Origin of the sequence: Szabonella alba, assembly GCF_016765775.1 — a bacterium.
In the GTDB taxonomy this organism is placed as follows: Bacteria; Pseudomonadota; Alphaproteobacteria; order Rhodobacterales; family Rhodobacteraceae; genus Szabonella; species Szabonella alba.
Genome location: NZ_JAESVN010000002.1, coordinates 398,262 through 453,913, shown reverse-complemented (window position 1 = coordinate 453,913; position 55,652 = coordinate 398,262). Strand labels below are relative to the sequence as shown.

General features: G+C 65.0%; 57 protein-coding genes (2 of these 57 cut by a window edge). 37 read left to right on the top strand and 20 right to left on the bottom strand.

Annotation, left to right across the window (positions count from 1 at the left end):
- Together JL811_RS06615 and JL811_RS06610 are read left to right on the top strand one after the other, a co-directional pair.
- Positions 1–872, top strand: the 3' portion of a protein-coding gene (locus JL811_RS06615) for a D-amino acid aminotransferase (protein WP_202687697.1). Its footprint begins 28 nt before the window's first position; only the last 872 of its 900 coding nucleotides appear in the window; its start codon lies off the left edge, out of view; its stop codon occupies positions 870–872.
- Positions 873–914: 42 nt separating this feature from the next.
- Positions 915–1,631 carry a sulfotransferase-like domain-containing protein gene (locus tag JL811_RS06610; RefSeq protein WP_237684833.1) on the top strand — a complete coding sequence of 239 codons (717 nt, stop codon included), beginning with the start codon at positions 915–917 and terminating at the stop codon, positions 1,629–1,631.
- Positions 1,632–1,635: 4 nt separating this feature from the next.
- Here JL811_RS06610 and JL811_RS06605 read toward each other — a convergent pair whose 3' ends face one another.
- The 3 genes from JL811_RS06605 to JL811_RS06595 all read right to left on the bottom strand — a co-directional run bounded on the left by JL811_RS06605 (position 1,636) and on the right by JL811_RS06595 (position 3,462).
- Entirely contained in the window at positions 1,636–1,914 is a 279-nt protein-coding gene (locus JL811_RS06605; RefSeq protein WP_202687696.1) for an SCP2 sterol-binding domain-containing protein, read from the bottom strand.
- Between the two features lie 90 nt (positions 1,915–2,004).
- Entirely contained in the window at positions 2,005–2,166 is a 162-nt protein-coding gene (locus JL811_RS06600) for a hypothetical protein (protein ID WP_202687695.1), read from the bottom strand.
- A gap of 66 nt (positions 2,167–2,232) precedes the next feature.
- Positions 2,233–3,462 carry an argininosuccinate synthase gene (locus JL811_RS06595; RefSeq protein ID WP_202687694.1) on the bottom strand — a complete coding sequence of 410 codons (1,230 nt, stop codon included), beginning with the start codon at positions 3,460–3,462 and terminating at the stop codon, positions 2,233–2,235.
- A gap of 111 nt (positions 3,463–3,573) precedes the next feature.
- Here JL811_RS06595 and ilvA point away from each other — a divergent pair, with 111 nt between their 5' ends.
- Positions 3,574–4,821 (top strand): threonine ammonia-lyase IlvA, encoded by a 1,248-nt coding sequence (ilvA, locus tag JL811_RS06590; protein ID WP_202687693.1) that lies wholly within the window; start codon positions 3,574–3,576, stop codon positions 4,819–4,821.
- Positions 4,822–4,954: 133 nt separating this feature from the next.
- Here the strand turns inward: ilvA and JL811_RS06585 are convergent, their stop codons facing one another.
- Positions 4,955–5,278: an Hpt domain-containing protein gene (locus JL811_RS06585; protein WP_202687692.1), complete on the bottom strand. Its 324-nt coding sequence runs from the start codon at positions 5,276–5,278 to the stop codon at positions 4,955–4,957.
- A gap of 210 nt (positions 5,279–5,488) precedes the next feature.
- Here JL811_RS06585 and JL811_RS06580 point away from each other — a divergent pair, with 210 nt between their 5' ends.
- Positions 5,489–6,751, top strand: coding sequence for a PP2C family protein-serine/threonine phosphatase (locus tag JL811_RS06580; protein ID WP_420496771.1), 1,263 nt, complete (start codon positions 5,489–5,491; stop codon positions 6,749–6,751).
- A gap of 316 nt (positions 6,752–7,067) precedes the next feature.
- Here the strand turns inward: JL811_RS06580 and JL811_RS06575 are convergent, their stop codons facing one another.
- A complete protein-coding gene (locus JL811_RS06575; RefSeq protein WP_202687691.1) occupies positions 7,068–7,517 on the bottom strand; it encodes an NUDIX hydrolase in 450 nt (149 codons plus the stop codon).
- A 75-nt stretch (positions 7,518–7,592) separates the two neighbouring features.
- On the opposite strand from JL811_RS06575, the gene hslO reads away from it, so the two are divergent.
- The 9 genes from hslO (at position 7,593) to JL811_RS06530 (ending at position 17,243) form a co-directional block, all read left to right on the top strand.
- On the top strand, positions 7,593–8,591 hold the full coding sequence (gene hslO / locus JL811_RS06570) for an Hsp33 family molecular chaperone HslO (protein WP_202687690.1): 999 nt from the start codon (positions 7,593–7,595) through the stop codon (positions 8,589–8,591).
- A complete protein-coding gene (locus JL811_RS06565; RefSeq protein ID WP_202687689.1) occupies positions 8,581–9,159 on the top strand; it encodes a CoA pyrophosphatase in 579 nt (192 codons plus the stop codon). The genes hslO and JL811_RS06565 overlap by 11 nt, the downstream gene beginning before the upstream one ends.
- On the top strand, positions 9,156–10,298 hold the full coding sequence (locus JL811_RS06560) for a CCA tRNA nucleotidyltransferase (protein WP_202687688.1): 1,143 nt from the start codon (positions 9,156–9,158) through the stop codon (positions 10,296–10,298). The genes JL811_RS06565 and JL811_RS06560 overlap by 4 nt, the downstream gene beginning before the upstream one ends.
- Before the next feature lie 75 nt (positions 10,299–10,373).
- Positions 10,374–12,230 carry an ATP-binding cassette domain-containing protein gene (locus tag JL811_RS06555; RefSeq protein ID WP_202687687.1) on the top strand — a complete coding sequence of 619 codons (1,857 nt, stop codon included), beginning with the start codon at positions 10,374–10,376 and terminating at the stop codon, positions 12,228–12,230.
- Positions 12,227–12,775, top strand: coding sequence for a hypothetical protein (locus JL811_RS06550; RefSeq protein ID WP_202687686.1), 549 nt, complete (start codon positions 12,227–12,229; stop codon positions 12,773–12,775). The genes JL811_RS06555 and JL811_RS06550 overlap by 4 nt, the downstream gene beginning before the upstream one ends.
- Before the next feature lie 4 nt (positions 12,776–12,779).
- The gene (locus tag JL811_RS06545; RefSeq protein ID WP_202687685.1) at positions 12,780–14,624 is read left to right on the top strand and encodes an ABC transporter ATP-binding protein; all 1,845 of its coding nucleotides are present in this window, start codon (positions 12,780–12,782) and stop codon (positions 14,622–14,624) included.
- Positions 14,621–15,841, top strand: coding sequence for a class I SAM-dependent RNA methyltransferase (locus JL811_RS06540; protein ID WP_202687684.1), 1,221 nt, complete (start codon positions 14,621–14,623; stop codon positions 15,839–15,841). The genes JL811_RS06545 and JL811_RS06540 overlap by 4 nt, the downstream gene beginning before the upstream one ends.
- 43 nt (positions 15,842–15,884) lie before the next feature.
- A complete protein-coding gene (locus tag JL811_RS06535; RefSeq protein WP_202687683.1) occupies positions 15,885–16,667 on the top strand; it encodes an ion transporter in 783 nt (260 codons plus the stop codon).
- Positions 16,668–16,742: 75 nt separating this feature from the next.
- On the top strand, positions 16,743–17,243 hold the full coding sequence (locus JL811_RS06530; protein ID WP_202687682.1) for a L,D-transpeptidase family protein: 501 nt from the start codon (positions 16,743–16,745) through the stop codon (positions 17,241–17,243).
- Positions 17,244–17,306: 63 nt separating this feature from the next.
- On the opposite strand, the gene dalA is transcribed toward JL811_RS06530, so the two are convergent.
- The gene (dalA, locus tag JL811_RS06525; RefSeq protein WP_202687681.1) at positions 17,307–17,819 is read right to left on the bottom strand and encodes a divisome-associated lipoprotein DalA; all 513 of its coding nucleotides are present in this window, start codon (positions 17,817–17,819) and stop codon (positions 17,307–17,309) included.
- A 170-nt stretch (positions 17,820–17,989) separates the two neighbouring features.
- Between dalA and JL811_RS06520 the strand changes: the two genes are divergently transcribed.
- The gene (locus JL811_RS06520) at positions 17,990–18,583 is read left to right on the top strand and encodes a L,D-transpeptidase (protein ID WP_202687680.1); all 594 of its coding nucleotides are present in this window, start codon (positions 17,990–17,992) and stop codon (positions 18,581–18,583) included.
- Between the two features lie 266 nt (positions 18,584–18,849).
- The gene (locus tag JL811_RS06515; protein WP_202687679.1) at positions 18,850–19,029 is read left to right on the top strand and encodes a hypothetical protein; all 180 of its coding nucleotides are present in this window, start codon (positions 18,850–18,852) and stop codon (positions 19,027–19,029) included.
- A gap of 142 nt (positions 19,030–19,171) precedes the next feature.
- On the opposite strand, the gene hemH is transcribed toward JL811_RS06515, so the two are convergent.
- Together hemH and JL811_RS06505 are read right to left on the bottom strand one after the other, a co-directional pair.
- Positions 19,172–20,278 carry a ferrochelatase gene (gene hemH, locus JL811_RS06510; RefSeq protein ID WP_202687678.1) on the bottom strand — a complete coding sequence of 369 codons (1,107 nt, stop codon included), beginning with the start codon at positions 20,276–20,278 and terminating at the stop codon, positions 19,172–19,174.
- Between the two features lie 59 nt (positions 20,279–20,337).
- A complete protein-coding gene (locus tag JL811_RS06505; RefSeq protein ID WP_237684832.1) occupies positions 20,338–21,237 on the bottom strand; it encodes a methyltransferase domain-containing protein in 900 nt (299 codons plus the stop codon).
- Between the two features lie 23 nt (positions 21,238–21,260).
- Between JL811_RS06505 and JL811_RS06500 the strand changes: the two genes are divergently transcribed.
- The 7 genes from JL811_RS06500 (at position 21,261) to JL811_RS06470 (ending at position 25,827) form a co-directional block, all read left to right on the top strand.
- A complete protein-coding gene (locus JL811_RS06500; protein ID WP_202687677.1) occupies positions 21,261–21,983 on the top strand; it encodes a double zinc ribbon domain-containing protein in 723 nt (240 codons plus the stop codon).
- Positions 21,984–22,020: 37 nt separating this feature from the next.
- A complete protein-coding gene (gene grxC / locus JL811_RS06495; RefSeq protein ID WP_202687676.1) occupies positions 22,021–22,278 on the top strand; it encodes a glutaredoxin 3 in 258 nt (85 codons plus the stop codon).
- 5 nt (positions 22,279–22,283) lie between these two features.
- Positions 22,284–23,117: a carbon-nitrogen hydrolase family protein gene (locus tag JL811_RS06490; RefSeq protein WP_202687675.1), complete on the top strand. Its 834-nt coding sequence runs from the start codon at positions 22,284–22,286 to the stop codon at positions 23,115–23,117.
- On the top strand, positions 23,117–23,560 hold the full coding sequence (locus JL811_RS06485) for a MarR family winged helix-turn-helix transcriptional regulator (protein ID WP_202687674.1): 444 nt from the start codon (positions 23,117–23,119) through the stop codon (positions 23,558–23,560). Before JL811_RS06490 ends, JL811_RS06485 begins: the two co-directional genes overlap by 1 nt.
- Positions 23,561–24,406 (top strand): NAD-dependent epimerase/dehydratase family protein, encoded by an 846-nt coding sequence (locus tag JL811_RS06480; RefSeq protein ID WP_202687673.1) that lies wholly within the window; start codon positions 23,561–23,563, stop codon positions 24,404–24,406.
- Entirely contained in the window at positions 24,403–25,026 is a 624-nt protein-coding gene (locus tag JL811_RS06475) for a sugar transferase (RefSeq protein ID WP_202687672.1), read from the top strand. Before JL811_RS06480 ends, JL811_RS06475 begins: the two co-directional genes overlap by 4 nt.
- Positions 25,027–25,185: 159 nt before the next feature.
- Positions 25,186–25,827, top strand: a complete 642-nt coding sequence (locus JL811_RS06470; RefSeq protein WP_202687671.1) for a TetR family transcriptional regulator C-terminal domain-containing protein — start codon at positions 25,186–25,188, stop codon at positions 25,825–25,827.
- Positions 25,828–25,838: 11 nt separating this feature from the next.
- Here JL811_RS06470 and JL811_RS06465 read toward each other — a convergent pair whose 3' ends face one another.
- Entirely contained in the window at positions 25,839–26,303 is a 465-nt protein-coding gene (locus tag JL811_RS06465; RefSeq protein ID WP_202687670.1) for an Lrp/AsnC family transcriptional regulator, read from the bottom strand.
- A 128-nt stretch (positions 26,304–26,431) separates the two neighbouring features.
- On the opposite strand from JL811_RS06465, the gene JL811_RS06460 reads away from it, so the two are divergent.
- Positions 26,432–28,825, top strand: a complete 2,394-nt coding sequence (locus JL811_RS06460; protein ID WP_202687669.1) for a transketolase-like TK C-terminal-containing protein — start codon at positions 26,432–26,434, stop codon at positions 28,823–28,825.
- Positions 28,826–29,003: 178 nt separating this feature from the next.
- Here the strand turns inward: JL811_RS06460 and JL811_RS06455 are convergent, their stop codons facing one another.
- Positions 29,004–29,315 (bottom strand): hypothetical protein, encoded by a 312-nt coding sequence (locus tag JL811_RS06455; RefSeq protein WP_202687668.1) that lies wholly within the window; start codon positions 29,313–29,315, stop codon positions 29,004–29,006.
- A gap of 309 nt (positions 29,316–29,624) precedes the next feature.
- Here JL811_RS06455 and JL811_RS06450 point away from each other — a divergent pair, with 309 nt between their 5' ends.
- The 7 genes from JL811_RS06450 (at position 29,625) to JL811_RS06420 (ending at position 37,301) form a co-directional block, all read left to right on the top strand.
- On the top strand, positions 29,625–30,044 hold the full coding sequence (locus JL811_RS06450) for a MarR family winged helix-turn-helix transcriptional regulator (RefSeq protein WP_202687667.1): 420 nt from the start codon (positions 29,625–29,627) through the stop codon (positions 30,042–30,044).
- Positions 30,045–30,120: 76 nt separating this feature from the next.
- Entirely contained in the window at positions 30,121–30,624 is a 504-nt protein-coding gene (locus tag JL811_RS06445; RefSeq protein ID WP_202687666.1) for a (2Fe-2S)-binding protein, read from the top strand.
- Positions 30,621–31,607, top strand: coding sequence for an FAD binding domain-containing protein (locus JL811_RS06440; RefSeq protein WP_202687665.1), 987 nt, complete (start codon positions 30,621–30,623; stop codon positions 31,605–31,607). Before JL811_RS06445 ends, JL811_RS06440 begins: the two co-directional genes overlap by 4 nt.
- Positions 31,604–33,931: a xanthine dehydrogenase family protein molybdopterin-binding subunit gene (locus JL811_RS06435; protein WP_202687664.1), complete on the top strand. Its 2,328-nt coding sequence runs from the start codon at positions 31,604–31,606 to the stop codon at positions 33,929–33,931. Before JL811_RS06440 ends, JL811_RS06435 begins: the two co-directional genes overlap by 4 nt.
- A 418-nt stretch (positions 33,932–34,349) precedes the next feature.
- Positions 34,350–35,315 (top strand): tripartite tricarboxylate transporter substrate binding protein, encoded by a 966-nt coding sequence (locus JL811_RS06430; RefSeq protein ID WP_237684831.1) that lies wholly within the window; start codon positions 34,350–34,352, stop codon positions 35,313–35,315.
- A gap of 10 nt (positions 35,316–35,325) precedes the next feature.
- Positions 35,326–35,790, top strand: coding sequence for a tripartite tricarboxylate transporter TctB family protein (locus tag JL811_RS06425; RefSeq protein WP_202687663.1), 465 nt, complete (start codon positions 35,326–35,328; stop codon positions 35,788–35,790).
- Positions 35,791–35,792: 2 nt separating this feature from the next.
- Positions 35,793–37,301: a tripartite tricarboxylate transporter permease gene (locus JL811_RS06420; RefSeq protein WP_202687662.1), complete on the top strand. Its 1,509-nt coding sequence runs from the start codon at positions 35,793–35,795 to the stop codon at positions 37,299–37,301.
- Between the two features lie 61 nt (positions 37,302–37,362).
- Here the strand turns inward: JL811_RS06420 and JL811_RS06415 are convergent, their stop codons facing one another.
- From JL811_RS06415 to JL811_RS06390, 6 genes are all read right to left on the bottom strand, one after another.
- Positions 37,363–39,534 (bottom strand): autotransporter outer membrane beta-barrel domain-containing protein, encoded by a 2,172-nt coding sequence (locus tag JL811_RS06415; RefSeq protein WP_202687661.1) that lies wholly within the window; start codon positions 39,532–39,534, stop codon positions 37,363–37,365.
- A gap of 454 nt (positions 39,535–39,988) precedes the next feature.
- Positions 39,989–41,278, bottom strand: a complete 1,290-nt coding sequence (locus JL811_RS06410; RefSeq protein ID WP_202687660.1) for a TRAP transporter large permease — start codon at positions 41,276–41,278, stop codon at positions 39,989–39,991.
- Positions 41,266–41,778, bottom strand: coding sequence for a TRAP transporter small permease (locus tag JL811_RS06405; protein ID WP_202687659.1), 513 nt, complete (start codon positions 41,776–41,778; stop codon positions 41,266–41,268). The genes JL811_RS06410 and JL811_RS06405 overlap by 13 nt, the downstream gene beginning before the upstream one ends.
- A 65-nt stretch (positions 41,779–41,843) precedes the next feature.
- Complete coding sequence (locus JL811_RS06400) at positions 41,844–42,845, bottom strand: TRAP transporter substrate-binding protein (protein WP_202687658.1); 1,002 nt, start codon at positions 42,843–42,845, stop codon at positions 41,844–41,846.
- A gap of 56 nt (positions 42,846–42,901) precedes the next feature.
- Positions 42,902–44,122 carry a CaiB/BaiF CoA transferase family protein gene (locus JL811_RS06395; protein ID WP_202687657.1) on the bottom strand — a complete coding sequence of 407 codons (1,221 nt, stop codon included), beginning with the start codon at positions 44,120–44,122 and terminating at the stop codon, positions 42,902–42,904.
- Positions 44,119–45,084 carry a hydroxymethylglutaryl-CoA lyase gene (locus JL811_RS06390; RefSeq protein ID WP_202687656.1) on the bottom strand — a complete coding sequence of 322 codons (966 nt, stop codon included), beginning with the start codon at positions 45,082–45,084 and terminating at the stop codon, positions 44,119–44,121. The genes JL811_RS06395 and JL811_RS06390 overlap by 4 nt, the downstream gene beginning before the upstream one ends.
- A 94-nt stretch (positions 45,085–45,178) precedes the next feature.
- On the opposite strand from JL811_RS06390, the gene JL811_RS06385 reads away from it, so the two are divergent.
- Complete coding sequence (locus JL811_RS06385) at positions 45,179–45,931, top strand: FCD domain-containing protein (protein WP_202687655.1); 753 nt, start codon at positions 45,179–45,181, stop codon at positions 45,929–45,931.
- Between the two features lie 45 nt (positions 45,932–45,976).
- On the opposite strand, the gene JL811_RS06380 is transcribed toward JL811_RS06385, so the two are convergent.
- Both JL811_RS06380 and JL811_RS06375 read right to left on the bottom strand, forming a co-directional pair.
- On the bottom strand, positions 45,977–47,647 hold the full coding sequence (locus JL811_RS06380; protein WP_202687654.1) for an alpha/beta hydrolase: 1,671 nt from the start codon (positions 47,645–47,647) through the stop codon (positions 45,977–45,979).
- Between the two features lie 92 nt (positions 47,648–47,739).
- Entirely contained in the window at positions 47,740–48,060 is a 321-nt protein-coding gene (locus JL811_RS06375) for a DUF2218 domain-containing protein (RefSeq protein ID WP_202687653.1), read from the bottom strand.
- A 123-nt stretch (positions 48,061–48,183) separates the two neighbouring features.
- Here JL811_RS06375 and JL811_RS06370 point away from each other — a divergent pair, with 123 nt between their 5' ends.
- The 4 genes from JL811_RS06370 to JL811_RS06355 are packed head-to-tail and all read left to right on the top strand — an operon-like array spanning position 48,184 to position 51,705.
- A complete protein-coding gene (locus JL811_RS06370) occupies positions 48,184–49,083 on the top strand; it encodes a siderophore ABC transporter substrate-binding protein (RefSeq protein WP_202687652.1) in 900 nt (299 codons plus the stop codon).
- Positions 49,084–49,119: 36 nt separating this feature from the next.
- On the top strand, positions 49,120–50,019 hold the full coding sequence (locus tag JL811_RS06365; RefSeq protein WP_420496770.1) for an ABC transporter permease: 900 nt from the start codon (positions 49,120–49,122) through the stop codon (positions 50,017–50,019).
- On the top strand, positions 50,012–50,953 hold the full coding sequence (locus JL811_RS06360) for an iron chelate uptake ABC transporter family permease subunit (protein ID WP_202687650.1): 942 nt from the start codon (positions 50,012–50,014) through the stop codon (positions 50,951–50,953). The genes JL811_RS06365 and JL811_RS06360 overlap by 8 nt, the downstream gene beginning before the upstream one ends.
- Positions 50,950–51,705: an iron ABC transporter ATP-binding protein gene (locus tag JL811_RS06355; protein WP_202687649.1), complete on the top strand. Its 756-nt coding sequence runs from the start codon at positions 50,950–50,952 to the stop codon at positions 51,703–51,705. The genes JL811_RS06360 and JL811_RS06355 overlap by 4 nt, the downstream gene beginning before the upstream one ends.
- Before the next feature lie 57 nt (positions 51,706–51,762).
- On the opposite strand, the gene JL811_RS06350 is transcribed toward JL811_RS06355, so the two are convergent.
- Positions 51,763–52,290: a hypothetical protein gene (locus JL811_RS06350; RefSeq protein ID WP_202687648.1), complete on the bottom strand. Its 528-nt coding sequence runs from the start codon at positions 52,288–52,290 to the stop codon at positions 51,763–51,765.
- 326 nt (positions 52,291–52,616) lie between these two features.
- Between JL811_RS06350 and JL811_RS06345 the strand changes: the two genes are divergently transcribed.
- Positions 52,617–54,614 (top strand): TonB-dependent receptor plug domain-containing protein, encoded by a 1,998-nt coding sequence (locus JL811_RS06345; RefSeq protein WP_202687647.1) that lies wholly within the window; start codon positions 52,617–52,619, stop codon positions 54,612–54,614.
- 187 nt (positions 54,615–54,801) lie between these two features.
- Positions 54,802–55,353 (top strand): histidine phosphatase family protein, encoded by a 552-nt coding sequence (locus JL811_RS06340; protein WP_202687646.1) that lies wholly within the window; start codon positions 54,802–54,804, stop codon positions 55,351–55,353.
- Between the two features lie 20 nt (positions 55,354–55,373).
- Here JL811_RS06340 and JL811_RS06335 read toward each other — a convergent pair whose 3' ends face one another.
- Positions 55,374–55,652, bottom strand: the 3' portion of a protein-coding gene (locus tag JL811_RS06335; RefSeq protein ID WP_237684830.1) for an ABC transporter ATP-binding protein. Its footprint extends 804 nt past the window's final position; the window shows 279 of its 1,083 coding nt (coding positions 805–1,083); its start codon lies off the right edge, out of view — the gene reads right to left on this strand; the stop codon is at positions 55,374–55,376.

The window sequence follows — 55,652 nt, the reverse complement described above, 5'->3', positions numbered from 1 at the left end:
CCGAAGAGGATGCGCGCAACGAAACGCTGCGCATCTGGCTGAACGGCCGCATTGTTCCCAAGGCCGAGGCGCTGGTCTCGGTCTATGATTCGGGTTTCATGCTGGGCGATGGCGTGTGGGAGGGTTTGCGGCTGTACAACGGGCGCTGGGCCTTTGCCGATGAACATCTCGACCGCCTGTACGAGGCCGCAAAGGCCATCGACCTGACCATCGGCCTGACCCACGATCAGCTTATGACCGCGCTGACCGATACGCAGGCGGCCAATGGCATGACCACGGACGCCCATGCCCGGCTTATGGTGACGCGCGGCATCAAGACCCGCCCCTTCCAGCATCCGAAACTGTCGCAGCAGGGGCCGACCATTGCGATCATCATGGAACATTCCCGCCCCCGCCTGCCCCGCCCGATCCGGCTGGCCACGGTGCCGCATCTGCGCGGCCTGCCGATGACGCAGGACCCGCGGCTGAACAGTCATTCGAAACTGAACTGCATCCTTGCCTGCATCGCCGCCGAAAAGGCCGGCGCGGATGAGGCGCTGATGCTGGATATCCATGGTTTCGTGAACACCACCAATGCCTGCAATTTCTTCATCATCCGCAAGGGCGAAGTCTGGACCTCGACCGGTGACTATTGCATGAACGGCATCACCCGCCAGAAGGTACTGGACCTGTGCCGCGCCAACGGGATCACGGCGCGGGAGCGTAATTTCTCCCTCGTCGATTGCTACAGCGCGGATGAGGCCTTCCTGACCGGCACTTTCGGCGCGCAGACGCCGGTGGGCCAGATCGACGGGCGCGTGATCGGGACGGGCGAGATGGGGCCCGTCACCGCCCGGCTGCGCGATCTTTACAAGGCGCTGGTCCTTGCCTGATCGTCCGCCCGTCGCGACTGTCCCGCCAAGCAAGGAACGCCCATGAAAATCGCCATGTGGTCCGGCCCGCGCAACCTTTCGACCGCCCTGATGTATGCGTTTGCGGCGCGGGGCGATTGTGCGGTCTGGGATGAACCCTTCTATGCCGCCTATCTGGCCGCTTCGGGCATCGACCATCCGATGCGCGACCAGATCATCACGGCGGGCCCGACCGATCCGGCGCAGGTCGCCGCCGCCTGCACCGGCCCGCATCCCGAGGGCAAGCCGCTGTTCTACCAGAAGCACATGACGCTGCACATGATCCCGGCCTTTGACCGGGGCTTCATAGCAGGGCTGACCAATGTCTTTCTGATCCGTCACCCCGCCCGGGTCGTGGCCAGCTATGCCCAGAAACGCGAAAGCCCGACCCTTGCCGATATCGGTTTTCTGCAGCAGGCGGCCCTTTGGGATGAGCTTGCCGACCGGACCGGCCGCGCGCCGCTGGTGATCGACAGCGCCGATATCCGCGCCGATCCTGCCGGAATGCTGGGGCGGCTTTGCAGCGCCCTGGGAATTGCCTTTCTGCCGCAGATGCTGCATTGGCCTGCCGGTCCGAAACCCTTTGACGGGGTCTGGGCGCCGCATTGGTATGGGGCCGTCCATCGGTCCACCGGAATCGACGGGGCCGAGGGGCCACTACCCGACCTGCCGCCCGCCTATGCGGATCTGGCTGAACAGGCGCTGCCCGCCTATGAAACGCTGCGCGCCCGCGCGTTGTAGCGTCTCAGCCCAGCAGTTTCGCCAGCCCCAGCGCCACCGTCGGATTGCCCGACAGCCGCATCTTGCCGGTCGCAACCGCCATCATCGGATTCAGCTTGCCCTTCAGCAGGCTGATCAGGTTTTCCTGGCTCAGCCGCAGGGTGCAATCGGTGTCACGATCCGTGGTGGACGCCGTGCCATCGGCCAGCACGATCACGCCTTCATCGCCGCAATCGAATTTCAGACTGCCCGAGAATGTCCGGGTTTCCAGAACCTTGCGGATATCGGCGGCGATGCGTTCCATGGCGTGACCTTTTCCTCATGTCCCTCACGCGCAAGGAATTGGGGCAATCGCGACCCTGCTGCAACAAGGCCGTTGCGTCACTGCGTCGGATCAGGGTGCGTAACCCGCCTGCAACACCAGAAAAACCACCAGCCCCCCCAGAAGGCCCAGCAGCAACATCAACTTCAGCGGGGCGATCAGCAACATCCGCACCGGCAGGAACAGGATCCTGAGCGGCAGCAGGATGAAGATCCGCAACAACAGGCGCAGCATCGGTCTTTCCGCCAAAGGAAAGGCCGCGCCGGTAAGGGCGCGGCCATGGGTCAGATCAGGGCTGTATTACTTGCCCGCCACCCGCGCATTGCGCGTCGCGATCAGTTTCAGCCGCAGCGCGTTCAGACGGATGAAGCCCGCCGCGTCCTTCTGGTCATAGGCACCGGCATCGTCCTCAAAGGTCACATGTGCCTCGGAATAAAGGCTGTGATCGGACCAGCGCGCCACGGTGCGGACCGACCCTTTGTAAAGCTTCAGCTTCACCATGCCGGTCACATGTTCTTGCGTCTTGTCGATCAGCGCCTGCAGGGCCTCACGTTCAGGGCTGAACCAGAAGCCGTTATAGATCAGTTCCGCATAGCGCGGCATGATGCTGTCCTTCAGATGGCCCGCACCGCTGTCCAGCGTGATCTGTTCAATGCCGCGATGCGCCTCCAGCAGGATCGTGCCGCCGGGGGTTTCATAGACGCCGCGCGATTTCATCCCGACAAAGCGGTTTTCGACGAAATCCAGCAGGCCGATCCCGTGGCGCGCGCCGTAATCGTTCAACCGGGCAAGGATCGTGGCGGGGCTCAGCGCCTCACCATTGATCGACACGGCATCGCCCCGCTCGAACCCGACCTCGATGAATTCGGGCGTGTCGGGCGCGTCTTCGACTGCAACGATGCGCTGCGCGACATAATCGGGGGCCTCATCGCCCGGATTTTCCAGAACCTTGCCCTCGGATGAGGTGTGCAGAAGGTTGGCATCAACCGAGAACGGCGCCTCGCCGCGCTTGTCCTTGGAAATCGGAATCTGGTTCGCCTCGGCGAATTCCAGCAGCCGGGTGCGGCTGGTCAGATCCCATTCCCGCCAGGGCGCAATCACCTTGATCGACGGGTCCAGCGCATAGGCGCTGAGTTCGAAGCGGACCTGATCATTGCCCTTGCCGGTCGCACCATGCGCCACCGCATCGGCCCCGGTTTCATGCGCGATGCGCACCAGATGCTGTGAAATCAGCGGCCGCGCGATCGAGGTGCCCAGCAGATACAGCCCCTCATAGACCGCATTGGCGCGAAACATCGGGAAGACGAAATCGCGCACGAATTCCTCACGCACATCGACGATATGGATGTTTTCGGGTTTGATGCCCAGCATCAGCGCCTTTTCACGCGCGGGCTCCAGTTCCTCGCCTTGGCCCAGATCGGCGGTGAAGGTCACGACCTCACAGCCATATTCGGTTTGCAGCCATTTCAGGATGATCGAGGTGTCGAGACCGCCCGAATAGGCAAGCACGACTTTCTTGGGTGCGGACATTCCGAGGCCTCCGTTGCGGCGAATTTCGGCGGGTTTATTGGCTTTCGGCCTGTCGAACAAGGGTGGCATTGTGACCGTGGCAATATCTGCGGCCTTGCGCTATGAGGCGCCATGCCTTTTGAACCCGAAGCCGCCCGCCTTGCCACACTTGCCCTGCGCGATCTTTTCGATCCGACGCCGTTGCAGCGCAATGACCATCTGTCCACCCGTTTCGGTGCCGAGATCTGGCTGAAGCGTGAGGATCTGTCGCCGGTTCGGTCCTACAAGATCCGGGGCGCGGTCAATGCGATGCGCAAGGTGCGGGCCACGACGCCGGCGCAGGATCGTTTCGTCTGCGCCAGCGCGGGGAATCATGCGCAGGGCGTGGCCTATGCCTGCCGCCATTTCGGGGTGCAGGGCACGATCTTCATGCCGGTCACGACCCCGCAGCAGAAGATCGACAAGACGCGCATCTTCGGCAATGGCGCGGTCGAGATCGTGCTGGTCGGCGATTATTTCGACCAGACGCTGGCGGCGGCCAAAGCGTTCTGTGCCGAAAAGGGTGCGCATTTCCTGTCGCCCTTTGACGATGCCGATGTGATCGAGGGGCAGGCCAGCGTTGCGGTGGAACTGCTGGAACAACTGGGCCGCGCCCCTGATTTGGTGGTGCTGCCGGTGGGGGGCGGTGGGCTTGCCTCGGGTGTCACGGCCTATCTGCGCCATGAAGCGCCCGAAACCGAGTTCCGCTTTGTCGAACCGCAGGGCGGTGCCAGCCTGACGGCGGCGCTGGCGGCGGGGGAACCCGTCACCCTGCCCCGGGTCAATTCCTTTGTCGACGGGGCAGCGGTGGCGCGGATCGGCACGCAGACCTTTGCCATGCTGAACCACATCGCGCCCAATCAGGTGCTGCTGGCCCCCGAGGACCGGATCTGCGGCACGATGCTGGAGATGCTGAATGTCGAGGGAATCGTTCTGGAACCTGCCGGTGCCCTGTCGGTCGATGTGCTGCCTGATCTGGCCGGGCAGATCCGGGGCAAGACGGTTGTCTGCGTCACCTCAGGCGGGAATTTCGATTTCGAACGTCTGCCCGAAGTGAAGGAACGCGCGCAACGCCATGCCGGGCTGAAGAAATATTTCATCCTGCGGATGCCACAGCGCCCGGGTGCCTTGCGCGAATTCCTGATGATGCTGGGTCCCGATGACGATATCGCGCGTTTCGAATATCTGAAAAAATCGGCGCGCAATTTCGGTTCGGTCCTGATCGGCATTGAGACAAAGGATGCCGGGAATTTCGCCCGGATCTTCAGCAGTATGGATGAGGCGGGTTTTGTCTGGCGCGACATCACGGCGGATGAAACGCTGGCCGAATTCCTGATCTGAACCGCAACGGCAACGCGCCAGGCATCCGCACGGCGAACACGAACAGGCTGGTATGGCCGCATGTGCGCCGGACGGAACGGGGCGGAATCAGCCACGGTCCACCGACGCGCTGGACAGCAGCAACGCCCGCCGGTCAGGCTGCCGAAAGCGATCCGACCCCCTTGATGAAGGCCTTGCGCGAGGCGTTGTAGCAGGCCACCAGCCGCGCCAGCGCCTCGGCGGTCATGCGGGGGGTCTTTTCCCCCTGCTGGCACAGATCGGCCAGATCGCGGAACCCCAGATTGAGCGCGCTGCCCTTCAGGAAATGCAGCGCCGCCTGTCGGGTTTCGGTGTCGTCCTGCACGTTCAGGCCTGCCACGGCCTCATCCGCCTCATCCAGAAAGAGAGTTGCGACCTCGGCAAAATCCTCCTCTCCGATCTCGTCGCGCAGTTCCGCGACCCGGTCCCAGTCAATCATGACCCCGCTGCCCCCTTGCCATCAAACCCGCCGACATGCCGCCCCCAACGGCAGACCGGAGAACCATCCTTGCGCATCGCGCTTAACGATTGGTGACCGCTGCCGGGCGGGATAGCGGGAATTTTAGCATTCACCCCGCATTAAGGGATCCGGCGCACAAGAAAGACCGAAGGATGATGAGGGCCCCCGGTGCAGATTGTCGCAGACCGAATCAGTGAAACCATGCCCGGTGCCGAACCGGTGGCGCGGCGCGTTCTTGTCGTCGATGACAGCCGCGCCCAGCGCCATGTGTTGTCGCTGACCCTGCGCCGCGCCGGCTATCGCGTGACCGAGGCTGCCTCGGGCGAAGAGGCGATAGCCCTGTGCCGGGAAACCGATTTCGATTTCGTGCTCAGTGACTGGATGATGCCGGGTATGACAGGGCTGGATTTCTGCCGCCTGTTCCGCGACCTGCCGCGCGAAAGCTATGGTTACTTCGTTCTGCTGACCTCGAAATCCGAAAAGGCCGAGATTGCCGACGGGCTGGATGGCGGGGCGGATGATTTCCTGTCCAAACCGGTCAGTCCCGATGAATTGCGCGCCCGATTGCGCGCGGGCGAACGCATCCTTGGCATGCAGGCAGAACTGCGCTGCAAGAACCGGCTGATCTCGGCCACGCTGGACGAATTGCGCGGCCTTTACGATTCGCTTGACCGCGACCTGATCGAGGCACGGCGCCTGCAACAAACCCTTGTGCGCGAACGGCAGCGGGATTTTCCACAGGGTCAGGTCTCACTGCTCCTACGCCCCTCGGGCCATGTCGGCGGCGATCTGGTTGGATTTTTCGAAATCGACGCCCGCAGGCTGGGTCTCTATTCGGTCGATGTCTCGGGCCATGGCGTCGCCTCCGCCATGATGACCGCGCGGCTGTCGGGGCTGCTGTCGGGCCAGTCGCCCGACCACAATATCGCGCTGCGGCAGGCCGGGCCGGGCCAGCGCGATGTCTGGCCCCCCGATGAGGTCGCGCGCAGACTCAACCGTCTGATGTTCGAGGAAATCCGTGTTGAACAGTATTTCACCCTCGCCTATGCCGAGATCGACCTTGAGGCGGGGCATATCGCGCTGGTGCAGGCCGGGCATCCGCATCCGGCCATCCTGCGCGCAGGCGGCGGGGTCGATTATATCGGCACGGGCGGCCTGCCCATCGGCCTGATCGAAGACGCCGATTTCGAGGTGACCCGCGCAAGGCTTGCCCCGGGCGACCGGCTGTTTCTGGTCTCGGACGGTGTCACCGAATGCCCCGACCCGGCGGGGCAGGAACTGGGGGAGGACGGGCTGCGCCGGATCCTGACCGCCAATCGCGGGCTGGAAGGCGAAACCTTCCTTGAGGCGCTGGTCTGGGATCTTGCACGCCACAGCGACGGGGGCGAATTTCCCGATGATGTCTCGGGGGCACTGTTCAGCTTCGCGCCCTTTCCGGAACGCCGGATCTGACCGGCTGCGGAACAGTCTTTTCAGGGCCGGCATGCAGGAAAACATTCCCGATGGCACTGCAGTTGCGATCGCTTCGGGCGGAGCAGGAAATGCACTGCTTTTCCCCATCCGCAGCGCAAGGGTTGCCGCAGGACCGCCAGCCCTGCGCGATAACAAAGCACAGCACCCGCCATGGGGCGGGCGGGCGCTGTCCGGCGGCCTTAGGGCCACCGGATGGCAAGGGGGGCCCGCTCCGCATGACCGGGGCGATGGCCCCGGCCATGAAACCAACCCTCTCGCGCCATAGGATGAAACGGCATACGATGAAACGGCCCTGTCAGAACCCTGTTCTGCGCAGGAAATCCGCGAAAAAGGCACGATCACCCGGATTACCCAGCTGACGCGCCGCCTCGGCCATCGGCAGCCAGACCGCCCGATGCGCCGGTTCGGTCGGCGGGCCCCGGCGCAGGATCGGCCGTGCCAGATAGATTGTGCAGATCTTTTCGGCCCAAAGATTGTATTCGGGCATATAGGTGAAACGCCGGAACGCCCCCAGACGGCATTCAACCGCGATGCTCCACCCGGTTTCCTCGAACACTTCCCGATGCAGTGCTGCAACCGGATGCTCCCCCCGGTCGATGCCGCCGCCGGGCAGTTGCAACTCGGGCAGCGGTTCGGTCTGCAGCGTGGCCAGCAGCCCACCATCGACCGGCAGAATCGCATAGACCCCGGCCCGTCTTGTGTAGTTTTGTCCCCTTGCGGGGCTTTCCCCGTAACGCCGGATCATGACTTGCCCTTGGTCCTGTGGTTGCCCTGCCTATATATGGGCGCTATGCCAGAAATGGCTCGCAAGGAAAATCCCATGACCATCGGAACCAAAATCGCCTGGGACGATACCGTTCTGCCCTTTCAGCTTGACCGCTCGGACATCCGGGGCCGCGTCGTGCGCCTTGACGGGGTGCTGGAGGATGTGCTGCGTCAGCACGCCTATCCGCCGCAGATCGAGGCGCTGGTCGCCGAGGCCGCGCTTCTGACTGCGCTGATCGGCCATACGATCAAGCTGCGCTGGAAGCTCTCGCTTCAGATCCGCGGCGAGGGGGCGGTGCGCATGATCGCAACCGATTATTACGGCCCGACCGATGAGGGCGAACCCGCCCGCATCCGTGCCTATGCCATGTTCGACCCCGAGGCGCTGGACGCCGGGGCTGAGCCTTTCACGCAAATCGGAAACGGCTATTTTGCCATCCTGATTGATCAGGGAGAGGGGACGGTGCCCTATCAGGGCATCACCCCCCTCACAGGCAATTCGCTGTCCGCCTGTGCCGAAACCTATTTCGCGCAGTCCGAACAATTGCCGACGCGGTTCGAACTCAGCTTTGGCCGCTCGACCCTGCCGGGGGAGGGCGAACAGTGGCGCGCCGGTGGCGTGATGCTGCAGCATATGCCCAAGGCATCGCCCTCGGTCGCGGGGGAGGGCGGATCGGGGGAGGGCGGGCTTCTGACCCATGCCGATATCCTTGACGGCGATGAGGGCGAGAACTGGACCCGCGCCAATCTGCTGCTGGACACGGTCGAGGATCTGGAGCTGATCGGCCCGCAGGTCGGCCCCACCGATCTGCTGGTGCGGCTGTTCCATGAGGAAGGCCCGCGCATCTATGATCCGCAGCCACTGCGCTTTGGCTGTTCCTGCTCCGAGGACCGGGTGCGCCAGTCGCTGTCGATCTACACCGCCGAGGATCTGGCCGACATGATTACCGATGAGGGCGTGCTGACTGCCGATTGCCAGTTCTGCGGTGCGCATTACGAACTCGACCCTGCAACACTGGGGCAGCAACCGGATGCGGGGGGCGATGGGGCCTGAGGCACTGCGCAGGGCTTTTGACGCGCGGACGGGCGCATCTTCGGATTTCGACCTGAATCCGGGGGTGCACCTGCCCCCCGGGCGTCGCCTGCGTCAGGCCGCTGTGCTGGTGGCGGTGGCGGATGGCCGGGTGATCCTGACCAAGCGGTCCTCACGGCTGAAGCAGCATCCCGGACAGATCGCCTTTCCCGGCGGCAAGATCGACGCGGGCGACGCAGATGCCGTGGCGGCGGCCCTGCGTGAGGCGCATGAGGAAATCGGCCTGCCCCCCGATCTGGTGGAAATACTGGGCAGCCTGCCACCACATGAAACGGTGACCGGGTTTTCCGTCACACCGGTCCTTGCGCATCTGCGCGGCGGGTTTGTCCCGGTCCCCGAACCCGGCGAGGTTGAGGAAGTGTTTTCCGTGCCCCTGTCCTTCGTGCTGGACCCCGCGAATTTCCGGGTGGAGCGGCGGCGCTGGCTGGGGGAATGGCGGCGCTATTATGCGGTGCCTTATGGCCCCTATTACATCTGGGGGGCGACCGCGCGCATCCTGCGCGGCCTTGCCGACAGGCTGACGCCATGAAGATCACGGCGGACTGGCTGACCGATCCCCGGTCGCAGGCGCTGTGCCTTGCGCTGGAGGGGGCGGGCCATGTCGCGCTGTTCGTGGGCGGCTGCGTGCGCAACAGCCTTTTGGGCGCGCGGGTCACCGATCTGGACCTGACCACCGATGCCCGCCCCGAACAGGTGATCGCGATTGCCGATGCGGCGGGGTTTCGCTGCGTTCCCACCGGCATCGACCATGGCACCGTCACGGTGATCGTGAAGGGGCTGGTGCATGAGGTCACGACCTTCCGACGCGATGTCGAAACCGATGGACGCCATGCGCGTGTCGCCTTCACCGCCTCGGTGGCCGAGGATGCCGCACGCCGCGATTTCACCATGAACGCGCTTTACGCGGATCGTGAGGGCTGCGTCATCGACCCGCTGGGCGGTCTGGCCGATCTGACGCAGCGGCGGTTGCGCTTCGTCGGCGACCCCGCCGCCCGCATCGCCGAGGACTACCTGCGCATCCTGCGGTTCTTCCGCTTTCACGCATGGTATGGCGACCCAGATGCGGGGCTGGACCCTGAAGGGCTGGCCGCCTGCGCGGCGGGGCTGGATGGCATCGCGCGCCTGTCGCGCGAACGGATCGGCGCCGAGATGCGCAAACTTTTGTCAGCGCCAGACCCGGCCCCGGCGGTGGCCTCGATGGCGGCAAGTGGCGTGCTGGCGGCGGTGCTGCCGGGGGCGGATCCGACCGCGCTGCCCATTCTGGTTCATGGCGAGACGAAGTATCCGCGCGACTGGATCGTGCGGTTGGCCAGCCTTGGCCCGACAGAGGCGCAGGACGCGCTGCGCCTGTCGCGGGCCGAGGCCCGACATCTGGACATTCTGCGAACCGAGGTTGGGGGGACCCGCCGGGCCGGAGAACTGGCCTATCGGCTGGGCCCGACCATCGCCCTCGACGTGATCGTGCTGCGCGAGGCGATGCTGCAAATCAAAGAACCTCTGGGCTGGCAGGATGACCTGTTCTATGGGGCGACGGCCCGGTTTCCGCTGCGCGCCGCCGATCTGATGCCTCGCTTTACCGGCCCGGCCCTTGGCGCGGCGCTGAAGGAGCGGGAGGATCGCTGGATCGCCTCGGGTTTCCGGCTGGATCGTGCCGCCCTGATGCAGTGACCCCATTCCCGACGGTTCCCCTTTGCCGCGCGCGGGTCTATATGCTTGGGTCTGACAGGATAAAGGTTCCGCCCCGTGTTCCGGTTTTTCGAGGGTCTCGTCGACCCCTACACCCCCTATGCCCAGACCGACACACCGCCCCGGCGGCTGTGGCCGTTCCTGTCGGTCTATATCCGCCCCTTCCGCAAGGTCTTTGCCGTCACGGCGGTGTTTTCCATCGTGACCGCCGCCTTTGATGTGGCGCTGATCTGGTATGTCGGGCGGCTGGTCGATCTTCTGGCCTCGGGAACGCCCGCAGCGGTCTGGGCCAGCCATGGTACCGAGGTTCTGCTGGTCGCCTTTGCGATCCTTGTGCTGCGCCCGCTGTTTTCGGGCACCAATACCGCGCTTTTGCACAATGCGATCCTGCCGAATTTCGGAACGCTGATCCGGATGCGCGCCCATGCCCATGTGCTGCGTCAGCCGGTCGGATGGTTTGAGGGCGATTTTGCCGGGCGGCTGGCCAACCGCATCATGCAGACGCCCCCTTCGGCGGGTGAGGCGGTGTTCCAGACCTTTGACGCGGTGGCCTTCGCCTCGGTCACCATCATCGGGTCGCTGCTGATTCTGGCCGAGGCCGATGCCCGGCTGACCGTGCCGCTGCTGATCTGGTTCGGGCTTTATGCCCTGCTGGTCAACTGGACGCTGCGGCGGGCCGGGCCTGCCGCCAAGGCCAGCGCGGATGCGCGGTCAGCGGTGACGGGCCGCGTCGTGGATGCCTATACCAATATCCATTCGGTCAAGATGTTCGCGCATCACGACCGGGAACTGGGCTATGCCAAAGAGGCGATCGAGACCGCGCGCCAGACCTTTGCCCGCGAAATGCGCGTCATCACCACGATGGATGTGGCGCTGACCGTGCTGAACGGATTTCTGATCGTGGCGGTGACGGGGCTGGCGCTGATCTTCTGGTATCAGGGGCAGGCCACGGTGGGCGCAGTGGCGGCAACCGTGGCGCTGGTCCTGCGGCTGAACAACATGACCTACTGGATCATGTGGGCGACGACCAACCTTGTGCAGTCACTGGGTGTGGTGGCCGAAGGGATGGAAACCATCGCCCAGCCGGTGACACTTGTGGACCGCCCCGGCGCGCCCCCGCTGCGCCTGACCGAGGGCCGCATCCGCGTCGAGGGACTTAGCCATCATTACGGCCGCACCTCGGGTGGCATCAGGGATGTATCGCTTGATGTCGCGCCGGGGGAAAAGATCGGCCTTGTCGGCCGGTCCGGGGCCGGAAAATCCACGCTGATCAAGCTGATGCTGCGGTTTTATGATCCCGAGGCCGGACGCATCCTGATTGACGGGCAGGACATCACCGCCGTCACCCAGAACAGCCTGCGCGCCGCTGTCGGCATGGTGCAGCAGGACAGCAGCCTGTTGCACCGTTCGGTGCGCGACAACATCCTTTACGGCCGCCCCGAGGCGAGCGAGGCCGAGATGATCGCCGCCGCGAAACGGGCAGAGGCGCATGAGTTCATCCTTGATCTGGAAGATCCCGAGGGGCGGCGCGGCTATGATGCCCATGTCGGCGAACGCGGCGTCAAACTGTCGGGCGGGCAGCGGCAGCGGATCGGGCTGGCGCGGGTGATCCTGAAGGATGCGCCGATCCTTGTGCTGGATGAGGCGACAAGCGCACTGGACAGCGAGGTCGAGGCCGCGATTCTGTCCACGCTTTACGGCGTGATGGAAGGAAAGACCGTCATCGCCATCGCGCATCGTCTGTCCACCATCGCAGCGATGGACCGGATCGTGGTGCTGGATCAGGGCCGCATCGTGGAAAGCGGCAGCCATGAGGCCTTGCTGGCAACCAGCGGGATCTATGCGGGCCTCTGGGCGCGACAATCGGGCGGTTTTCTGGGTGAGGACGGCATCGCGGAGGCCGAGGCGGGATGAGCCGTTGGGCATGGACAACGACGGGGCTGAGACTGCGCAGCAATCTGCTGATCGCGCTGGCGCTGGTGATGGTGCTGGCCGCCCTTGCCGCCGGACTGGCGCGGCTGGCTCTGCCGGGATTTGCAGCCGTGACACTGGCCTTCGGCTTTGCCCGGCTGATGGAACGCCCCTGGCTGATCTCGCGCCTTGCGGCACCCGGCGGGGTGCTGGCCCTGTCGCAGACTATGGCGGTGCAGGTGGCGCTGGTGCTGGCGCTATACTGGCTGGGCACCGGCCTGTCGGTCCTGACGGACTGGCAGCCGCTGCTGCCGCTTTGGCTGCCTGCGGCCGTGGTTGTCGGCGCGGCCCTGCTGTCACGGCTGATCTGGCGCCCCCTGCCCCCGGAATGGGATGGCTTTCTGGACGAAGCGACCGAAACGCTGAACAGGATGGCCGCCGAGACTGAGGCGATGAACCGGCCCGAAGACAGGCCTGTAGACCGGCCTGAAAACGGGGATGACACAGCGAAAACGCCCCCCCGCACCCCGGGCGGGCGACAAGGATGACCGAATGACCCTGACACGCCGCATTGGCGATCTGATCGACGCCTTCCTCCCCGCCGACGGCCCTCCGCCGCAAATGCTTGGTGCCTTTTTCCGCTGGTCGCTGCGGGGAAGCTGGCCGATGCTTTGGGTCGCGGCGGGCTTTTCCAGCATCGCGGGCGCGATGGAGGTGGTTTCGGCCCTGTTTCTGGGCTGGGTGATCGACGCGGCACTGGCCAGCGGGCCGCAGGTCTTCTTTGCCGATCACCTGTGGCTGCTGATCGCCTTTATCGGCTTCTATCTGGTGCTGCGCCCCTTGGCCTTTGCGGCGGCGGCGGCCTCGAATTCCATCGTGGTGGGTCCGAATGTCCTGCCGCTGGTGCTGTCGCGCCTGCATCGCTGGACTCTGGGACAGGCGGTGACCTTCTTTGACAATGATTTCGCCGGACGCATCGCGCAGAAACAGATGCAGGCCGCGCGCGCGGTGACCGATGTGGCGACCGAAATGATCAATACCGGGGCCTTCGCGCTGGCCTCGGTCATCGGGTCGGTGATCTTCCTTCTGGCAGTGGATGCGCGGATCGCGTTGGCGCTGGCGGTCTGGCTGGTGGCCTATATCGCGCTGATCCGCTATTTCATGCCGCGCGTCCGGATCAATTCCGCCGCGCGCGCCTCGGCCCGGGCGATGGTTTCGGGGCAGGTGGTGGATACGATCACCAATATCAAGACGGTGAAACTGTTCGCCCATGCGGCGTTCGAGGACCGCGTGGCCCTGCGATCCATGGAAGTGTTCCGCGACCGGTCGCTGGAATTCGGGCAAATCTCGACCTATTTCCGCTTTGCGCTGATGGCGCTGGCGGGGATGCTGCCGGTGCTGCTGATCGGGGGCACGCTGCTGCTTTGGGGTCAGGGCGCGGCCACGGCGGGGGCAATTGCGGCGGCGGGCGCGATTTCCATGCGCATCGCGCAGATGTCGGGGTGGGTCAGCTTCACGCTGATGTCGATCTATACCTCGGTCGGTGAGGTGGAGGACGGCATGAAAACCCTTGCCATTCCCCATACGCTGGCCGATGCGGCCGATGCGCGCGATCTGCCGCGCGTGCGCGGTGCGGTGACGTTTGACGATGTCACCTTTGCCTATGGTCGCCGCAAGGGTGGGGTGGAAAACATCCGCCTGACGATCCGCGCGGGGGAAAAGCTGGGCATCGTCGGGGCCTCGGGGGCCGGGAAATCCACGCTGGTTTCCCTGCTGCTGCGGCTTTACGACACTGAAAAGGGCCGCGTTCTGATCGACGGTCAGGATATCCGCGAGGTCACACAGGAAAGCCTGCGCCGCCAGATCGGCATGGTCACGCAGGAAACCGCGATGTTCAACCGTTCCGCCCGCGACAACATCCTTTATGGCCGCCCCGACGCGACCGAGGCCGAACTGATGGCCGCCACCGATGCCGCCGAGGCCGATGCCTTCATCCGCCAGATGGAGGATCATCACGGACGCAAGGGCTATGACGCCTATCTGGGCGAACGCGGCGTCAAACTGTCGGGCGGGCAGCGGCAGCGCATCGCGCTGGCGCGCACCTTCCTGAAGGATGCACCGATCCTTGTGCTGGATGAGGCGACATCGGCGCTGGACAGTGAGGTGGAGGCCGCGATCCAGTCCAGCCTTGGCCGGGTGATGGAAGGCAAGACCGTTCTGGCCATCGCGCACCGGCTGTCGACCATCGCGGAAATGGACCGGATCGTGGTGCTGGATGCGGGCCGGATCGTCGAGGAAGGCAGTCATGACGAATTGCTGGCGCAGAACGGGCTTTACGCGCGCTACTGGAACCGGCAGAGCGGCGGCTTCATCGGACTTGAGGAGGCTGCCGAGTGAGGCTGACCGTCGAACGACTGGGCCATAAGGGCGACGCCATCGCGCAGGGGCCCGAGGGGCCGCTATTTGCCGGGTCCTTCCTTCCGGGGGAAGAGATCGAGGGCCGGGCCGAGGGCAACCGGCTGGAAGAGGCGCGGATCGTCACCCCCTCGCCCGAACGGGTGAAACCGCCCTGCCCCCATGCCCGCAGTTGCGGCGGTTGTCTGCTGCAACATGCCCGTGACGGGTTCGTGGCGGACTGGAAAACCGATGTCGTCCGCTCCGCGCTGACCGGACAGGGGATTGAGGCGGAGATCAGGCCGATCCTGACCTCCCCCCCCCGGACCCGCCGCCGCGCCACCCTTGCGGGGCGGCGCACCAAGGGGGGCGCGCTGCTGGGTTTTCACGGCTGCGCCTCGGGCACGCTGGTCGCGGTGCCCGACTGCCATTTGCTGCATCCCGATCTGATGGCGGCCTTTCCGGCGCTTGAGGCGCTGGTGCTGGCGGGTGGATCGCGCAAGACCGAACTGGCGCTGACGGTGACGCGCAGCCTAGCCGGGCCGGATGTTTCGGTAACGGGCGGCAAGCCGCTGGACGGCGAATTGCGGATGGATCTTGCCCGGCTGGCCGAGGCCCATGGCCTTGCCCGCCTGACATGGGACAATGAGGCCGTGGCCCTGCGCACCGCCCCGATGCAGCAAATGGGCCGGGCGCGGGTCGCGCCGCCGCCCGGGGCCTTTCTGCAGGCCACGGAACACGGCGAATCGGTGCTGCTGGACCATATCCGCGAGGCCGTGGGCGATGCCGCGCGGATCGTGGATCTGTTCGCGGGCTCGGGCACTTTCACCTTGCCACTGGCTGAACGGGCCGAGGTTGCGGCCTATGAGGGCGAGGCGGCGATGATCGCCGCGCTGGACCGGGGCTGGCGTCAGGCCGAGGGGCTGAAACGTGTGACGGCCGAGACGCGTGACCTGTTCCGCCGCCCGCTGGAGCCGGAGGAGTTCAAGGGTGTCGGGGCTGTCGTCATCGACCCGCCGCGCGCCGGGGCCGAGGCACAGACCCGTACGCTTGCCGCATCGCGCGTGCCGGTCATCGCGGCGGTGTCCTGCAATCCGGTGACATTCGCCCGCGATGCCCGCATCCTGCTGTCGGGCGGCTACCGGCTGGATTGGGTGCGGCCTGTTGACCAGTTCCGCTGGTCGGCGCATGTGGAGCTTGCGGCGCGCTTCAGCCTGTAGAATATGGGCTGACATATCATTTCAGAACAGGGACAGGCCAATCATGACTTTGCGGGCACGGGTGGAGGAATGGCTGGTGAAGCCCTCCACGCAACAGGCGATCACTGCCGTGATCCTGTTCAACGCCGTGCTGCTGGGGATGGAGACATCGCCGACGATCATGGGGGCAATCGGCGGGCTGGTCACAACGCTGGACGCGCTTTGCCTGGCCGTGTTTGTCGTGGAGATCCTGCTGAAGCTTTATGCCCGCGGCCTGCGCTTCTTCCGCTCGGGCTGGAGCGTGTTCGATTTCGTCATCATCGGCATTTCGATCACCCCGGGCGCGCAGGGCTTTTCCGTGCTGCGCGCGCTGCGGATCCTGCGGGTACTGCGGATCATCTCAGTCGCGCCCTCACTGCGCCGTGTGGTCGAGGGCTTCGTGCGCGCCGTGCCCGGCATGGGATCGGTCTTTCTGCTGATGGCCGTGATCTTCTATATCGGCTCGGTCATGGCGACAAAGCTGTTTGGCGGGTCCTTCCCCGATTGGTTCGGTACCATTGGTCATTCGGCCTATTCCCTGTTCCAGATCATGACGCTGGAAAGCTGGTCCATGGGCATCGTGCGCCCGGTGATGCAGCAATATCCCTATGCCTGGGCGTTCTTCGTGCCTTTCATCATGGTCACGACCTTTGCGGTGGTGAACCTTCTGGTCGGTCTGATCGTGAATTCGATGCAGGAGGCCCATAATGAAGAGGCATCCGAAAAGACCGACGAATATCGCGAAGAAGTTATCGGTCGGCTGGAGGTGATCGAGCGTCTGCTGAAAGAAAGATCTTCCAAAGACTGACCGATTCGTATTTTACGAGGGACAGAGGCCAAATCCGCCATCAGAGCGGGGCCGGGCAGTCGAGGGGCAGAGGGCATGGGTATTTTCAGGATCGTTGCGGCGCTGTGTGTGATGTTGGTGGTGGCCTCCTGCGGGCCGCCCTCCAAATTCCGCACCTATCGTGGCCCCGAGGTCACGCAGGTGCTTGTGTCGAAATCCGAACGCAAGATGTGGATGCTGCACCATAATAAGGTGCTGAAGTCCTATGACATCGCGCTTGGCTTCGCGCCCGAAGGGCACAAGCAGTTCGAAGGCGATGGCAAGACGCCCGAGGGACTTTACTATATCGACCGGCGCAACCCCAACAGCCGCTTCCACCTGTCAGTCGGGATCTCCTATCCCAATCCGGCAGACAAGGCATTTGCGAAATCCATGGGCAAGGAACCCGGCGGCGATATCTTCATCCATGGCAAGACCGGCTTCAACGGCGACAACAAGGGTGACTGGACATGGGGCTGTATCGCGGTGACCGACCGCGAGATGGAAGATATCTATGCGATGCTTCGGGACGGCACGCCGATCTTCATCAAGCCCTGACGCGGCCTATCTGACGTGGCGTCGGGGGCAGGGCCACGGCCCAACCCCGCCTTCAACCGGGTTTCAGCCGCCGACGACCAGCGTCCACCAGATCTTGCCGCTTTCTTCCTGGAACCAGGCGAAGCCCATTTCCCGAGCCTGCGGATCCAGAAGGACCGCGCGCGTATCGGGTTTCGCCATCCAGGCCGACAGCGTTTCAAGCTCGGTTTCAAATGTTTCAGAAATCAGTTCCCCGGACAGCCGCCCGGCATAGCCGACCCGCTGCACCCGATCCAGCGGCGAGGATCCGTCGGATCCGAAATGCCAGGGCCGGTTCTGCACCGACATGTCCCGCGCATGGGTGGCGGCGGCAGCATTGAGCTGCGCATTGAGCTGCAGCGGCGACCCGCCCTGCGCCTGACGCAGCGCATTGACCGAATCAAGCATCCGGAACGGGATCTGATCGGACTGTGCCGCACTGATCCGGTAGACCTGCGGCAAGGGGCGACCATCGCTTCCGACCCGGATCTGGGGGGCGGGCGCACAGGCGGCGACTGCGACGGCGGCGCAGAGCGCGACAACTGACAAGGCTTTCATTTCATACCCATCCGAATACGGCCAGGCCCCGTCATATCGCGGCTCCCGGTATTGTTCAAATCCTGCTCTGCGCCTTATTGCCGAAACCCCGCACAGTGTGACAGGTCCGTGAATTGAAACCGGGGGGCAAAAGCGGTAAAGCTTGCGTGAGAAACTTGGGATTCCCCGTCATGTCCGACCATCGCACCAGCTTTCTGAACCGCCGCGCCCTTCTTGCAACCGCCGCTGCCGGGCTGGGGGCCTCGGCCCTTCCGGCCCTTGCGCTGGACAACTCGACCGAGTTTGAAAGCCGCGCGCCGGTGCGCAACAACATTTCCAGCTTCCGGATGCTGGACTGGCGCCCCTATTTCAGCGACACGCGCAATGGGGCGATTCTGGTCGATCTGACATCCCGCGCGCTGCATTTCTGGTCCGAGGATCAACGCACTTACCGGCTTTACCCGACCTCGGTGCCACTGACCGAGGATCTGACCCGCCGGGGACGCACAACGATCACGAACAAGGTGGTCGGCCCCTCATGGCGCCCGACCCCGGCGATGAAGGAACGCAATCCCGAATGGCCCGATTTCGTTGGCCCCGGCCCCGACAATCCGCTGGGCACCCATGCGATGCACCTGTCCTGGACCTATTACCGCATCCACGGCACACATGACACGCGCAAGATCGGGCGGCGGTCGTCCAATGGCTGCATCGGCCTTTACAATGAACATATCTCACAGCTTTTCGAACTGTCGAAGGTCGGGACACAGGTTCTGCTGATCTGACACAGACAGCACCCTGGGTGATTCCGGCACGGGGCGCCAATGGCGCCCCTTTGTATGTGCCGGATCGTCTGTTCAGGGCCTTGAAGCGGGCTATCGCGTCGGAAGTGTTGCCAAATTGACGACACAGCCCATCGCTGGATGGGCCATGCACAAGCCCGATTGCAATCTTCACCGCAAGCTGGTTAGAAAAAATCACGAGGTATAGTCTTGGGTGCGCGGCGTCGTCCTCTGAAAAATTCGGCCCCGCGCGATAACTGGAGGTTACTATGAAGAAACTTGCGCTCGCTGCCGCTCTGACGGTTGCCGCTTCCGCTGCCTTTGCTGGTGGCATGGTCGAACCGATCATGGAACCCGCTGTCGTCGAAGCTTCGACTTCGTCCTCGGCTGGTGGCATTGTCGTCCCGCTGCTGCTGCTGCTGGTCATCGCGGCTGCCGCTTCGAGCTGATTTTCCGGTTCCGGAAAAACAAAAGGACGGCAGGGCAACCTGCCGTCCTTTTTCTTTAGGGCAACTGTATACCTGACGGGGCCTGACAGGGGCCACCTGTCGTGGCCCGCGCCGATGGATCCCTTCCCGGATCAGCGCCGGATCAGCCCAGCCAACCCGCCAGATTTTCACCGATCACCGCCGTCAATGCGGTGATATGGGCCTCGTCATCATTGAGGCAGGGAATATAGGTGAAACTTTCCCCGCCCGCATGTTCGAATGCCTCGCGGATCTCACCGTTGATCTCTTCCAGCGTCTCGATGCAATCGGCTGAAAAGGCCGGCGCCATTACGGCAATATGCTTGCGGCCCTGACGGGCCAGTTCGGCCACATGCTGCACGGTATAGGGGCGCAGCCATTCCTCGCGGCCAAAGACCGACTGAAACGTCGTGTCGATACTGCCCGCCGCCCAGCCCAGCCTTTCGCGCAACAGACGCGAGGTCTTGGCGCATTGGCAATGATAAGGGTCCCCCTCCATCAGATAGCGTTTCGGCATCCCGTGATAGGACGCGACCAGCACATCGGGCCGCCGATCCAGCCCCGCATAGGCGCGTTCGACCGATTGCGCCAATGCGTCGATATAAAGCGGATGATCGAAATATTCCGGTACGGTGCGCACGGCAGGCTGGCGCTTTTCCGCACCCAGCGCGCGGAAGAAGGCATCATTGGCCGTGGCCGAGGTTGCACCCGCGTAATGCGGGTAAAGCGGAAAGAACAGGATCTTCTCACATCCCGCCGCAACCATCGCGCGCACCTTGGACGCGGTGGACGGATTGCCGTAGCGCATGCAGAAATCGACCATCACCCGGTCGCCATGCTGTGCCGCCATGCGTTCGGCAATGCGCGCGGTCTGGTCCTTTGTGATCGTCATCAGCGGGCTTTCGCCCTTGTCGTGATTCCAGATCAGCTTGTAATTCGCGCCCGAGGTGAAGGGGCGTTTGGTCAGGATCACCAGTTGCAGCAAGGGCTGCCACTTCCACGCCGGATAGTCGATCACCCGGCGGTCGGACAGGAATTCGTTCAGATAGCGCCGCATCGACCAGTAATCGTAATTGTCGGGCGTGCCCAGATTGGCCAGCAGCACACCGATCTTTGCCCGCCGGACCGGCGGATGGTCGGCGGGGGCATGGGCCAGCCGCCCCTGCCCGGGATTGTCACCGGCAGAAACCGAACCGTCCCGGCCCTTGTGCTGCGAATCGCTTTCCGGCATCTGCTGGGTCCTTTTGATATGGCCTGACACCGGCTGACATAACGGCAAGCGGCGCGGGGTCAACCTTGGCGCGTTGTCGCATCACCGGGCGGCGGGTCTGCCGCGCCCGTACCTGTGGGGTCGGCGGGGCGCAGAACCTCGGTCAGGCTGCGCATCGCCGATCCGGGGCGCAAGGGCTGTGGCTGGTCGGGATGCGGCGCCCAGCCCGTCAGAAAGATCATCTCGAACGCGGCGCGCAACCGGCCCCCCGGCGCGGGAAAGGCGCGGGCATAGCGGTCCTGGGCATCGGCCAGCAGCGCCCGGGTCAGCGGGCGGCGGGCACGGGCGGCCAGCGCGTTGCCTTCGCCCATGGCGCGCAGATCCTGCATCAGATGCAGGATATCGCGGTAATGCACCTCACGCTGGTCGCTGTCGGCCACCGGCAGGGCCAGCCCCGCCCGTTGCAGCAACGCGCCCAGATCACGGATTTCGGCCATGGGCAGCACGCGCGGCGACAGCCCACCCGTCACCGCAATCTCGGCCTCGGCCAGCACGGCGCGCAACTCGGCCAGCGTTCCGCCCCCGAACAGCGCCGCCAGCAACAACCCGTCGGCGCGCAACGCGCGGCGGCACTGAATAAGCTGTCCCACAGGATCATCCGCCCAATGCAGACACAGGGCGTGGATCACCAGATCCTGACTGCCCTCGGTCAGGTCAAGCGGATCGCTGTCGGACAGGATCCGCGCCCCGGGCAGACGCGCGCGCCAGAGATCGGGAAAACCCGTCACCACGGCGATATCTGTAAAGGTTCTGTTAACCTCGCCCAGTCTTTCCTGAATCTCGTCGGCCACCGCCTCCTGCAGGAACAGCGCCGGGTCGGGCAGGGTCATGGCGCGGCGGCGGTGATGCGCCAGCGCCTTGCGGTCGGTCAGGCGGGGGCCGGTGGGGGCACCGGGATCGGAATTGCGCGCGTCGGTCATGGCGCGGACCATAGGAGGGATGCATGGGATTGCAAGCCGTGTTGCGGATGATCTACCCGCCGCAATGCATTGGCTGCGGCGAGATGGTGACATCCGATTTCGGCCTTTGTGGTGCTTGCTGGCGGCAGGTGCATTTCCTGTCCGGTCTGGTCTGCGACACCTGCGGCACGGCCCTGCCGGGGCAGGATCCGGGCCATGCGGTGCATTGCGACGATTGCCTTGCCATTGCGCGGCCATGGTCGCAGGGGCGGGCGGCGCTGGCCTACCGCGGTATGGGGCGTGCGCTGGTGCTGCGGCTGAAACATGGCGACCGGCAGGATATCGTCCGACCGGCGGCGGACTGGATGCATCGCGCGGCCCGGCCCCTGCTGAAACCCGGAATGATCGCAGCCCCGGTGCCGCTGCACTGGACGCGGCTGTTGCGGCGGCGGTTCAACCAGTCTGCGCTGTTGTCGGCCGCACTGGCGCGTCTGGCGGGGATCGGGCATTGCCCCGATCTGTTGCAGCGGATCCAGCGGACCGGATCACAGGACGGGCGCGACCGCGATGCCCGTTTCGCCAATCTGTCCGGCGCGATCCGCGCCCATCCCCGCCGTGCGGCCCGGATGCAGGGGCGGCCGGTGCTGCTGGTCGATGATGTGATGACCTCGGGCGCCACGCTGACCGCCTCGGCGCAGGCCTGCCTTGATGCCGGGGCCAGTGATGTTGCCGTGGTGGTGCTGGCGCGCGTTGCGAAGGACACCTAAATCCCTATAGTCGGCAAAACCCCCGGGGACAGGCATCATGAAAACCGTTGAAATCTACACTTCCCCCTTCTGTGGCTATTGCCATGCCGCCAAGCGGTTGCTGACCAGCAAAAGCGTGGCCTTTACCGAGATCGACGTCATGGCCGATCCCGCGCAGCGCGCGGAAATGACGCGCCGATCCAATGGCGGGCGCACCGTGCCGCAGATCTTCATCGACGGGCAGCCGATTGGCGGTTCCGATGATCTGCATGCGCTGGACCGGGCCGGCCGGCTTGACGCGCTGCTGAAGGATTAGACGCAATGCGTGCAGCCCTTGCGCAACTGAATGTCACCGATGACCCAACGCTGAACCTGCCCGGAACGCTGGCGCTTGTGCGGCAGGCGGTGGCGGGTGGTGCGGATTTCGTGCTGACCCCGGAATGCAGCAATGCGCTGTCCTCGGACCGGGCCTTTCAGCGCGCGCATTTACACCATGAAGAGGATGATCCCACCCTTGCCGCCCTGCAGGAGGAGGCCGCGAGGGCCGGGATCTGGCTGCTGATCGGATCGCTGGGGCTGCTGACCCGCGATGCCGATGGCCGATTCGCCAATCGCAGCTTCCTGATCGGGCCCGATGGCGGCATCGCCGCGCGCTATGACAAGATCCACATGTTCGATGTGAATGTCTCGGAAACCGAGGTGTATCGCGAATCCGCAGGCTACCGGCCCGGTGACCGGGCCGTGGTCGCCGACACGCCGCTGGGCCGGATCGGCATGACCGTCTGCTATGATCTGCGCTTTCCCGCGCTGCACCGGCATCTGGCGCAGGCGGGGGCGCAGATCCTGACGGTTCCGGCCGCCTTCAACCACATCACCGGGGCGGCGCATTGGCATATCCTGCTGCGTGCCCGTGCGATTGAAACGGGTTGTTTCGTGCTGGCCCCGGCCCAGACCGGGTTTCACCCCGAAACCTCGGGCGGCAAGGGGCGGCACACCTATGGCCACAGCCTTGTCATCGCCCCCTGGGGGGAGGTTCTGGCCGATGCCGGAACCGAACCCGGCCTGACCTTCGCCGAGATCGACCTTGCCGAAGTCGACCGGGCGCGCGCCCGCATTCCGTCCCTGACCCATGACCGTCCGTTCGGGGCGGGGTGATGGCCGAATCGCATGAGGATATCGCCGTTGCCCTGTTCGGGGAGCTGTTCATGGCCGATCAACTGGCGCGCAACCGCGTGTCCAAGGCGCTGCCGCGCGGGATGGAACTGTCGCATTTCGGCGTGCTGAACCATCTGGCCCGCGGGAATGAGGAAAAATCCCCCGCCCAGCTTGCCCGGGCCTTTCATGTCACGCGCGGTGCGATGACCAACACACTGGCCAAGCTGGAATGGGCCGGGCATGTCCATATCCGCCCCGACTGGGACGATGCGCGGCGCAAGTTTGTCTCGATCAGCCCTTCGGGCCGGGCCGCGCGGGATGCCGCCGTGCACTCCATCGCGCCGCTGATTTCCGAATTTGTCGCCGATCTGGGGGCGGACCGGGTGCGCGCCGTGCTGCCGGTGCTGCGGGAATTGCGCACGCGACTGGAAGGCAACGAATAGATGATCGTCCTGCCGTTTCTGGTGACCGGGTCCACGGGGCGGATCGGCGGGGCGCTTCGTGCGGTCTGGCCGGAAACAGCCGCCGCCACGAGTTTGCAACCCCATTGGCAGGCGCGCACATCCCGGCCCGGGTTTTCCACCTGGGATATCGCGTTGGACCCCTGCCCTGCCGGGCTGGCCTCGGGCGTGGTTCTGGGGCTTGCGGGCGGTCGACGGGCAGGGACAGACTCCGGTAACGATGAGACGGCACTTGCGCTGGCCACGCTGCGCGCTGCCCGCGATCAGGGCGCGCGGCATGTGTTCCTGATGTCCTCGGCGGCGGTTTACGGCGCCTCGGATGCCCCGTTGACCGAGGATGCGACCCCTGCCCCACCATCTGCCTATGGCGAACAGAAATACGCGATGGAGGCGGCGGCGCAGGATTTTGCGATGACCGAAGGGATGCGCCTGACCCTGCTGCGGCTGGGCAATGTCGCGGGGTTTGATGCGCTGCTGGGGGGCGCGCGTCCGGGCGTTCCGGTCACGCTGGACCCCGTGCCGGGGGCGGCGGGCGGGCCGCTGCGGTCCTATATCGGGCCTGTCAGCCTTGGGCGGGTGCTGGCGGGTCTGGCGCAACTGGCCGCCGAAGGTGCCGCGTTGCCCGATATTCTGAACATCGCTGCCACCCCGCCGCTGCGCATGGCCGCACTGCTGGATGCCGCCGGGATCGACTGGCGCCATAGCCCCGAAAACCCCGCCGTGCTGCCGCAGGTCGTGCTGGACTGCACAAGGCTTGCCACCCTGCTGCCGCTGCCCGCCGCCAGTGCCGCCGCGATGGTCGCCGAATGGAAGGATCTGCCCGCATGACCCCCGGCAAACGCGCGCTTGATCTGGTGCTGGCGCTGATGCTGGCACTGCTGCTGGCGCTGCCGTTCGCGGTGCTGCTGCTGGTGCTGCTGCTGGTCGAGGGGCGGCCGCTTTTCTATGTCGCGGAACGGATGAAGGCCCCCGGTCAGCCCTTCGGCCTGTGGAAACTGCGCACGATGCCGGTTGCGACCGGGCGCAGCGGCGTGTCTGGCGGCGACAAGACGGCGCGGATCACGCCGATGGGCCGTTTCCTGCGCCGCGCGCGGCTGGATGAGATCCCGCAACTGTGGAATGTCCTTCGCGGGGATATGAGTTTTGTCGGGCCTCGCCCGCCCTTGCGCGAGTATGTCGAGCGTTTTCCCACCCTTTACGCGCAGGTGCTGCAAAGCCGCCCCGGCATCACCGGTCTGGCCAGCCTGCATATCCACGGCCATGAGGAACGCCTGCTTGCCGCCTGCCGCACGGCCGAAGAAACCGATGCCGTCTACACCCGCCGCTGCATCCCGCGAAAGGCGCGGCTGGACCTGATCTATCAGAAGAACCGCTCGGTCTGTCTTGATCTGGCGCTGATCTGGCAGACCGGGGCAGGGGTGATGATCCGTCGCGGTCTGGGCCGTTAGGCAGGGGTGATACCCTCCGCCGTTGCAGGGGATCCCCTGTCAGGCGGGCGGGCGCCCGCCCTTCCCGACCCACACCGCTTGTAACCCCATCGGCATATTGTCTAATCTTGTATCCGGCAGTCCCCGGACGGGGCCGCGATGGCAAGGATGCGGCAGATAGTGAAACCGATCTCGGAAATCAGACGGCCTGAGATTGTGCAGGCCGCGATCCGCACGATCGGACGGCTGGGTCTGCCGATGGCCTCATACGATCAGATCGCGCGCGAAACCGATATGTCGCGGCAGTTGATCCGGCATTACTTTCCCGATTCCGAGGTGCTGATGGTCGCGGTCTGCGATGCGCTGGCCGCGTCCTATCGCGAATGTCTGATGCAGGGCATCCTGAAGGCCAATACCGCCCGGCGACTGCCGATGTTTCTGGATTTCTATTTCAATTTCCTTGCCGGTGAGGGGCTGGCCAAGCCCGCCGATGATGCCGTCTATGACGCGATGTTCGCGCTGGCGGCAGGGTCGGACAAGCTGCGCAAAAATCTGTTCGACCAGTATAACCTGCTGCATCACACCATCGCGCATGAGGTGCAGATCAGCCATCCCACCCTGCCACAATCGGCCTGCCGCGAGATCGGCTATCTGTTTGTCGCGCTGATGTATGGCCATTGGAAAATGGTGGCGACACTGGGCTTTTCGGAGGATTACAACCGCGTCTCGCGGGAGGCGGTGGACCGGCTGATTGACTCTTATGTCGCGCGCTATGACGATCCCGACCTGCGGGACGCGCCGGACACCCCGCGCAGGGGCTGAGACCGCGCCGGTCAGTCCAGCCGCGCCGGAATAAACTTGACCCGCCGGATCGGGATTGACGATTCCAGCGACGCCACCCCCGGCAGTTTCGTCAGCCGCCCGGTCAGGAAGCGTTCGAATTCATGCAGATCGCTGACCGCGACGCGCAGCAGATAATCGAAACTGCCGGTCATCAGCCAGCAATCGACAATCTCGGGAAAGCGGCGGATCTCGCGTTCAAAGGCCACCAGCCGGTCGTCGATCTGCCGGTCCAGCCGCACCGAGATGAAGACGTTGAAGCCGAATCCCAGCTTGGCCTCGTCGATCCGCGCCGAATAGCCGGTGATATATCCCTCGGATTCCAGCCTGCGGATGCGCCGCGCACAGGGTGACGGGGACAGGCCGACGCGGTCGCTCAGTTCCTGATGGGTCAGGCGCGCCTCCTGCTGCAATTCGCGCAGGATGCGGCGGTCGATTTCATCCAGTGTTTCTGTCATTCATGGCTGCTTTCGTCTGTCTTTTACAACTCTACGCCGGATTCCAGCGCAGTTTACCGGAATGCGCAAGCAAATTGACGAAATCCGCCCGGGCTGCGGTTGTAGACTTCCGCGCGAGAGGGAGACCCATGACCGACACAGCGACCGAAACCGCAAAACAGCTTCGCCTCATCGAACAGCGCCTGCTCTGGCTGTCGCATTGGATGATCCACAATGCCAACCACATCCGCCCCAAGGTGGATGCAATCAAGATCGGCGGGCATCAGGCGTCTTCCGCCTCGATGGTCTCGATCATGACGGCGCTTTACTTTTCGGCGCTGCGCCCGGCCGACCGGGTGGCGGTCAAGCCGCATGCCTCACCGGTCTTTCATGCGATGCAATATCTGATGGGCAACCAGACGCGGGAGAGGATGGAAAATTTCCGCGGCTTCGGCGGGGTGCAAAGCTATCCCAGCCGCACCAAGGATGCGGGCGATGTGGATTTCTCGACGGGCTCGGTCGGGCTGGGCGTCGGGATCACGGCGCTGGCCTCGATGGTACAGGATTTCATCACTGCCAAGGACTGGGGCAAGGATATCGCGACGGGCCGCATGGTGGCGCTGGTCGGCGATGCCGAGATGGATGAGGGCAATGTCTATGAGGTGCTGCAGGAAGGCTGGAAGAACAACCTGCGCAACACATGGTGGATCATCGACTATAACCGCCAGTCGCTGGACGGGATCGTGCGCGAAGGGCTGTTCGAGCGGATCGAAAAGATCTTCGGCACCTTCGGATGGGAGGTGCTGCGCATCAAATACGGCGCCCTGCAACGCGCGGCGTTCGAGGAACCGGGCGGCGCGCGGCTGCGCGACTGGATCGACGCCTGCCCCAATGCCGAATACGCGGCCCTGACCTATCAGGGCGGCGCGGTCTGGCGCGCGCGGCTGATGGAGGATCTGGGCGATCAGGGTGCGGTTACGGCGCTGATCGACCGGCGCAGCGATGCCGAACTTGCGGCGCTGATGGAAAATCTGGGCGGCAACTGCGTGGAAACGATGGCGCAAAGTTTTGCCTCGGTCGATCATGACCGTCCCACCTGTTTTCTGGCCTATACGATCAAGGGCTGGGGCACCCCGATTGCCGGGCACAAGGACAATCACGGCGGGCTGATGACCAAGGCCCAGATGGCCGAATGGCAGGCCCATATGGGCGTGCCCGAAGGGCAGGAATGGGACACTTTTGCCGGCGTCGAGGATGCGCAGGCGCTGCGCGATTTCCTGTCGCAGGTGCCGTTTTTCAAGAATCGCACAGGCCGACATGGCGATGCCCGCCTGCCCGTGCCGCAGATCGGGCCTGAAGCGGGACAAGCCGGGGCCGCGCGCGAGATTTCCACGCAGGCGGCCTTTGGCAAGATCATGGATGATCTGGCAAGGGGCGACAGCGATCTTGCCGCGCGGATCATGACCACCTCACCGGATGTGACGGGCACGACGGGACTTGGGGCCTTTGTGAACCGCCGCAAGCTCTTTGCCCGGGACGCGTTGCCCGATGCCTTTATCGAACACCGTATCCCGTCAACCGCGAAATGGAACTTCGCGCCCGAGGGCCAGCATCTGGAACTGGGCATCGCCGAGATGAACCTGTTTCTGCTGCTGGGGGCGGCAGGGCTGGCGCATGATCTTTGGGGGCGACGGATCATTCCCATCGGCACGGTCTATGATCCGTTTGTGCATCGCGGCCTCGATGCGCTGAACTATGCCTGCTATCAGGATGCGCGCTTCATGATCGTGGGCACGCCGTCAGGCATCACGCTGGCCCCCGAGGGTGGGGCGCATCAATCCATCGGCACACCGCTGACCGGCATGGCGCAGGACGGGCTTGCGGCCTTTGAACCCGCCTTTGCCGATGAACTGGCGGTCATCATGGCATGGGCCTTTGACTATATGCAGCGCGAGGGCGGGGCGGACCCGGACGAACGCACATGGCTGCGCGATGAAACCGGCGGTTCGGTCTATCTGCGGCTGACCACCAAACCGCTGGAACAGCCGGGCCGCCGGGCCGATGATGGCTTTCGGCAGGGCGCGATCGACGGGGCCTATTGGCTGCGCCCGCCGGGGCCGAACTGCGCGGTGGTGATCGCCTATCAGGGCGCCGTGGCGGATGAGGCGATTGCGGCGGCGGGTATCGTGGCCGAACATCGCCGCGATGTGGCGGTGCTGGCCGTGACTTCGGCTGACCGGCTGAACGCCGGATGGACGGCGGCACAGCGCGAACGCGCGCGCGGCAATCCGCAGGCGACAAGCCATGTAGAACACCTGCTGGCCGCGCTGCCCCGCCATTGCGCCTTGGTGACCGTGATCGACGGCCATCCGGCAACCCTGTCATGGCTGGGCGCGGTTCACGGCCACCGCACGATACCGCATGGGGTGGAACATTTCGGCCAGACCGGAACCATCGGCGATCTTTATCGCCATTTCGGACTGGACCGGCACGCACTTGCCCAGTCGGTCAGCCGCCTGACCGACGGGCCTGCCATCGGCTGAGGGGACTGGCGGCGGGACCTGCGCGTGTCCGTGGCCAGCGTGAATGGGTGGTAAGGGAATGGCCGGGCCTTTCAGGCCACGGCCGGGGTTCGGGGGGTTCGCTTGCGGGGTTCAAGATGTCCCCTTGCGCCCCCCGCTTGGCCGGGGCGCTGATGGGAGGACGACCGCCCGTCGACGCCTACCGGCGGATCACGATTTCCTTGGTCTTCGGCAGCAGGAACCGCTCGGTATCCAGCGGCGCGACGGGCAGGCCGTTGCCCAGAACATAGCGCAGGTCGGGTCCGGCATGGGATCCGGTTTCAGGATTCTTCACCGGGGCTGCCGCAGGCCGGGGCGCGTTTTCTGTCACGGTCCCTGCCGCCCGGCCCACCCTTTGCGCGTTGCGCTGTGCCTGCCGGTTCTGCGCGTCGCGGATCTGCGCAATGATCGTCACCTTCTCGCCATTAGAACCGACGCAAGGAATGACATCCGTGGTTTTCCAACCGTTCATTGATCCCTCCTTTCGAGTTATCGCGGAAAAGCCGATCACTCTTGCCCCAATCGCGCAAACATCTTCCGGTTGTAGCAAAAAAACAGGCGGGAATCTGCCCAGCGGCGCGGATCCTGCGGCACGGGGCTGCCGGAATGACGGTCGTTCTGCCGCAGCCGTGCCCCGCCCGCAAACCCGGCCTTCTGTGGATGCTGCCCCGAGCACCGCAGCGATCGGATGTAGAATCACCCTTGCGGGACGGCAATCCCCAGGCCGGACGCCCAGCAAAGGGCTCTGGCACCGCCGGGCGGCTGGCACTAGACTGACGGGATGAGTGAACCGACAGATGAACAGGTTGCAGACCTTGCAGGCGCGCTGGACCGGCTGGGGCGGCGCTTCAAGCTGTCGGATACGGCGCAGGGCGGCCGCCCGCTGGCAGAGATCGACAAGCTGATCCTGCAGCATGTCGCGGCGCATCCCGGCTGTGGTCCGTCCGATGTCGCGCGGACATTCGGCGTCGCGCTGACGACGATTTCATCCGCGACGGACCGGCTTGCGAAACGCGGTCTGCTGGAACGTCTCCGCCCCTCGGAAGACCGCCGCGCGGTGGCACTGGACCTGACCGAGGCGGGAAAAACCCATGCCCGCGCCCTGCAGGACATGTATCAGTCCATGTTCCGCGACATGCTGCGCAGGCTGACCCCCGCAGAACGCGCGGTCTTCATTGAGATGGTCAGCAAGATTGCATAAAACGAAGATTGAATAATACGAACCTCGTAGTATATTGATGCCAATCGCAACCCCAGCAACCGCAAGGGATGAAGGCATGGCCATTACAATCAACGGCACGGAAGTCCCGCTTCCGGAGGATCCGCGCATGTCTCTGGCCGAGTTTCTGCGCGACGGGCTGCATCTGACCGGCACCAAGATCGGCTGCAATCAGGGCGGCTGCGGCGCCTGCACGGTGCTGATCGACGGGCAGCGGGTGCTGTCCTGCCTGACGCTGGCCGTGCAGGCCGAAGGGCGCGAGGTGACCACGATCGAGGGGCTGTCATCGGGGGATGATCTGCATCCGCTGCAGGAAGCCTTCATTGCGCATGACGGGTTTCAATGCGGCTATTGCACCCCCGGCCAGATCTGCGCCGCCACGGCGATGCTGCGCGAACTGGCCGAGGGCATGCCCAGTTCTGTCACCGGCGACCTTTCCCGCCCCGCCCCCCTGACCGCCGAGGAGATCCGCGAAAGGATGAGTGGCAATCTCTGCCGCTGCGGCGCGCATAACGGCATCATCGCCGCAATCCTACAGGTCGCGCAGGAGGGGGCGGCATGAACCCCTTCACCTATCGCCGCGCCACCACCGCGCCCGAGGCCGCCGCTGCCGCAGCCTTGCCCGGGCATCGCCTGCTGGGCGGCGGCACCAATCTGGTCGATCTGATGCGCAAAGGGGTCGAACATCCCGAAACGCTGATTGATGTGACCGGGTTTTCGCAACAGATCGAGCTGACACCCGGCGGCGGGCTGCTGATCGGCGGCGCGGTGCGCAACAGCGCGCTGGCCGCGCATCCGCAGGTGCGGCGGGACTATCCGCTGCTGTCGCGGGCCGTTCTGACCGGGGCCTCGGCCCAGATCCGCAATATGGCGACGGTGGCAGGCAATGTGATGCAGCGCACGCGCTGCACCTATTTCGCCGATCCCGCCGCCAGCCGCTGCAACAAGCGCGTGCCCGGTTCGGGCTGTGACGCGCAGGGCGGTTTTACCCGCTATCACGCCATTCTGGGCGGCTCATCCGCCTGTATCGCAACGCATCCGTCGGATATGTGCGTGGCGCTGGCGGCGCTGGACGCGACGCTGCATCTGCTGGGCCCTGACGGGCCGCGCGCGTTGCCGCTGTCGGAATTTCACCGCCTGCCCGGCGACACGCCGCATCTGGAAACCGAATTGCGGCCTGGTGAAATTATCACAGGCGTGGAACTTCCGCCGCCCCTGCCCGCCATGCGATCCGCCTATCGCAAGGTGCGCGACCGGGCCAGCTATGCCTTCGCGCTGGTCTCGGTCGGGGCCTGTATCACGGTGGAAAACGGCCATTTCGCCGAAATCCGGCTGGCCTTTGGCGGCATCGCGCACCGGCCATGGCGTGCCACACGGGCCGAGGCGGCATTGCGCAGTGGTCCCGCCACACCCGAAGCGGTCGAAGCCGCGCTGAAGCTGGAATTCGCCGAAGCCAGACCGCTGGACGGCAACGCCTTCAAACTGCCGCTTGCCAGACGCAGCGCCGCCGCCCTGCTGGCCCAACTGATCGGAGAAACCGCATGAGCCGGGTCCAGAACACGCTGATCGAATCCGTCCGCAAGGTTGTCGGCTGGGTGCCCGAACGCTGGCTGCCGGGGGGCACGCCGGACCCGCTGATCGGGCGGCACGGCGCGGTGGGAACACAGCTTGCGCAACTAGACGGCCCGCAAAAGGTGCGGGGTGCTGCCCGCTTCGCCGCCGAGGTGCCGCTGGAGGGGCTGTGCTATGCCGCGCTGGTCAACAGCCCGGTCACGCGCGGTCGTATCACCCGGCTGGACACGGCAGCGGCCGAGGCCGCGCCCGGTGTGCTGCTGGTGCTGACCTATCGCAACATGCCCCGGCTTGGCCTTGTACCACTGATGGGGGTCACCAATCTGGGCGCGGTCGGCAATAGCGCGCTGCCGATCCTTCAGGATGACCAGATCCGCTATAACGGGCAGGTGATGGCGCTGGTGCTGGCCGAAACCCAGCAGCAGGCCGATCATGCCGCCCGCCTTATCGACCTCAGCGTCGATACGGCCCCGGCCCTCAGCGACTTTCAGGCCGCCAAGCCCGAGGCCCGCACGCCTGCGTCAATCCTTGTGGAACGCAACGAACAATCCGCAGGCGATGCCGAGGCTGCCCTGCGGCAGGCCGCCTTCAGCACCGATGCCACCTATACCACGCCCGGCCATAACCATGCCGCCATCGAACTGCATGGCGTGACCGCGCATTGGACCGGCAACCGGCTGGTCCTGCATGATGCGACACAGGCCGTCGCCCCGACCGCCGCCGCACTGGCCAAACTTTTCGGTCTGCGGCGTGAGGATGTTCGCGTCCTGTCCCCCTTCGTTGGCGGGGGCTTCGGGGCCAAGGGGTTCTGGGACCATCAGGTTCTGGCCGTTGCCGCCGCGCGGATGGTGGACCGCCCCGTGCGCCTGATGCTGAGCCGTGAGGCGGTTTTCCGAATGGTCGGCGGGCGCAGCCCGACCGAACAGCGCGTCGCCATCGGGGCCGATGCCGAAGGGCGGTTTACCGCGCTGATCCATACCGGATATTCGGTGATGCCGCCCTATTCGGCCAGCCCCGAACAATACACATTGGGCACCCGCTCGCTGTATCGCGCGCAAAGCTATCGCTTCGGGCAGAAACATCTCGATCTTGATATCGTGCCCAACACCTTCATGCGTGCACCGGGGGAATCGGTGGGCAGTTTCGCCGTTGAAAGCGCGGTAGATGAACTGGCCCATGCGATGGACATCGACCCGGTCGAATTGCGGCTGCGCAATGAACCCGAAACGCATCCGCTGACCGGCACCCCCTTTTCACAACGCGCATTGGCGACGGCCTGGCGGCAGGGTGCCGACCGCTTTGGCTGGGACGCGCGCAGTACGATGCCGCGTGCGCGGCGTGACGGGGAATGGCTGCTGGGCATGGGCTGTGCGGCGGGCAATTTCCCCTATGTGCGGATGCCATCCGGCGCGCTGCGCATCCGGCTGACGCGCGACGGACAGGCCACCCTGTCCACCTCGGCGCAGGATATGGGCATGGGCACCGCCACCGTGCAGACCCAGCATGCCGCCGACCGGCTGGGCCTTCCCCTCGACGCGATCACCTTCGAGATGGGCGATTCCGACCTGCCCGCCGCGCCGGTCGCCGGCGGCTCGTCACAGACCGTTTCGATTGCAGCGGCAATCGCGGCGGCGGCCAGCAAGCTGACCGTGGAGCTGCTGCGCCTTGCGGGCAATGCCAGCCCGCTGGCAGGCCTGCGCGCCGGTGAGGTGCGGCTGGCCGAGGGCGGTCTGGTCTGCATCGAGGACCCGACGCGCCGCGAAACCTATGGGGATATCCTGACCCGGGCCGGACGGGATGAGATCAGCGTGACCGAAACCGGCGCGCCGCCGCTTGAGATCTTCAAATATGCCATGCTCAGCCATTCGGCCAATTTCTGCGAGGTGAGGGTCAGCGATGTCACCGGCGAACTCCGCGTCACGCGGCTGCTGGGGGTGTTCGATGTCGGCACGATCCTGAACCCGCGCATGGCGGTCAGCCAGCTGCGCGGTGGCATGATCATGGGATTGGGCATGGCGCTGAGCGAGGAAGTGCTGTTCGATGAGCGCAGCGGGCGGATCATGAATCCGGGCCTTGCCGACTACCACATCCCCGCGCATCTGGACGTGCCCGAAATTGACGTGACATGGACCGGCATTCCCGATCCGCGGTCACCGCTGGGGGCGCGTGGCATCGGCGAAATCGGCATTACCGGAGTTGCCGCCGCCATTGCCAATGCGGTGTTCAACGCCACCGGCAAGCGCCTGCGCGATCTGCCCCTGACACTGGACCGCCTGATCGGGGCGGAAGGGGCCTGAGGTCCTTCCGCCCCGATGCGCCCCTTGCCGGTCCCGCCCCCTTGACCGACCTGCGGCACCTGTTCGCCATTCTTTCTGTGCTGCCCCGCTGAACCATCGCGGGACGCCGCCTTGCTTCGGTCCGGACCGGGCGCACACGCCCGGTCCGGCGCCGAGGTGGGTAGAATTCGATATTAAATATTGTATACTTTATCGAGATTGGGCAATCTTGCCCGTGTCGGTCTTGGGGATGGGGAGGACCGGAGAAGATGTCTTTCCAAGCAGGATTGAGACGCGACCGGGCTGCGCCTGCCGCCGCTCTTGCCCCTGTCTTTCCACGACCCCCGGCCCGCGATCCGCAGTGCCGGACCCATTGCAAGGCGGTCAAAGGGCGGCACAGACCCGCCCGCGCCGCATCACATCGGAGGAGGAGACCAGAATGACCAACGGAACCATGATCAAGGCTATGGGCCTTGCCGCCGGGTTGGCCCTTGCCAGCGCCGGGGCGGCGATGGCGGAGTTTCCCGACCGGCCGATCACCCTGATCGTGCCCTATCCCGCAGGCGGCGGCACCGATATTGTCGCGCGCACGCTTGGCGCGGAACTGGAGCGGGAACTGGGTGTGTCGATCAATGTCGTGAACCGCGCGGGCGGCGGTGGCATCGTTGGCACGACCGCCATCGCGCAGGCCCGGCCCGATGGCTATACGCTGGGGGTCATCGCCAGCGATATCAGCCTTTACAAGCCGCAGGATCTTGCGGATCTGAGCTATGAAAACCTGACGCCCATCGGCCAGACCAACGAATTGCCGGGCGGTGTCACGGTCAAGACCGACGCGCCCTATGCCGATCTGGCCGAATTGCTGGCGGCAATCGAGGCCAGCCCGGGACAGCTGAGCGCAACCGGCGCGCCGCCCAATGCCAACTGGCATGTGGGTTATGTCGGCTTCATGCTGGCTGCCGGGGCCGATCCGGGCGGCGTGAACTGGGTGCCCACGCAGGGCGGCACCGCCGGGCATCTGGATGTCGCGGCCGGAAACTCGACCTTCTCGACCGCGTCGCTGGTCGAGGCGCGCGCCCTGATCGAAAGCGGGGAACTGCGTCCGCTGGCCCTGTCGGCGGATGATCGTTCGGCAGCCTTCCCCGATGTTCCGACGATGAAGGAACTTGGCATCGACTGGTCCTATGGCCTGTGGCACGGCGTTGTCGGCCCGCAGGACCTGCCCGAGGATGTGCAGGCGCGGCTGCTGGAGGCGGTCGAGAATGCCGCCAACAGCGACAATTTCCGCAACACGCTGATTGAACGCGGCTTTACCCATCTGTGGCGCGGTGGCGACGATTTCCGCGACTTCATGATTTCGGACATGGCCGCCATGACCGAAATTTTCGAGCAACTCGGACAGTAACGGGTCGGGCATGCAGATCGGAGATGCGGTGACCGGCCTGTTTCTGGCCTTGCTTGGCCTGCTGGTCGCCGCTTTCATCACCACTTTTCCCACGCAGGCCGGGTTCTTCGGACCCGGCCTGTTTCCGGGTCTGATTGCCGCAGGGCTGGTCCTGTGCGGCAGCCTGCTGTTGCTGCGTGGCCTGCGCGCGGGCGCGGGATGGCGGATCGCCGTCGATCCCCGGTTTGAACCGGGCAAACTGCTGCAGGCGACCAGGCTGCTGCTGGCCGCCGTTCTGTCCTTCGCGCTGCTGATGGAATGGGTGGGCTTTGCCCCGCTCAGCTTTGCAACCTTGCTGATCCTTGCGCTCTGGTTACGCCGGAGCCTGCTGTTTTCCCTTGGCATGGCGCTGATCGTGACGCTGCTGCTGGATCTTCTGTTCCGGCAAGCGCTGCGCGTGCCGCTGCCGCCGGGATTGCTGGAAGGGGTGTTCTGACCGTGTGGGAAAATCTTGGTGCCGCCTTCTGGCTGGTCGCGGATCCGACGACCCTGCTGACGATTTTCGTGGCCTCGCTGTTCGGTTTCGTGGTGGGTGCGCTGCCGGGGCTGACGGCGACCATGGCGGTGGCGCTGCTGGTGCCGATCACCTTTCTTCTCAGCCCGATCGCGGCCATCGCCTCCATCGTTTCGGCGGCGGCGATGTGCATCGCGGCGGGCGATATTCCCGGCGCGCTGCTGCGGATGCCGGGCACGCCTGCCTCGGCCGCCTATGTCGATGATGCCCATGCGCTGAGCAACCGGGGCGATGCCGGTTTCGTGCTGGGCAGCAGTGCCTTTTTTTCCATGACAGGCGGCATTATCGGCACGCTGGTGCTGATCCTTGCCTCACCGGTGCTGGCGCGGTTCGCGCTGAATTTCAGCGCGTTCGAATTCTTCTGGCTGGGCTGCCTGGGTCTCAGTTGCGCGGTTTTCGTCGCCTCCGAGGATGTGTTGAAAGGCATGGCCTCCTTGATGATCGGTCTGCTGATTTCCACGGTTGGCATGGATTACGGCACCGGCTATCCGCGTTTTACCTTCGGCACCTATGTTCTGATGGACGGGGTGTCCTTCATTCCCGCGCTGATCGGCATGTTCGCCCTGCCCGAGATCCTGCGATCGCTGGTGGCCCCCGGAGAAACGCATCGGGTCGCGCAGGCCAGCATGCGCGAGGCATGGACCAAGGTCTTTGCCGCCGCGCGCCAATACTGGCACGTCGCCCTGCGCGGCAGCGGCATTGGCACGGTTCTGGGTGCCCTGCCGGGGGCCGGGGCCGATATTGCGTCATGGATTTCCTTTGCTGTGGCCAAGCGGTTTTCGCGCGAGCCTGAAAAATGGGGCAAAGGCCATATCGAAGGGGTGATTGCCGGAAATTCGGCCAATAACGCGGCCCTGGCCGCCGCATGGATCCCGGCGATGGTCTTTGCCATTCCCGGCGACACGATCACCGCCATCGCGGTCGGAGTGCTGTATCTGAAAGGGATGAACCCCGGGCCGACCGTGTTCATCAACAATCCCGACCTGATCTATGCGGTTTTCATCGTGTTTCTGATCGCCAATCTGCTGCTGCTGCCCTTCGGCATCCTGTCGATGAAGGTCGCGCGCTGGATCCTGCGGGTTCCGCGCCAGCTGCTGATGCCCGCGCTGCTGCTGCTGGCGGTGACCGGGGCCTATTCGATCGACAATTCGGCCAGCGGTATCCTTGTCATGCTGGCGCTGGGGATCATGGCCTATGGCATGGAATCGGCCGGTCTGCCGCTGGCCCCGGCGGTGCTGGGCATCGTGCTGGGGGCGATTGTCGAGCAGAACATGATCATGGCGCTGATCAGTTCGCAGGGCAATCTGCTGGCTTTCTTCTCGCGCCCGATCTCGGCGGTGCTGGGGGTTGTCACGATCATCGTCTGGACGGTGCCGCTGCTGCGCATGGCGCTGCGGCAATGGCGGCGGCGCAGGGCGGCATCCGCAGAATGACCCCGAATGCGGCCTGAAAGAACCCTCCGGCCCCGATCAGGGGCCGGAGGGCAGGACAGGGTCAGAACCGGACGCTGATCCCCGCGCCAAGCCGCGCCTGCGCGCCGCCCCGATGCCCGATCCGGCCATCCAGCGACAGCCAGCTGACCGCCTGCGGGGAAAGCTGCATCTGTGCCGAAAGGCCGATCCGGCCAAAGGATTTGTCGAAATCCGCCCCGGCCACCGCGCGCGTCGTGCCTGCGCTGTCGACGATCATCGCCATAGACGGGCGCCCCTCGGCCAGTTCGCGCACATAGCGCAGATCCGCAGACAACGTGACCGGCCTGCCCGCAAGCGTGACCTTGCGGGTCATCTGTCCGCCCAGTTGCAGTTCGATGCTTTCGAAATCCAGCTTGCCATAGCTGACCGCCCGGCGGGCGGTGCCCTCACTGTGACCGCCAATGCGCGTCCGGCTGTAGTCGATCCCGAAGACCGGGCCATAGCTGAAATCGGAGTTGGGGCGGAAGACATGGCCGCCCTGCAGGCTGGCATTCAGCGTATAGGCATGGGTATCGACATCGAAGGATTCCTGCAGGAATTCATATCCCAGACCTGAGACCATCGCGAAGTTCCGCACCCCCGACAGGCGCGATTTCGAGAAACCGACCCCGGCCACGACCCACGTGCCACCGCGCTGCCATGCGGCATCCAGCCCGGCCGAAACCGTCTCGGCGGAGATGTCGCCGCCATGCCGCAGGTCACTGTTGCTGCGCTGCAGGCTGATCGTGCCCCCGAAGCTGAGATCGGCACTGTGCTGCCAGACGCCCCCGACATGCGCGGTCAATGACGCGACATCGCCCGCGCCATGGGCCGAACCGCCCTCGGCCCGCGCGGCCCCCTGCACCGTCACGGTCGGGGTAAAGCGCCCGGTTTCCGCCGGTGCGGCAAGACGCCCCCGTGCTGCGCGCAACCGATGGGCGTTCAGGGTGTCCTGCTGCGCGATGACGATATCGGCCATCTGCGCCACGATCCCGCCCGCACTTTGCGCCGAGGCCAAGAGGTCATCGCCGCTGGATTCGGCGGCGATCAGGTTCAGCAGGAAACTGGCCACCCGTTGCAGGGCAAAGGCATCTTCGGCAGAAATGCCCATATCTTGTGCGGCAATCTCTCCTTCGGCAAACAGCAGCGGATCAAGCCCTGTCGTTTCCCCGAACAGCGTCAGCGCGCTGAGATAGGAGCCGTATTTGCTGGCATGGGTGCCATCCTCGAACCACAGGTCAACGCTGCCTGTCGCCTCGGCCTCATTGGCCCAGAAATCCCGTGCAGCCACGCCCGACTGCACGGCGGACAGAAAGGCCTGACCAACCGGAGCGATCCCCTCATAGCTGGTCGAACCCTGTTGCAGCGCGTAATCGAAGGCGTCCTGATAGCCCGCGACCAGTTCGGCGGTGATTTCCTCCAGCGTGTCGTAATGGGTTTCGGTCGATTGGGTATCCAGCCATGACACCGAACCGTCGCTGTCGTCGCGGACCGTGTCAAAGGCGCCATGGATCAGATTGGGTCGCGCCCATGTCTGATAAAGATACACCTGCGTGTCGCTGCTGGCATTGGGGTTCACATATTCGCCCCGGCTGCGGCTGCAGGTCACGCGCGATGATCCTGCCGCCTCACAGGCGGCCTGACGTTCGTCGATGGTATCCCCGTCAAAGGAATCGCGGTCGCGCAATTCGCCGGTGCCTTCGGGCGATTTCACAAGGTTCTTGATCGCATCGGCATAATAGCGGAAGCCCTCGGGATCGGATCCCAGATCATGCCCGTGTTCATTGACCTTGCGCACCAGCGGATTGGCGCTTTGTTCCTGAAGCACCACCTTGTCCCAGGTCATCAGTTCCATATTGCCGCGCAGGTCCCAGTTGGCCGGATTGCTGTTCAGCAGATGCCCGCGCAGCGAGGCCGCGTTGCGGGTGGAGAGATAAACATTGTAGTCCAGCCCCGCCTGATCGGTCAGTTGCTTGAAGATGCCCGGCACGCCGCCCCATGGATGCGGTTCAAAGGCGTGGCTGCCAGTCAGGTCGGTGAATGTGCCCCCCCGCTCGGGTGAGGTCAGGTCGGTCACATTGCCGGAATTGTAACTCATCGCCGGGTCGGTGCGCCCGAAAGTGTAGCTGTTGCCGATGAACAGCATGTTGACGGGTTCGGCGGCCAGTGACAGCGGCGCCAGCCCTGCCAGAACGGCTGCGGATATACGGATCATGTCTGTCTCCTCCAAAACTCGATAGATGCCCCACCCGCATGGATGGCGGCGAATGCGCGCTGCCCGGCCTTTCGTGACCTATCTTGCAGGGCAGATTGTGTCGGTTTCTCCTCCTTGAAACGCCGTCCTGTCGTCTGCTCCGGCCCACTTATGGGGGCGAAAATCACGTTCAGGTTGTCGTCTGGATTTGTGACACATGATTTTGTGCAATTGACGCAAGGGCATTTCCGGCCCTCCGCACAATTGCAGAAGGGTGATGACCGGGCATTGGGTGGGATCGGTAGCATCGCTTTTCGATCATGTTCCGATTTCCGCCCAAGCGGGCCCTGCCCGGCTGCTTCAGGACAACCCGAGGGCAAGGCTCGCCTCCTGCGCAGGGCCGGATCAAAACCACAAAGGCCCTGCCGGGTCGGGCAGGGCCTTTTTCAGTCGCACTTTGCCGTCAGCCGCCCGGTCAGCCGAACCGTTCAGGCAGGAAGGTCACCAGACCGGGAAAGAAAACCAGCAGCAGGACCACCACCAGGACCGGGATCAGGAAGGGCAGCACCGCCATCGCCACCCGTTCAAAGGGCATTCCGGTAATTTCGACCAGCACGAACAGCACATTGCCGAAGGGCGGCGTGATGACCCCGCAGGACAGGGTCAGCACCATGATGACACCGAAATAGACCGGGTCGATGCCCAGGGACTGGATCGTCAGCATGAAGATCGGGGTGAAGATCAGGATCGCCTCGACCACGCTCATGAAACAGCCGACCAGCAGGAAGAACACCACCATGGCCAGCATCAGCATCGTCGGGTTCAGATCCAGCCCCGTCATCAGCATGGCCAGTTCCTGCGGCAGGCGCAGCCGCACCAGCAGCCAGCCATAGAAGGTGGCGATGCCGATGATAAAGAGGATGATCGCAGAGAACCGCACGGTGCTGGCCAGCACGTCCATCAGTCCTGCCCATGTCAGTTCGCGGTAAACCACTGCGCCCAGAAACAGCGCGTAAAGACAGGCAATCGCCCCGGCCTCGGTCGGGGTGAAGATCCCGCTCCAGATGCCGCCGACGATGATCAGCGGCGTCAGCAGCGGCGGCAGCGCCCGCCCGAAAAGCTGCACCAGTTCAGGCAGTTTCGGGCGCGGGGTGGTGGGCATGTCATAGCGGTAGGACAGCGCGAAACACATGACCATGAAGGCCAGCCCGATCATGACACCCGGCAAAAGCCCCGCAATGAACATCTTTGCAATCGAAGTGTTGGACTGCCAGCCATAGACCACCAGCGCAATTGAGGGCGGGATCATCGGCGATATGATCGACGAGGCCCCGGTGATTCCCACCGAAAACGCCCCCGGATAGCCGCGTTCCTTCATCGCCTTGAGTTCAAGCTGCCCCAGCCCCGCCACATCGGCAACAGCGGTCGAGGACATGCCGGAAAACATCATCGAGGCCAGCACATTGACATGGCCCAGCCCGCCCCGGATCGACCCGACAAGGCCATTGGCGAAATTGAAGATCCGCCCGGCCACCGTGCCGACATTCATCAGGGCGGCGGCAAAGATGAAGAAAGGGATTGCAAGGATCGGGAAATTGTTCAGCCCGCGCAGCATCTGGATCGCGAACAGTTCCGCGGGGATCGCGGTGATCCCGTCGCGGATCACCAGAACCGCAAGACAGGTCAGCCCGATGCCCACGGCAATCGGCACACCGATGGCAAACAGAAACACCATCAGCCCAAAGAAGATGATCAGGTATTCCATTCGGCCTCCGTGGCGTAATCCGGCAGCACGGAGCGGTCACCGGTGAACAGTCGGAACAGGAAGATCAGGCTGAACGCGATCATCGAGCCCAGACCCACGACCAGCGCCAGATAAAGCCAGCGAAAGCTGATCCCCAGCGCCGTGGTCGAATTGTTGGCGCTGACCTCCATCATGGACAGCGCGCCCCAGAAGGCGACGGCAAACAGCAGGACCGAAAGCGCCTCGATCACCGCGCAGAACACGGCCAGCCAGCGGCGATTCAGCCGCCGCAAGACAAGGTCGATCATCAGATGGCGGCGCTGGTGCCAGGCGGCGGCCGATCCGGTCAGCACCATCCAGGCCATCAGCCCTGCGCCGACCTCTTCGGACCATGCGACAGGCAGGCGGAACACCTGCCGCCCGATCACCGACCAGGCGATCACACCGACCATGCCCATCATCATCGCCATGGCGGAAAGTTCCAGAATCCGGGCCCAGCCGGATTCGATTCTGGTCAGCATCGGCGCGCTCCATCCTGAAAGGGGCCCGCCGCGCACAAGGCACGCGGCGGGCCGGGCATATGCCGTCAGCGCGTGGCGGCGATGGCAGCCTCGATATCGGTCGTCACACCATCGGCCATTTCCGACAGGATGCGGTCCACCGCCGGGCGGGCCGTCTCACGGAAGGGGGCCTGATCGACGTCGATGAAGGTCATGCCGTTCTTGATAAGCTCGGCCCGGTAGAAATCATCGGCCTCGGCCTCGACGGTGAAGCCATGGCTGCGCGCGGCTTCCACCGCCTCGGTGATCAGCGCCTGATCTTCAGCCGACAGCCCGTCCCACCAGCGCGCGGACGCCACCCAATGCCAGGGGAAGGACAGATGCGCGGTGGTGATGATGTATTTCTGCACCTCCCACATCTGGCGGGTATAGGGCGAGGCAAGGCTGTTCTCATGCGCCTCGACCTGACCCGTGCGCATCGCGAAATAGATATCGGGCGCGGGGATGACCACGGGCTGCACACCCAGTTCGCCCCAGACATCCAGCCAGATCGGGATCTGCGGCAGACGCATGGTCAGGCCCTTCAGATCCTCGGGCGTGTTGATCTCCCGGTTTGAGGTCATGTGCCGGAAGGCGCGCATCTGCGGACCAAGATAGACGATGTTGCCCTGCTCGCGCGCCTTGGCCTGAATGGCCTTGCCCGAGTCGGTGTTCATCATGAAATGTTCAACCGCATTCCAGTCAGGAAAGACGAAGGGCACCGAAACCGCGTCCAGTTCCGGGGCATATTGGTTCATGAACAGCCCGCCGGTCAGCGACATCTGGGTCTGCCCCAGATTGAGCAGTTCCAGAACATCCACCTCGGACCCCAACTGCCCGCCCAGATAAGGGACAATATCGAAACGGCCCGGGGCGCGTTCCTCAAGAAACTCGGAAAAGCGCTGCAGGGCGGCATCTTCGGATCCGCCCGCGCTCATGGTGTTATGCACCTCGATCGTGGTCTGGGCCGTTGCCGGCAGCACCGCCATGCAACTGATCGCAGCCGAAGCCAGAATACCGCCAATCGCGGTCCTCAGGGTCTTGGTCATTCGGGGTCCTCCTTCCCGTTGTGCAGTACCCGGCTCCTCTCCGGACTGCGGTTCTGTCATGTCTTGCCTGCCCCGGCCCGGGCCGACAGGGCCGCGCGCAGGGGCGTCAGGATCTCGTCATTATGTTCGCCCAGCCGGGGCGCGGGCAGCCGCGCCTCGCAGGGGGTTTCGGACAGCTTGACCGGAAAGCCCAGCATCCGCACCGTGCCGTGGCCGGGATGGGGCAGGTCAATCACCATCTCCTGCGCCTGCACCTGCGGATCCTCCAGCGCCTCACGCAGGTTCTGCACCTTGCCCGAGGGCACGCCCGCCGCGTTCAGCCGGTCGATCCAGCTTGCCTGACTGTCGGTCGCCATGCGCGCGTCGATCAGCGCGTTCAACTCATCCCGCCGGGCAAAGCGTTTCGGATTGGTGTCGAAACGCGGATCCTCCAGCAGCATTTCCAGATCCAGCGCCCGCAGGAACCGACGCAGGATGATGTCATTCGAAGGTGCCACAGCCACCTCGCCATCTGACGCACGGAACAGCCCGTAAGGGGCGACCAGCGGATGATCGTTGCCGGTGCGTTCCGGCAGCGCCCCGGTCATCAGATGTTCCGAGGCCAGATAGGCCATGAAGGACAGGATACCGTTCAGCATCGCGGATTCGACATGCTGGCCCCGGCCGTTCAGATCGCGGGCGCGCAGCGCGCTGACGATGCCGAAGGCGGTATAAAGACCCGCCACCAGATCGGTAATCGGCTGGCCACTGCGCAGGGGCGGCTGATCGGCGCGCCCGTTCACGCTCATGAATCCGCTCATCGCCTGCGTGATGAAATCGAAGGCGGGGCGGTCGATATAGGGGCCGGTGCTGCCATAGCCATTGACCGAGGCGCTGACGAGGCGCGGGTTCAGATCGGCCAGAACCTTTGGCCCGAAGCCCATTTTCGCCATGACGCCGGGGCGGAAATTTTCCACCAGCACATCCGCGCCCCGGATCAGTTCGGCCAGCAGCGCCTTGTCGCCCGCATCCCGCAGGTCCAGTTCCACCGATTTCTTGTTGCGGTTGAAGGAGGCGAAATACCAGCTCAGCCCATCCTTGATACCGCCCTGAGCGCGCACCGGATCCCCCTGCCCGGGGGGTTCGATCTTGATGACCTCGGCCCCCATATCGCCCAGCAGCATCGAACAAAACGGCCCCGACAGAACCCTTGTCAGATCGACAACCCGGATACCCTGAAGCGGCTTTTGCAGTCCTGTGCCCTGCGTTTCCGTGCTGTCTTGTTGTGCAATCGTCATCCGCAGGCTGTCCTTACCTCATCCATGGCGGCGGTCTGCAGCCGGGGGCCGGCCTTCATCACTTGCCCTGCCAGCTCATGTCCGATGATCGCCTCCACAGCACGCGCCACGTCGCACAGCGCGTCAAGGTCGATCCCCGTCTCGATGCCGCATTCATGCAGCAGATAGACCAGATCCTCGGTGCTGATATTGCCGGTCGCGCGCGGCACGAAGGGGCAGCCCCCCAGCCCGGCGACCGAGGATTCGTAAATGTCGATCCCCTCGGCGAGCCCCGCCATGACATTGGCCAGCCCCACACCGCGCGTGTTGTGGAAATGCAGCGCGATTTCCAGGTCCGGCAGTTCAGCGCGCAAGCTGCGCACCCGTTCGGCCACCAGCGGCGGGGTGGCAACCCCGGTCGTGTCGCCCAGCGTGATATGGCGGATGCCCAGATCGTGGTAAGCCCGCGCCACCATCAAGACGCTTTCGACCGGCACCTCCCCCTCGAATGGGCAGCCGAAACTGGTGGCGATGGCGCCCTGCATCGGGATGCCCGCCGCATCCGCGATATCGCGCACCTGTGCCAGACCTTCCAATGATGCCGCGCGGGTCCGGTTCAGGTTCTTCAGGTTATGGCTTTCCGATGCCGAGACAAAGACCACCATCGCGCCGATCCCGGCCGCCGCTGCAGCCTCGGCTCCCTTGGCATTGGGCACCAGCGCGGTCAGTTTCACACCGGGGGGATGTCCGAGGGCTGCCAGCAATTCCGCCCCGTCGCGCAGTTGCGGAACAGCGCGGGGGGAGACGAAAGACGTTGCCTCAAACTCCCGCAGGCCCGCTGCGATCAGCCCTTTCAGAACACCCAGCTTGGCCTCGGTCGGAATCCATTCCGCCTGCGACTGAAACCCGTCCCGGGTGCCGACCTCAACCACCCTGACGCGCCGCGGAAAGGCCGCGCCGTTTTGCCCGAATTGATAGATCATGAGGGTCCGGCCTCCCCGACGGATGGTTTTGACGGATGACCCGTCGGGTGGTATACCAATCGGGTACACCGGTCAACGCGAAAGGGTCGCCAGCGTGCCAACCGATGACCAGAACCGGCGCAGTCCGCAGGCAGCGGATGCCGCAACACATTCCGGCAGGACAAGGCCCGACCGCCCGGCAGACCGGGCCGAGGATGTCTATGCAAGTCTGCGGCAGGCGATCCTTGTGATGGATCTGATGCCGGGTGAGGCGCTGTCGGAACGCGCGCTGGAGGGACTGCTGGGATCGTCCCGCACCCCGATCCGCGAGGCGCTGTTGCGGCTTGAGGTCGAGGGGCTGGTGACCCGGTCAGGGCGCAGCCTGCGCGTCACTGCGCTGGAACTGTCGGCCGTGCTGGAAGCCTTCGAATATCGCGAATTCATCGAGGCCGCCGTGGCGCAACTGGCCAGCCAGCGCGCCACCCCCGAGGGGATCGCGCGCATTCAGGCCGTGCTGGACCAAAGCCGCACCCGCGACGACACGGCAAGCTGGTTCGCCATCGGCACCGATTTCCATGTCATGCTGGCGGGCCTGTCGGGCAACGGATTTCTGGTCCGGGCGATGACCGATATCCTGACCCGGATCGAGCGCGCGCGCTGGATCATGTGCTCGCTGCCCTCGGCCCGGTCCGAGGCCTATGCCGAACACAGCCAGATCCTGCGACTGGTGGCCGAAGGCCGCGCGGATGAGGCCGCAGCGGCGCTGGTCGCCCATGGGCGCGGCCTGCGTGACATCCTGTCCGAGGCGCTGTCGCAACAGCGGCTGGGCCTGCGTGGACGCGGGGCCGGGATCGGCCCGGGAACCTGATGCACGACCGGAAAGCGGGAAAGGGCGGCGGTTCTGGGGCCGACCTCAGCGCGCGCGCAGATCGGCCAGATGCTCGATAAGTCTTGCCTCCTCCTCCCTGTTCCAGCCTTCGGGTGCAAGGGCTGCAGCCCAGGCCGGAATGTAATGACGGGCGACATAGTCATGGCCATGGCCCGGCACGCCAAGCGCCACCGCCATATCCACCCCGACCTGCAGCATGGTCACCAGCGGCACCCAGCGCATGCGCGGGGACAGATCAGGTGCGCGCCGCCCAGTCAGCCAGTCGGGGCGGCGCCAGCCCAGTGACCAGTCGAAAAACACGATGGGATCGCTGCCATAGTTCAGCATGACCAGCCGCATCGCGCCCCAGTCGGTGCGGAACTCGTCAAAGCCGGATTGCTGGTTTCCGGTGCGGATCAGCGACCCGTTGCCGAAAACCGGCCTCCAGGCCGGGCTGCCCGCCTCGCGCCGCGCCACGACCATGTTCCAGAAATCGCTCAGAAAGGGTGAACCCGCCCACATCGCCCCGGTGAAGGGGTCGCCCAGCACATCAAGGATCGGCACGGTTTCCTGCGACAGGAAGGCCCCCAGCGACAGGCCATGCAGATAAAGTTTCGGCCGGTCGTCGCGGGGCAGTTGCGTCCAGTGACCATAGACCAGATCAAAGATCGCCTGCGCCTCGGCCAGCCCATGCGTCGGATCGACCACGACCGACACCATGCTGGCAAGATAGCTGTATTGCACAGCCACTGTGGCGACATTGCCGCGCGCGATGTATTCCAGACTGTCCATCGCCCCGGGGTCAAGCCAGCCCGACCCGGTCGGTATCGCGATCACCAGCTTGTCGCGCGCGAAACCGCCGCTGCGCTGCAGTTCCGCAAAGGCAAGTTCGGCCCGCTCCTGCGGCGTGTCGGCGGCATTCAGCCCGACATAAACGCGGATCGGGTCCGGCGCAGGCTGGCCCCAATGGGCGCCGATCGTCGCCCCGTCAGGTCCCGAGGCAACATAGTTGCGCCCCCAGCGGCCCAGGTCTTCCCATGCGACAAGCGAGGCGGCGCTGCCGGATTTCCGGTCATCACCGGGCGGGGCCATCTCGGGCGGGATCATCGCATCGGCGGCCCGCGACGCGCTGTCGATCAGACGCAGCGAGGCCCGCAGCAGCACGCCGTTTACCAGCAGCCCGAAGATCGCAAGCGCGACCAGCAGCCCCAGCAGATTGGCCAGTTTCGGCGTCAGAAAGGCACGGCTGCGGCGGCTGAGCCGCAGAACGATCAGCCGGAAGGTCCGGCCCAGCAGCAACAGCAGCGCAAAGACCAGCGCCGCCATCGCCAGCACCGTGACCGGGGCGGAATCGTCACCCGGCGGCAGGTCCCAGGCGCGGCGGATGGAGTTCTGCCAGTCCACGCTGAGCCAAAGGCAGATGCCCGTCGCGGCCAGCGCTGCCGCCAGCGACAGGCGCGCGGCGATGCGGGCGGGGCGCGCGGGAAGCGGGCGCAGTTCCAACCATGCGCCCAAGAGGCCAAGCAGGAACCAGATGACATAGCCCAGCGCCGCGACGGCACCGCCCAGCACCCCCTGCAGGACCGGGCCGCGCGGAACCATCGAAGGCGTCAGTGCGAAACAGAAGAAGATCGCGGCCAGCACCAGCCCGCCCGCCCGCAGCCGGCCGAACATCACTGCCCCCATGGCCTGCGGCACGGGCAGCCCCCTCTTCATGCGATTGCCGGACCCGTCAGCCACAAGAATACCCCGCCATGGAAAGACGGATGATCCTTAACGAAAACGCGCGGCACTGTCAGCCGCAACTGTCAGGCGGCAGGGCTTTCGCCCGTCGGGCCATTGACGGGCGCCTGCCAGTCCAGACCGGTGAAAGCCTCTCGATGGGCGAAGGTCACCAGATGGACATCGACCACGAAACGCGTCTGGATCAGCCCCTTTGCATCGGCGGCGCTGGCCCGCACCGTCAAGGCCCCAGCCTCGGCGGCAAGCTCCACCAGACCGGGTTCAAGCGCCGCGCGGCCGGTGGTGTCGTCATGGCTCACCTCGGCCTTATGGGCGAAATGCTTGCAAAGTTGCTGAAGGTATTTCGAGGCATGGACGGTCGGATAACGGGCGGTCGAAACAAGCATCGGCAATTTCCTGACAGTTTTACATGGCGTATCCGCTGGACCAGCGGATCACAAGCGGTTAGTCCGGTTGCGTCCGCGTGCAGCCAGACTGTCAGCCACACGCCCGAACCGATCCGAGGCCCCATGCTGCACTTTGCCCGCCCTGCGGCCCTTCTGGCCTGCCTTGCGCTTTTTCCCCTGTCCGCTGTCGCCGATGAGGTGACGATCCGCACCGCAAGGGGCGATGTCACGCTGATGGCCGGGCCGGAGCGCATTGCCGTCCTGGACATCGCGGCACTGGATACGCTGACAGCCCTTGGCGTCACGGTGCAGGGGGTGCCGGACAGGCTTTACGTCGATTATCTCGACCCGGTCGCGGCACAGGCACGACCGGTCGGAACGCTGTTCGAACCGGATCTTGAGGCGCTGGCAGCACTTGACCCCGAACTGGTGATCGCGGGCGGGCGGTCCTCGACACGGATCGAGATGCTGACGGCGCTGGCGCCAACCATCGACATGACGATCTGGAAGGATGTGATGGCCGAGGGGCGGGACCGGATCGCGGCCTATGGGCTGCTGTTCGGGCGCGAGGACCGCGCCGCCGCGATGATCGCGGAACTGGATGCGAAACTGGCCGCGACCGCCGCCGCCGCGCAAGGCAAGGGGCGCGGCCTGATCCTGTCGGTCAACGGCCCCAAGATCTCGGCCTATGGCCGGGGATCGCGCTTTGGCTGGATCCATGACGCACTTGGCCTGCCCGAGGCGCGGGAAAATCTTGATGCGGCGGTGCATGGCGATGCGGTGTCCTTCGAATTCATCGCCGAGACAAACCCCGACTGGATTTTCGTCATCGACCGGTCCGCCGCGATCGGTGAGGACAGCATGGCCTCGGATGTGCTGGACAATCCGCTGGTCGCGCGCACGGTGGCGGCAGAGCGTGGTCAGATCATCTATCTGTCCTCCACCCCGGCCTATATCGCGGGGGGCGGCTTCACCTCGATGATGACGACGCTGGGGGAATTGCTGACCGCCTTTTCCCGGTAGGGTCCGTTGCGCCCGGTCCTGATCCTTTTGCTGCTGGTGCCGCTGGCCGGGGTCAGTGTGCTGACCGGGGTGGCCAGCGTTGCCGATGGCGACTTCCTGGTGCTGACCGTGTCGCGCCTGCCGCGCACCGCGGCGGTGATGCTGACCGGGGCCGCACTGGCCGTGGCAGGGGTGGTGATGCAGCAACTGGTGCGCAACCGCTTTGTCGAGCCGGGAACCACCGGCACGGGTGAGGCGGCGGCGCTTGGCCTTCTGGCGGTGACGCTGCTGGCCCCCGGCGCGGCGCTTTGGCTGCGGATGGGGGTTGCGACACTGGCGGGGCTGGCCGGAACGGCGCTGTTTCTGGCGATGATCCGCCGCCTGCCCCCGCAAGAGATGCTGCTGGTGCCGCTGGCCGGGCTGGTCTGGTCGGGCGTTCTGGGCGCGATGGTACTGCATATCGGCTGGCAGACCGACCTTCTGCAATATGTCTCGATCTGGATGATGACGGGCGAGTTTTCGGGCATCATCGCCGGGCGCTATGAATTGCTGTGGCTGGCGGGGCTGGCGGCGGGGCTGGCGCTGCTGGCGGCGGACCGGCTGGCCATTCTGGGGCTGGGCGACGGGGTGGCGCGCGGACTGGGGCTGAACCCTGCGGCGGTCATGCGGCTGGGTCTGGTGATCGTGGCGCTGGTCACGGCGCTGGTCATGGCGACGGTCGGGATGGTGCCCTTTCTGGGGCTGGTGGTGCCCAACATCGTCAGCCGCGTGATGGGCGACAACCTGCGCGCCAGCCTGCCGGTCACGGCACTTGGCGGGGCGGCGCTGCTGCTGGCCTGTGACATCATCGGGCGGCTGCTGATCCACCCTTACGAAATCCCGGTCGGGGCGGTGCTGGGGGTGGTCGGGGCAGTGCTGTTCCTGTGGCTGTTGTGGCGGGCGCCTGCCCATGGCTAGACCGCTGGTCCTTCTGACGCTTGCGCTGCTGCTGGCCTCGGGGCTTTACCTGCTGGCCGGGCTGGGGCCACGCTGGCAGTTCGTGCTGACATTGCGGGCCACACGGCTTGCGGGGCTGGTGCTGGTGGGTGTGGCGGTCGCAGTGGCGACAGTGCTGTTTCAGACCGTGGCCCGCAACCGCATCCTGACCCCGCAGATCATGGGGCTTGATGCGCTGTTCGTGCTGCTGCAAACGGCGCTGGTCGCAGGGCTGGGGCCGGTGGGCTTTGCCCTTCTGTCCGGTCCCGCCCGTTTCACGCTTGAGACATCGGCGCTGGTGCTGGCGGCGCTTTTGCTGTTCGGCACGCTGCTGGGGCGGGGGGCAAGCGACATTCCCCGCATGATTCTGACGGGTATCATTCTGGGCGTGCTGTTCCGTGCGCTTTCGGGGTTTCTGGCCCGGGTGATGGACCCGAATGCCTTTGCGGTGGTGCAGGCGGAATCGGCGGCCAGTTTCGGGCGGATCGAACCTGCGCTGCTGCCGGTCGCGGCGGCGGTGACGCTGGCGGTGGTCGTGGCCGCGCTGTGGCTTGCGCCGCGTCTGGATGTGCTGGCATTGGGGCGGGTGGCGGCGGTGTCGCTGGGCCTGCGCCATGACGAGATGGTGCTGGCGGTTCTGGCGCTGGTCGCCGTGCTGGTCGCGGTGGCAACGGCGCTGGTCGGGCCGCTGGCCTTTCTGGGGCTGATCGTCGTGGCGCTGGCCCGTCCGCTGGCGGGAAGCGACCGGCATCTGCCGCTCTTGGTGACGGCAATGCTGCTGGGCGCGCTGGTTCTGGTCGCGGGGCAGACAGTGTTCGAACGCGCACTTGGCCAGCAATCCACCCTGCCCGCGGTGGTCGAGTTTCTGGGCGGGCTGGTCTTTCTGGGCCTGCTGCTGAAAGGACGCATCCGATGATCGAGATGAACGGGGTTAACCACAGCATCGGCCGGGCGGCGATCCTGCAGGACATCACCGCGACGCTGCCACGCGGCAGGATCACCGCGCTGATCGGGCCGAACGGGGCGGGCAAGTCCACGCTTCTGTCGCTGATCGCGCGGCTTGAACCGGTTCAGCAAGGCCAGATCCGCGTCGAGGGGCTGGATATCGGGCAGTCCGACAGCCGCGAACTGGCACGTCGGCTGGCGATCCTGCCGCAGAACGCGGGCGTGATGAGCCGCCTGCGCGTCCGCGAGCTGGTGGGTTTCGGGCGCTGGCCGCATCATCAGGGCCGCCCCGGTCCCGCCGACCGCCGCAAGGTCGATGAGGCGATGGCCCGGCTGGCCCTGACCGATCTGGCCGACCGCTTTCTGGACCAGTTGTCAGGCGGGCAGCGCCAGCGGGCGCATCTGGCCATGACGCTTGCACAGGATACCGACTGGCTGTTGCTGGATGAACCGCTGGCGGCGCTGGACATGGCCCATGCCCGCGCCCTGATGGCCGAACTTGCAGCCTTGCGCGATGCCGGGCGCAGCGTGGTCATGGTGCTGCATGAGATCAACCATGCCGCCGCCTGGGCCGATCATGTGCTGGCAATGAAAGGCGGGCGCATCCATGCCGAAGGCACCCCCGCCGAGGTGTTCACGCCCGGAGTGCTGGAACCGCTTTACGACATGCCGCTGCGGATCGCCCAGTTCGAGGGCCGCCCGATGGTGCTGCATCATCTGTGACCGGCGGGCCGGAACGGGGCAGCAGTCCCTGCCCTGCCCCCTGCGGCGCGGCGGGCCTTAATGCACGATGCGCAGATGCCGGTGGGCCGGGGCGAAATGGGTCTGGCGCAGATCAGGCTGGTTGGCCTCATTGCCGCGCGTCGCGGGCCAGCGCGCGGCAAAGGCGAGCCCGGCCTGAACAAGCCCCGCCTCCATCCGCCCCCCGGTCAGTTCCAGCACCGCGCCGCGCGCAATATCGGTGCGGTCGCGCCGCATGGCCTGAACCATCCGCATGAAGGCCGCTTCACATCCGGTAGCCTGCATCCGGCACTGGATACACAAGGGATCGGTGAAGATGAAATCCTGCCGCCGCGCGCCGCGCAGGGCCTGCAACACCGGCAATAGGCCCATGGCGATCTGCGGTCCGCCCGCAAGGTCCCAGCGTTCGGTCGCCACACGGAAGGCCGATTGCCAAGCCTGCGATTCCGGGCGGGAAAAGGCCGTCAGGAAATGCCTCAGCACAGCCAGCAATCCGGTTTCGAACTCATCAAGGCCAAGGCTTGCAACCGGAACCGCATCGGCCGTGGGGGCTTGATCATGGGTCATGTCGCAGCCCTCCGCATCGCGCGGATGGCAGGTCGTGTCACGCGCAAGGCCGCCGTGGCACAAGGAATTTCCGGGTTCATGGTCACTCCTTTCCGCATGGGGCGATCTGGCGGAAGGCTTGATCGGAAATTTCTTATTGTTTTTGTCGCCTATTGGCAAGCCCCCCTGAATCCGCATCCTTCCCGGCGCTGTTGCAGCCTTGCCGCACGGCCTTGCCAGACAGGCCGCAGGCACGGGCCTACCGGTTGCGCGACCGGTGCTGCGGTGCTAACGCAGCCCCAGCAAGGCATAGCCCAGCCAGAAACCCCATCAATCCAGAGGTTTTCATGGCCCGGCCCCTTCCGCGGCGCATCCGCGCCTGTCTTGCATGTTCCACCATCGCCACCGGAGCCGCCCTTGCGCTGGCCGCACCCCCTGCGGCACTGGCTCAGGACTTCGACGAATCGACCCTTCTGGGCACGATTCTGCTGAACCCCGCGCTGATGCGCGCCGAAGATCCGGACGGCAATGCCGCTGACCGCGCCAACAGCCAGTATGTCGCCGAGGCAGAGCTGGACCGCGCCCGCATGGGCGATCTGAAGGATCTTTTCGCGGGCATCGCCTCGGTCTCGGTCGGGGGGGCGATTCCGGTCGCGCAGAAGATCTTCGTCAACGGCGTCGACATGCTGAACCTCGCCGTCAGCGTGGACGGGATCGGCCAGAACAACCGGCTGTTCCACCATGTCTCGGCCAATGCCTTCGATCCGGGACTGATGAAATCCGTCCGGGTCGATGCGGGTGCCGCGCCTGCCGATGCCGGCCCCCATGCAATGGCGGGTGCCGTTGTAATGGAAACCGTTGATCCGGGCGACATTCTGGACCCGGACCAGATGGTCGGCGGCAATGTGCGGCTGTCTTACGGTGACAATGGCCGCACCTTCGGGCGCTCGGCCACGCTGGCCGGGATGCATGAAGGCTTCGAATGGCTGGCCTATGGGAAACGCGCCACCGGTCGCGACTATGAAACCGGCGCGGGCACGGTGGTTGAGGGGAGTGCGGCCGATCTGACGACGACACTGCTGAAATTCGCCTATCAAAGCCCCGAGGGCCACCGGTTCGAACTGTCGGGCCAGCGGATGAAGGATGACGCCCTGCGCCCCTTCCGCGCGAATTTCATCTCGGACGGGCGGCCCTTCCCCTTGCGCCGCTATGACACGCGCCGCGATACGCTGGCCTTCAGCTATGAGAACGTGAATGCCAGCGGGATGTGGGATCCGAAAATCGTGATCGGCAAGTCGCGCGTCCGGCTGGGCGTCGATCAGCCGACCACCCCCGCCCTTGGCGTCAGCCGGGGTGACAATGAAACCCTGTCGGGCAAATTCGAGAACCGTTTCCATTTGGGAATGGGCACGGTCACGGCAGGGATCGACGCTTACGACCGCAACAGCACCTATAGCGACGATACCGAACCGGGGCTGACCGAATCCGCCCTCAATACCGGCCTTTATGCACAGGCCCGTCTGGACCCGACCGATGCGCTGTCGCTGTCCTTCGGCCTGCGGTGGGACCGGCAGGATTTCACCGGGATCAGCGGCTGGAGCGACGATTTCTCGGGGCTCAGCGGCAATGCCTCGGTCTCGTATGCGGTGAATGACAACCTGACGCTGCGCGGCGGCCTGTCCTCGGTCTTTGGCGGGCTGAGCATCGAGGACAATTTCATCTTCAACCCGGCCTGGGATTACAGCAGCCTGAAACCGGCGCGGGCCACGAATTACACGCTGGGCTTCGATTACCGCGCGGGCAATCTCGATCTGGGCGGCGAGGTCTTCCTGACCCGGATCGACAATGCGCGGATCAGCAGCTTCCGCGCCAATGCCAATGGCGATGCGGAAAGCCGGGGCTTCAATCTGGGGCTGGGCTACGGCTGGGATCAGGGCTATCTTCGGGCCAGCTATTCGCACAGCAAGGTCAAGGTGAACGGCGCGGGCGCCGACAGCTATGCAGCGCTTGATCTGGGTGCGCCTCTGGGCGGTGTCTTCTCGGTCGAGTTGCAGCACAATCCTGCAGGCAGCGATTTCACCTTCGGCGGCAGCATCGACGCGGCGACCCGCTACAGCGATGTCGAGGGGGACGCGGAACGGGAGCTTCCCGGCTATGCCGTGCTGAACCTTTTCGCCGAATATGCCTCCCCCTCGATCGCGGGGCTGGTGATCCGGGCCGAGGTCAACAACATCTTTGACAAGACCTATGCCGACCGCGCAACCTATGGGAGCGATTTCACCAGCATCACGCCCTTCTTTGAACCGGGCCGCACGGTGTCGCTGGTCGCGTCGATGAAGTTCTGACGGACCGGGAGGGGGCGCTGGCCCCTCTTTGGCTGCGCCAAATTCACCCCCCGGGATACTTGCGGACAGAAAAAGGAACAGGGCGGATCGCGGGTGGGCGCCCTGCGCGTTTTACGGTCCGCCCGGGCTGGAAAGACCCTGCCCCCGGGGCTAGAATCAAGCGCAGATCAGAGGGGGCCGAGAACCGATGCAGAAATTCCATTTCATCCGCCATGCGCAATCCCATCACAACGCCCTTGCCCGGCCCGGCGAACCCGATCCGATGGTGCGCGATGCTGCGCTGACCGATCTGGGGCACCGGCAGGCGCAGGCGCTTGGCGCGGAAATCGGCGATGCCGAGGGGATCGAGCTTGTCGTCATTTCGCCCTTCACCCGCACGATCCAGACCGGATTGCACGCCTTTACCGGATCGAAGGCGCCGAGGGTGATCCTTGACCTGCATCGCGAACATCTTGACAGCTATTGCGATGTCGGCAGCGACCCGGCGGCACTGGCGCAGAGCTTTCCCGATCTGGATTTCAGCCAGTTGAGAAACCCGTGGTGGTATGTCGATCCCGCCTCGGACGCGCCCTATGCCAAGGAACCGCCCGAAATGCTGGCCGAGCGGGTCGGGGCCTTTGCGGCATGGCTGAAGGCGCGACCGGAACAGACCATCGCGGTTGTCAGCCATGGCACCTTCCTGTGGCATCTGACGGGGCATCGCTTTGCCAATGCCGAACGCCTGATCGCAGGTCTTTAGGGGGTTGCGGGAAAACCCTTTCAGGTCGGCGCAGCCTGCGGCGCATCCTCGCCCCCCGCCAGAAGATGCATCCCGCCGCCCGCGATATCGAGACGCGTCTGCTGCCCCGTCTCTAGCCCTGCAGCGGCGGCATCGGGCAACAGCGCCGTAACAGGCCCTGCCGCCGTTTCCAGATCGACCTGCGTCGAGGCCCCGAGGAAGGAAATCGCCGCAACCGTCGCGGGCAGACCGCTGGGCCCGGGCCGCAGGCTTTCAGGGCGCAGCACGACCGAAACAGGCCCCGGCGCAAGGTCCTCCTG

Excerpts from the sequence above, each read along its gene's own strand:
- JL811_RS06610 (WP_237684833.1), top strand. The coding sequence starts at position 915 with ATGAAAATCGCCATGTGGTCCGGCCCGCGCAACCTTTCGACCGCCCTG.
- JL811_RS06605 (WP_202687696.1), bottom strand. The coding sequence starts at position 1,914 with ATGGAACGCATCGCCGCCGATATCCGCAAGGTTCTGGAAACCCGGACA.
- JL811_RS06600 (WP_202687695.1), bottom strand. The coding sequence starts at position 2,166 with ATGCTGCGCCTGTTGTTGCGGATCTTCATCCTGCTGCCGCTCAGGATC.
- JL811_RS06595 (WP_202687694.1), bottom strand. The coding sequence starts at position 3,462 with ATGTCCGCACCCAAGAAAGTCGTGCTTGCCTATTCGGGCGGTCTCGAC.
- ilvA (WP_202687693.1), top strand. The coding sequence starts at position 3,574 with ATGCCTTTTGAACCCGAAGCCGCCCGCCTTGCCACACTTGCCCTGCGC.
- JL811_RS06585 (WP_202687692.1), bottom strand. The coding sequence starts at position 5,278 with ATGATTGACTGGGACCGGGTCGCGGAACTGCGCGACGAGATCGGAGAG.
- JL811_RS06575 (WP_202687691.1), bottom strand. The coding sequence starts at position 7,517 with ATGATCCGGCGTTACGGGGAAAGCCCCGCAAGGGGACAAAACTACACA.
- hslO (WP_202687690.1), top strand. The coding sequence starts at position 7,593 with ATGACCATCGGAACCAAAATCGCCTGGGACGATACCGTTCTGCCCTTT.
- JL811_RS06565 (WP_202687689.1), top strand. The coding sequence starts at position 8,581 with ATGGGGCCTGAGGCACTGCGCAGGGCTTTTGACGCGCGGACGGGCGCA.
- JL811_RS06560 (WP_202687688.1), top strand. The coding sequence starts at position 9,156 with ATGAAGATCACGGCGGACTGGCTGACCGATCCCCGGTCGCAGGCGCTG.
- JL811_RS06550 (WP_202687686.1), top strand. The coding sequence starts at position 12,227 with ATGAGCCGTTGGGCATGGACAACGACGGGGCTGAGACTGCGCAGCAAT.
- JL811_RS06545 (WP_202687685.1), top strand. The coding sequence starts at position 12,780 with ATGACCCTGACACGCCGCATTGGCGATCTGATCGACGCCTTCCTCCCC.
- JL811_RS06535 (WP_202687683.1), top strand. The coding sequence starts at position 15,885 with ATGACTTTGCGGGCACGGGTGGAGGAATGGCTGGTGAAGCCCTCCACG.
- JL811_RS06530 (WP_202687682.1), top strand. The coding sequence starts at position 16,743 with ATGGGTATTTTCAGGATCGTTGCGGCGCTGTGTGTGATGTTGGTGGTG.
- dalA (WP_202687681.1), bottom strand. The coding sequence starts at position 17,819 with ATGAAAGCCTTGTCAGTTGTCGCGCTCTGCGCCGCCGTCGCAGTCGCC.
- JL811_RS06520 (WP_202687680.1), top strand. The coding sequence starts at position 17,990 with ATGTCCGACCATCGCACCAGCTTTCTGAACCGCCGCGCCCTTCTTGCA.
- JL811_RS06515 (WP_202687679.1), top strand. The coding sequence starts at position 18,850 with ATGAAGAAACTTGCGCTCGCTGCCGCTCTGACGGTTGCCGCTTCCGCT.
- hemH (WP_202687678.1), bottom strand. The coding sequence starts at position 20,278 with ATGCCGGAAAGCGATTCGCAGCACAAGGGCCGGGACGGTTCGGTTTCT.
- JL811_RS06505 (WP_237684832.1), bottom strand. The coding sequence starts at position 21,237 with ATGACCGACGCGCGCAATTCCGATCCCGGTGCCCCCACCGGCCCCCGC.
- JL811_RS06500 (WP_202687677.1), top strand. The coding sequence starts at position 21,261 with ATGGGATTGCAAGCCGTGTTGCGGATGATCTACCCGCCGCAATGCATT.
- grxC (WP_202687676.1), top strand. The coding sequence starts at position 22,021 with ATGAAAACCGTTGAAATCTACACTTCCCCCTTCTGTGGCTATTGCCAT.
- JL811_RS06490 (WP_202687675.1), top strand. The coding sequence starts at position 22,284 with ATGCGTGCAGCCCTTGCGCAACTGAATGTCACCGATGACCCAACGCTG.
- JL811_RS06485 (WP_202687674.1), top strand. The coding sequence starts at position 23,117 with ATGGCCGAATCGCATGAGGATATCGCCGTTGCCCTGTTCGGGGAGCTG.
- JL811_RS06480 (WP_202687673.1), top strand. The coding sequence starts at position 23,561 with ATGATCGTCCTGCCGTTTCTGGTGACCGGGTCCACGGGGCGGATCGGC.
- JL811_RS06475 (WP_202687672.1), top strand. The coding sequence starts at position 24,403 with ATGACCCCCGGCAAACGCGCGCTTGATCTGGTGCTGGCGCTGATGCTG.
- JL811_RS06465 (WP_202687670.1), bottom strand. The coding sequence starts at position 26,303 with ATGACAGAAACACTGGATGAAATCGACCGCCGCATCCTGCGCGAATTG.
- JL811_RS06460 (WP_202687669.1), top strand. The coding sequence starts at position 26,432 with ATGACCGACACAGCGACCGAAACCGCAAAACAGCTTCGCCTCATCGAA.
- JL811_RS06455 (WP_202687668.1), bottom strand. The coding sequence starts at position 29,315 with ATGAACGGTTGGAAAACCACGGATGTCATTCCTTGCGTCGGTTCTAAT.
- JL811_RS06450 (WP_202687667.1), top strand. The coding sequence starts at position 29,625 with ATGAGTGAACCGACAGATGAACAGGTTGCAGACCTTGCAGGCGCGCTG.
- JL811_RS06445 (WP_202687666.1), top strand. The coding sequence starts at position 30,121 with ATGGCCATTACAATCAACGGCACGGAAGTCCCGCTTCCGGAGGATCCG.
- JL811_RS06440 (WP_202687665.1), top strand. The coding sequence starts at position 30,621 with ATGAACCCCTTCACCTATCGCCGCGCCACCACCGCGCCCGAGGCCGCC.
- JL811_RS06435 (WP_202687664.1), top strand. The coding sequence starts at position 31,604 with ATGAGCCGGGTCCAGAACACGCTGATCGAATCCGTCCGCAAGGTTGTC.
- JL811_RS06430 (WP_237684831.1), top strand. The coding sequence starts at position 34,350 with ATGACCAACGGAACCATGATCAAGGCTATGGGCCTTGCCGCCGGGTTG.
- JL811_RS06425 (WP_202687663.1), top strand. The coding sequence starts at position 35,326 with ATGCAGATCGGAGATGCGGTGACCGGCCTGTTTCTGGCCTTGCTTGGC.
- JL811_RS06415 (WP_202687661.1), bottom strand. The coding sequence starts at position 39,534 with ATGATCCGTATATCCGCAGCCGTTCTGGCAGGGCTGGCGCCGCTGTCA.
- JL811_RS06410 (WP_202687660.1), bottom strand. The coding sequence starts at position 41,278 with ATGGAATACCTGATCATCTTCTTTGGGCTGATGGTGTTTCTGTTTGCC.
- JL811_RS06405 (WP_202687659.1), bottom strand. The coding sequence starts at position 41,778 with ATGCTGACCAGAATCGAATCCGGCTGGGCCCGGATTCTGGAACTTTCC.
- JL811_RS06400 (WP_202687658.1), bottom strand. The coding sequence starts at position 42,845 with ATGACCAAGACCCTGAGGACCGCGATTGGCGGTATTCTGGCTTCGGCT.
- JL811_RS06395 (WP_202687657.1), bottom strand. The coding sequence starts at position 44,122 with ATGACGATTGCACAACAAGACAGCACGGAAACGCAGGGCACAGGACTG.
- JL811_RS06390 (WP_202687656.1), bottom strand. The coding sequence starts at position 45,084 with ATGATCTATCAATTCGGGCAAAACGGCGCGGCCTTTCCGCGGCGCGTC.
- JL811_RS06380 (WP_202687654.1), bottom strand. The coding sequence starts at position 47,647 with ATGAAGAGGGGGCTGCCCGTGCCGCAGGCCATGGGGGCAGTGATGTTC.
- JL811_RS06375 (WP_202687653.1), bottom strand. The coding sequence starts at position 48,060 with ATGCTTGTTTCGACCGCCCGTTATCCGACCGTCCATGCCTCGAAATAC.
- JL811_RS06370 (WP_202687652.1), top strand. The coding sequence starts at position 48,184 with ATGCTGCACTTTGCCCGCCCTGCGGCCCTTCTGGCCTGCCTTGCGCTT.
- JL811_RS06360 (WP_202687650.1), top strand. The coding sequence starts at position 50,012 with ATGGCTAGACCGCTGGTCCTTCTGACGCTTGCGCTGCTGCTGGCCTCG.
- JL811_RS06355 (WP_202687649.1), top strand. The coding sequence starts at position 50,950 with ATGATCGAGATGAACGGGGTTAACCACAGCATCGGCCGGGCGGCGATC.
- JL811_RS06350 (WP_202687648.1), bottom strand. The coding sequence starts at position 52,290 with ATGACCCATGATCAAGCCCCCACGGCCGATGCGGTTCCGGTTGCAAGC.
- JL811_RS06345 (WP_202687647.1), top strand. The coding sequence starts at position 52,617 with ATGGCCCGGCCCCTTCCGCGGCGCATCCGCGCCTGTCTTGCATGTTCC.
- JL811_RS06340 (WP_202687646.1), top strand. The coding sequence starts at position 54,802 with ATGCAGAAATTCCATTTCATCCGCCATGCGCAATCCCATCACAACGCC.